This window comes from Streptomyces sp. SM1 (assembly GCF_002910825.1).
Lineage (GTDB): Bacteria > Actinomycetota > Actinomycetes > Streptomycetales > Streptomycetaceae > Streptomyces > Streptomyces okerensis.
Genome location: NZ_NEUB01000768.1, coordinates 1 through 57,671 on the forward strand (window position 1 = coordinate 1; position 57,671 = coordinate 57,671).

General features: G+C 67.1%; 56 protein-coding genes (1 of these 56 running past the window's edge). 45 read left to right on the forward strand and 11 right to left on the reverse strand.

The annotated features are described in order from the left end of the window. From B9S61_RS41665 to B9S61_RS23260, 10 genes are all read left to right on the forward strand, one after another. Nucleotides 1-267 (forward strand): hypothetical protein (locus tag B9S61_RS41665; RefSeq protein ID WP_219819948.1); only part of this gene is annotated, 267 nt, incomplete at its 5' end. A gap of 21 nt (nt 268-288) precedes the next feature. Beyond that, the gene (locus B9S61_RS41000; RefSeq protein WP_006378913.1) at nt 289-462 is read left to right on the forward strand and encodes a hypothetical protein; all 174 of its coding nucleotides are present in this window, start codon (nt 289-291) and stop codon (nt 460-462) included. Further along, nucleotides 413-811 (forward strand): hypothetical protein, encoded by a 399-nt coding sequence (locus B9S61_RS23225; protein WP_103544004.1) that lies wholly within the window; start codon nt 413-415, stop codon nt 809-811. Before B9S61_RS41000 ends, B9S61_RS23225 begins: the two co-directional genes overlap by 50 nt. A 10-nt stretch (nt 812-821) precedes the next feature. Beyond that, nucleotides 822-1,934, forward strand: coding sequence for a phosphoadenosine phosphosulfate reductase (locus tag B9S61_RS23230; protein WP_006378754.1), 1,113 nt, complete (start codon nt 822-824; stop codon nt 1,932-1,934). A gap of 133 nt (nt 1,935-2,067) precedes the next feature. Then, nucleotides 2,068-2,262 (forward strand): hypothetical protein, encoded by a 195-nt coding sequence (locus tag B9S61_RS23235; RefSeq protein WP_006379282.1) that lies wholly within the window; start codon nt 2,068-2,070, stop codon nt 2,260-2,262. Between the two features lie 51 nt (nt 2,263-2,313). Then, the gene (locus tag B9S61_RS23240; RefSeq protein WP_103544005.1) at nt 2,314-2,691 is read left to right on the forward strand and encodes a hypothetical protein; all 378 of its coding nucleotides are present in this window, start codon (nt 2,314-2,316) and stop codon (nt 2,689-2,691) included. A gap of 62 nt (nt 2,692-2,753) precedes the next feature. Beyond that, the gene (locus B9S61_RS23245; protein WP_030214010.1) at nt 2,754-3,272 is read left to right on the forward strand and encodes a hypothetical protein; all 519 of its coding nucleotides are present in this window, start codon (nt 2,754-2,756) and stop codon (nt 3,270-3,272) included. 368 nt (nt 3,273-3,640) lie between these two features. Beyond that, complete coding sequence (locus B9S61_RS23250; protein ID WP_103544006.1) at nt 3,641-4,219, forward strand: hypothetical protein; 579 nt, start codon at nt 3,641-3,643, stop codon at nt 4,217-4,219. 4 nt (nt 4,220-4,223) lie between these two features. Then, nucleotides 4,224-4,940 carry a hypothetical protein gene (locus tag B9S61_RS23255; protein ID WP_103544007.1) on the forward strand — a complete coding sequence of 239 codons (717 nt, stop codon included), beginning with the start codon at nt 4,224-4,226 and terminating at the stop codon, nt 4,938-4,940. 209 nt (nt 4,941-5,149) lie between these two features. Then, on the forward strand, nt 5,150-6,334 hold the full coding sequence (locus B9S61_RS23260; RefSeq protein ID WP_103544008.1) for a cytochrome P450: 1,185 nt from the start codon (nt 5,150-5,152) through the stop codon (nt 6,332-6,334). 51 nt (nt 6,335-6,385) lie between these two features. On the opposite strand, the gene B9S61_RS23265 is transcribed toward B9S61_RS23260, so the two are convergent. Next, nucleotides 6,386-7,075, reverse strand: a complete 690-nt coding sequence (locus tag B9S61_RS23265) for a hypothetical protein (protein WP_258039812.1) — start codon at nt 7,073-7,075, stop codon at nt 6,386-6,388. A 75-nt stretch (nt 7,076-7,150) separates the two neighbouring features. After that, complete coding sequence (locus B9S61_RS23270; protein ID WP_030214026.1) at nt 7,151-7,612, reverse strand: hypothetical protein; 462 nt, start codon at nt 7,610-7,612, stop codon at nt 7,151-7,153. Between the two features lie 808 nt (nt 7,613-8,420). Here B9S61_RS23270 and B9S61_RS23275 point away from each other — a divergent pair. Beyond that, nucleotides 8,421-10,334, forward strand: a complete 1,914-nt coding sequence (locus B9S61_RS23275) for a helix-turn-helix domain-containing protein (protein WP_103544009.1) — start codon at nt 8,421-8,423, stop codon at nt 10,332-10,334. A gap of 52 nt (nt 10,335-10,386) precedes the next feature. Here B9S61_RS23275 and B9S61_RS23280 read toward each other — a convergent pair whose 3' ends face one another. Beyond that, on the reverse strand, nt 10,387-11,373 hold the full coding sequence (locus B9S61_RS23280) for an ATP-dependent DNA ligase (RefSeq protein ID WP_103544010.1): 987 nt from the start codon (nt 11,371-11,373) through the stop codon (nt 10,387-10,389). A gap of 503 nt (nt 11,374-11,876) precedes the next feature. Here B9S61_RS23280 and B9S61_RS23285 point away from each other — a divergent pair. Further along, the gene (locus B9S61_RS23285; protein ID WP_103544011.1) at nt 11,877-12,395 is read left to right on the forward strand and encodes a hypothetical protein; all 519 of its coding nucleotides are present in this window, start codon (nt 11,877-11,879) and stop codon (nt 12,393-12,395) included. Nucleotides 12,396-12,600: 205 nt separating this feature from the next. Then, nucleotides 12,601-13,029: a hypothetical protein gene (locus tag B9S61_RS23290; RefSeq protein ID WP_103544012.1), complete on the forward strand. Its 429-nt coding sequence runs from the start codon at nt 12,601-12,603 to the stop codon at nt 13,027-13,029. Here B9S61_RS23290 and B9S61_RS23295 read toward each other — a convergent pair. Further along, complete coding sequence (locus B9S61_RS23295; protein ID WP_006378639.1) at nt 13,013-13,483, reverse strand: LysM peptidoglycan-binding domain-containing protein; 471 nt, start codon at nt 13,481-13,483, stop codon at nt 13,013-13,015. The genes B9S61_RS23290 and B9S61_RS23295 overlap by 17 nt on opposite strands. Before the next feature lie 271 nt (nt 13,484-13,754). On the opposite strand from B9S61_RS23295, the gene B9S61_RS23300 reads away from it, so the two are divergent. From B9S61_RS23300 to B9S61_RS23435, 28 genes are all read left to right on the forward strand, one after another. Continuing rightward, nucleotides 13,755-14,681, forward strand: coding sequence for a hypothetical protein (locus B9S61_RS23300; RefSeq protein WP_103544014.1), 927 nt, complete (start codon nt 13,755-13,757; stop codon nt 14,679-14,681). Between the two features lie 107 nt (nt 14,682-14,788). Continuing rightward, a complete protein-coding gene (locus B9S61_RS23305; protein WP_006378925.1) occupies nt 14,789-15,835 on the forward strand; it encodes a hypothetical protein in 1,047 nt (348 codons plus the stop codon). Between the two features lie 331 nt (nt 15,836-16,166). Continuing rightward, nucleotides 16,167-17,408: an AAA family ATPase gene (locus tag B9S61_RS23310; RefSeq protein ID WP_006378909.1), complete on the forward strand. Its 1,242-nt coding sequence runs from the start codon at nt 16,167-16,169 to the stop codon at nt 17,406-17,408. A gap of 108 nt (nt 17,409-17,516) precedes the next feature. Then, on the forward strand, nt 17,517-19,202 hold the full coding sequence (locus B9S61_RS23315) for a hypothetical protein (protein WP_006378804.1): 1,686 nt from the start codon (nt 17,517-17,519) through the stop codon (nt 19,200-19,202). 176 nt (nt 19,203-19,378) lie between these two features. Beyond that, the gene (locus B9S61_RS23320; RefSeq protein ID WP_103544015.1) at nt 19,379-21,286 is read left to right on the forward strand and encodes an AAA family ATPase; all 1,908 of its coding nucleotides are present in this window, start codon (nt 19,379-19,381) and stop codon (nt 21,284-21,286) included. Between the two features lie 228 nt (nt 21,287-21,514). Beyond that, on the forward strand, nt 21,515-22,159 hold the full coding sequence (locus B9S61_RS23325) for a TetR family transcriptional regulator (RefSeq protein ID WP_103544016.1): 645 nt from the start codon (nt 21,515-21,517) through the stop codon (nt 22,157-22,159). Between the two features lie 302 nt (nt 22,160-22,461). Beyond that, on the forward strand, nt 22,462-22,743 hold the full coding sequence (locus tag B9S61_RS43530) for a type I restriction-modification system subunit M N-terminal domain-containing protein (protein ID WP_103544017.1): 282 nt from the start codon (nt 22,462-22,464) through the stop codon (nt 22,741-22,743). Then, a complete protein-coding gene (locus tag B9S61_RS41005) occupies nt 22,634-22,888 on the forward strand; it encodes a hypothetical protein (protein WP_158697438.1) in 255 nt (84 codons plus the stop codon). The genes B9S61_RS43530 and B9S61_RS41005 overlap by 110 nt, the downstream gene beginning before the upstream one ends. A 316-nt stretch (nt 22,889-23,204) precedes the next feature. Beyond that, on the forward strand, nt 23,205-26,003 hold the full coding sequence (locus B9S61_RS23335; RefSeq protein ID WP_103544018.1) for a UvrD-helicase domain-containing protein: 2,799 nt from the start codon (nt 23,205-23,207) through the stop codon (nt 26,001-26,003). Between the two features lie 285 nt (nt 26,004-26,288). After that, a complete protein-coding gene (locus B9S61_RS23345; protein WP_103544019.1) occupies nt 26,289-26,702 on the forward strand; it encodes an SsgA family sporulation/cell division regulator in 414 nt (137 codons plus the stop codon). Between the two features lie 149 nt (nt 26,703-26,851). Further along, the gene (locus B9S61_RS23350; RefSeq protein ID WP_078507328.1) at nt 26,852-27,247 is read left to right on the forward strand and encodes a hypothetical protein; all 396 of its coding nucleotides are present in this window, start codon (nt 26,852-26,854) and stop codon (nt 27,245-27,247) included. After that, nucleotides 27,174-28,256 (forward strand): AAA family ATPase, encoded by a 1,083-nt coding sequence (locus tag B9S61_RS23355; protein ID WP_103544021.1) that lies wholly within the window; start codon nt 27,174-27,176, stop codon nt 28,254-28,256. The genes B9S61_RS23350 and B9S61_RS23355 overlap by 74 nt, the downstream gene beginning before the upstream one ends. Nucleotides 28,257-28,352: 96 nt before the next feature. After that, a complete protein-coding gene (locus tag B9S61_RS41010) occupies nt 28,353-28,523 on the forward strand; it encodes a hypothetical protein (RefSeq protein ID WP_181007495.1) in 171 nt (56 codons plus the stop codon). Nucleotides 28,524-28,528: 5 nt separating this feature from the next. Beyond that, the gene (locus tag B9S61_RS23360; protein ID WP_103544022.1) at nt 28,529-29,086 is read left to right on the forward strand and encodes an HNH endonuclease; all 558 of its coding nucleotides are present in this window, start codon (nt 28,529-28,531) and stop codon (nt 29,084-29,086) included. Further along, entirely contained in the window at nt 29,086-29,472 is a 387-nt protein-coding gene (locus B9S61_RS23365; protein WP_030214061.1) for a hypothetical protein, read from the forward strand. Before B9S61_RS23360 ends, B9S61_RS23365 begins: the two co-directional genes overlap by 1 nt. Then, nucleotides 29,469-30,677 (forward strand): hypothetical protein, encoded by a 1,209-nt coding sequence (locus tag B9S61_RS23370; RefSeq protein ID WP_103544023.1) that lies wholly within the window; start codon nt 29,469-29,471, stop codon nt 30,675-30,677. The genes B9S61_RS23365 and B9S61_RS23370 overlap by 4 nt, the downstream gene beginning before the upstream one ends. A gap of 94 nt (nt 30,678-30,771) precedes the next feature. Then, entirely contained in the window at nt 30,772-30,957 is a 186-nt protein-coding gene (locus tag B9S61_RS23375; RefSeq protein WP_103544024.1) for a hypothetical protein, read from the forward strand. Between the two features lie 41 nt (nt 30,958-30,998). Continuing rightward, complete coding sequence (locus tag B9S61_RS23380) at nt 30,999-31,721, forward strand: hypothetical protein (RefSeq protein WP_103544025.1); 723 nt, start codon at nt 30,999-31,001, stop codon at nt 31,719-31,721. Nucleotides 31,722-32,334: 613 nt separating this feature from the next. Further along, a complete protein-coding gene (locus B9S61_RS41015) occupies nt 32,335-33,801 on the forward strand; it encodes a hypothetical protein (protein ID WP_181007496.1) in 1,467 nt (488 codons plus the stop codon). 641 nt (nt 33,802-34,442) lie between these two features. After that, the gene (locus B9S61_RS43535) at nt 34,443-34,895 is read left to right on the forward strand and encodes a helix-turn-helix transcriptional regulator (RefSeq protein ID WP_006378846.1); all 453 of its coding nucleotides are present in this window, start codon (nt 34,443-34,445) and stop codon (nt 34,893-34,895) included. A gap of 140 nt (nt 34,896-35,035) precedes the next feature. Then, entirely contained in the window at nt 35,036-35,230 is a 195-nt protein-coding gene (locus B9S61_RS23395; RefSeq protein WP_103544027.1) for a hypothetical protein, read from the forward strand. Between the two features lie 82 nt (nt 35,231-35,312). Then, nucleotides 35,313-35,648, forward strand: a complete 336-nt coding sequence (locus tag B9S61_RS23400; protein WP_103544028.1) for a hypothetical protein — start codon at nt 35,313-35,315, stop codon at nt 35,646-35,648. A gap of 23 nt (nt 35,649-35,671) precedes the next feature. After that, nucleotides 35,672-36,355 (forward strand): hypothetical protein, encoded by a 684-nt coding sequence (locus B9S61_RS23405; protein ID WP_103544029.1) that lies wholly within the window; start codon nt 35,672-35,674, stop codon nt 36,353-36,355. Next, nucleotides 36,348-36,656, forward strand: coding sequence for a hypothetical protein (locus tag B9S61_RS23410; protein ID WP_103544030.1), 309 nt, complete (start codon nt 36,348-36,350; stop codon nt 36,654-36,656). Before B9S61_RS23405 ends, B9S61_RS23410 begins: the two co-directional genes overlap by 8 nt. Before the next feature lie 730 nt (nt 36,657-37,386). Continuing rightward, entirely contained in the window at nt 37,387-37,605 is a 219-nt protein-coding gene (locus B9S61_RS23420; RefSeq protein ID WP_146064925.1) for a hypothetical protein, read from the forward strand. A 384-nt stretch (nt 37,606-37,989) separates the two neighbouring features. Next, nucleotides 37,990-38,622 carry a hypothetical protein gene (locus B9S61_RS23425; protein WP_146064926.1) on the forward strand — a complete coding sequence of 211 codons (633 nt, stop codon included), beginning with the start codon at nt 37,990-37,992 and terminating at the stop codon, nt 38,620-38,622. A 192-nt stretch (nt 38,623-38,814) separates the two neighbouring features. Continuing rightward, a complete protein-coding gene (locus B9S61_RS23430) occupies nt 38,815-39,576 on the forward strand; it encodes a hypothetical protein (RefSeq protein WP_146064927.1) in 762 nt (253 codons plus the stop codon). Nucleotides 39,577-39,720: 144 nt separating this feature from the next. Continuing rightward, on the forward strand, nt 39,721-41,787 hold the full coding sequence (locus B9S61_RS23435; protein WP_103544035.1) for a hypothetical protein: 2,067 nt from the start codon (nt 39,721-39,723) through the stop codon (nt 41,785-41,787). Between the two features lie 267 nt (nt 41,788-42,054). On the opposite strand, the gene B9S61_RS23440 is transcribed toward B9S61_RS23435, so the two are convergent. Further along, nucleotides 42,055-42,384, reverse strand: coding sequence for a hypothetical protein (locus B9S61_RS23440; protein ID WP_103544036.1), 330 nt, complete (start codon nt 42,382-42,384; stop codon nt 42,055-42,057). Nucleotides 42,385-42,454: 70 nt separating this feature from the next. Between B9S61_RS23440 and B9S61_RS23445 the strand changes: the two genes are divergently transcribed. The 4 genes from B9S61_RS23445 to B9S61_RS42520 all read left to right on the forward strand — a co-directional run bounded on the left by B9S61_RS23445 (nt 42,455) and on the right by B9S61_RS42520 (nt 43,529). Beyond that, nucleotides 42,455-42,847, forward strand: coding sequence for a hypothetical protein (locus B9S61_RS23445; protein WP_146064928.1), 393 nt, complete (start codon nt 42,455-42,457; stop codon nt 42,845-42,847). A gap of 165 nt (nt 42,848-43,012) precedes the next feature. Then, nucleotides 43,013-43,264 (forward strand): hypothetical protein, encoded by a 252-nt coding sequence (locus B9S61_RS23450; protein ID WP_146064929.1) that lies wholly within the window; start codon nt 43,013-43,015, stop codon nt 43,262-43,264. 23 nt (nt 43,265-43,287) lie between these two features. Next, entirely contained in the window at nt 43,288-43,410 is a 123-nt protein-coding gene (locus B9S61_RS42515; protein ID WP_258039813.1) for a hypothetical protein, read from the forward strand. Further along, a complete protein-coding gene (locus tag B9S61_RS42520; protein ID WP_258039814.1) occupies nt 43,407-43,529 on the forward strand; it encodes a hypothetical protein in 123 nt (40 codons plus the stop codon). Before B9S61_RS42515 ends, B9S61_RS42520 begins: the two co-directional genes overlap by 4 nt. A gap of 91 nt (nt 43,530-43,620) precedes the next feature. Here B9S61_RS42520 and B9S61_RS23455 read toward each other — a convergent pair whose 3' ends face one another. The 6 genes from B9S61_RS23455 to B9S61_RS23480 all read right to left on the reverse strand — a co-directional run. Next, the gene (locus B9S61_RS23455) at nt 43,621-44,004 is read right to left on the reverse strand and encodes an HU family DNA-binding protein (RefSeq protein WP_030214098.1); all 384 of its coding nucleotides are present in this window, start codon (nt 44,002-44,004) and stop codon (nt 43,621-43,623) included. Nucleotides 44,005-44,137: 133 nt separating this feature from the next. After that, the gene (locus tag B9S61_RS23460) at nt 44,138-44,503 is read right to left on the reverse strand and encodes a hypothetical protein (RefSeq protein ID WP_006379250.1); all 366 of its coding nucleotides are present in this window, start codon (nt 44,501-44,503) and stop codon (nt 44,138-44,140) included. 41 nt (nt 44,504-44,544) lie between these two features. Next, nucleotides 44,545-46,218: a hypothetical protein gene (locus B9S61_RS23465; RefSeq protein WP_146064930.1), complete on the reverse strand. Its 1,674-nt coding sequence runs from the start codon at nt 46,216-46,218 to the stop codon at nt 44,545-44,547. 67 nt (nt 46,219-46,285) lie between these two features. Beyond that, nucleotides 46,286-51,832, reverse strand: coding sequence for a hypothetical protein (locus B9S61_RS23470; RefSeq protein WP_103544040.1), 5,547 nt, complete (start codon nt 51,830-51,832; stop codon nt 46,286-46,288). 176 nt (nt 51,833-52,008) lie between these two features. Beyond that, complete coding sequence (locus B9S61_RS23475) at nt 52,009-56,055, reverse strand: type IV secretory system conjugative DNA transfer family protein (RefSeq protein WP_103544041.1); 4,047 nt, start codon at nt 56,053-56,055, stop codon at nt 52,009-52,011. A 135-nt stretch (nt 56,056-56,190) separates the two neighbouring features. Then, on the reverse strand, nt 56,191-57,671 hold the 3' portion of the coding sequence (locus B9S61_RS23480) for a hypothetical protein (protein WP_103544042.1). 586 nt of this gene lie beyond the right edge of the window; 1,481 of the gene's 2,067 nt are visible here — the last part of the coding sequence; its start codon lies beyond the right edge, outside the window — the gene reads right to left on this strand; the stop codon is at nt 56,191-56,193.

Below are 57,671 nucleotides of genomic sequence, written 5' to 3' on the forward strand. Positions count from 1 at the left end.
CGCCGGGAGGCCCGCCGCGAGGCAGCACGGGAGGCCGAGCGCACCGCGCCGCGCCGGTGCTGCCGGGGGGTGTGGCCGCTGGACTGGCGGTGCGGGGAGTGCCGGGAACTTGCAGCGCGGGGCATCGAGGACTTCCCCGCCCTCCCTCCGGGCGACAGCGACAGCGACAGCAGGACACAGCAAGACCACGACAACGAAACGGATGGACGCACGGACATGGCGGGTAAGCGGTGTATCACGGTGAAGCGGATCACGGGGTTTCTGTAGCACGCGACCACGCGCGCGCAGGTGTACACGATCGTGAAGGAGGACGGCCGCGAGTGGCCGTGGATCGTGGTGTCCCCCGACGGTGAACGCATCGCCCACCCGTCCGTGATCAACGACGAGCCGTTTATCGACGACATCCGCGACATTGTCAGGGCGCACGCCGACGGCAAGCCCGTTCCCTGTCTCCCCCGCTGACTCCGATGCCGTCGCTACCCCCGAGGAGGCAATCGGCGAGAGCGCCGAGAGCAGCGACGCGGACGAGGCCGCTCTGGTCACCGCCGACCTCCACAGCCTCCCCACCGGGCGCCTCGCTGCCCGCGAAGACACCGCGTACATCTTCGCCGACATGCACGAGCTGCTCGCCTGGCTGCGTGCACTCGGCGGCCACGTCACCCACCAGGCGGCTGGCGACGGCGTCACCCTCTGGACCCTTCACACCCACACCGAGCCCCGCCGGGACGGCTCCCGGACCCCGGTCCTGGTGCACGCACTCGCCATGACGACCGAGCTGGTCCCCGCCGCCATCACCGACCCTGACGCCTGAAGGGCCCACCGTGAGCACCCTGTTCGACATCGAGCCCACCGCGCTGGTCGTGCCCGACAACACAGTCACTCGTGACCAGTTGCCGAATTTGGCGGACTACGACCTGATCGTTGGGAATCTGTCCGGCGGCAAGGACAGCTGGCTGATGCAGAGCGTCCTGATGGACGCTGCCCGTGCGGCTGGTGTCGCCGACCGCGTGTGGACGTTCCACGCCACCCTGGGCCCGCTGGAATGGCCCGGCGTCGAGTACGGCGGCCAGTACTACCCGAGCGTGTCCGAGCTCGCTGCCCAGCAGAGCGCCGCATCAGGTGTGCCAGCCGAGCGGCACATCGAGGCCACCAAGCTCACTCTGGATGACGATCCGGAGCCGTACGACCTGCTGACGTACATCGCCGCGTACGGCTGTTTTCCCCGGTTGGGCACCAGGTACTGCACGAAGGCCTTCAAGGAGCAGGTCGAGGATGCCTCGTTCACCCCGATCATCAACGGCTTGAAGGTGAAGCTGGGTCTGGCGACCAAGCCCAACGCGGTCAAGTTGACCCGGCGCGTTCGCCGCCTGAAGTCGCTCGGACTCCGCAGCGACGAATCTCGCGACCGCGCCGCCCGCCCCGCCTACCGAAACGTCATGACCAACGGCGTCCGTCACCTGGACGAGTGGTGCCCGGCCAAGGACTGGACCACGCAGCAGGTCAAGGACTTCCACGCGGAGACCGGCTTCCCGCACCACTGGACGTACGACTCCCACCCCGGCGCAGGCGACTGGGCAGGTACCTCCCGCTGCTCCTGCTCCTTCTGCATCCTCGGCTCCAAGCGGGACCTGCTGATCTCCGTACAGCGCCGCCCGCGCCTCGCCGAGCTGATCGCCCACGTGGAGACCGTCCGCGGCGACACCTTCCGCCCCGACATCTCCATGCACGAACTCATCGCCCTGTCCCGCCAGCCTGGCGCGCCCAAGGGCGGCGTGGTCATCCCCGACGAGACCCCCGAGTTCCAGGCCATGAAGGCGTCCGTCATGGACGCCCTTTCCAAGCCGCCCCGCAAGGAAACCAGGCTGGCTGGCCGCCCCCGGACCTCGCTGCCCCTGCTCACCGACACCTGCGCCAGCTGCAACAGGTGCGCCTGACACCAGAACGGACCTCGCCATGACCACCATGACCATCGCGCCCGCCGCCTGACCCGCAACGCAGACCAACCGCCCCAGCAGCACCGGAGCACCACTCAGACCCAGCACCACACCCGCAGGACGGAGAACCGCCGTGACCGCCACCAGCTGCGAGGTAGCCGAGGAGCAGACCGAGGCGGCCGGCGAGTCCCGCGCGGGCAGCGACGCCGACGAGGTCATAACGGAGGTGGACGACGAGGCGGCGGCGGACATCGTCATTCGCCCCAGCCGCGCCCAGGGAACCAGCGTTGAAGGTGACACCCACCCGGCGGCGTGCGGGAGATCTTGAAGCGGAACCGGTACGGGCGCCATTGTCCGCGACGACGGTTCAACCTCTCTGATGAACGGCACCCGACTGACCACCCGGGTCGAGCACCCGACGCCCCACCTGCTGGAGTGCGGGCACCCGCCCATGCCGAGCGACGGCCCCGGTACCGGCTACGCCCGGGACCCGAAGACCGACGAACGGCGCTGTTCCCCCTGCGCGGACGCCTGGCAGCGGGAGCAGATGAAGACGGCCGACGTATGGATCGGCTACACCGGCGAAGACCGTAAGCGGTTCGCCACCTGGTCCGGCGGAGTGCTGGGCAAGGTCACCAGCTACGTGACCGAGGAACGAGTCCGGAGCACGCCCAGCGGCGGCCAGTACCGGATGCGGCACGTGACGGTACAGCCATGGATGCAATCACAAGCTCAATTGAGGGGGAAAGTTCAATGACCCGTGCCCAACTACCGTACGGGTGGGACGGAAAGAAGCCGATCACTCGGGCCGACCGCGGGATGAGCATCAAGGTCGAGGGCCAGGAGCTGGTCTACCGATGCGACGCGTCCGGCCACATGCCCGAGCGGAACACCCGGTACCTGATCCTCAACGAGCGCCCGACGATGCCGCGTGGTGAGGCCCGTCTCGTGGACGACAACGGTCAGACATGGTGGACCGGGGCCGCATACGTGAACCTCAAGGGCACGTTCGGCGACGGTGAAGACCGCATGCTCGCCTGGAAGTTGGGCGAGGCCGACGCGCGGGATGGGTATCCCAGCTACCACATGCAGCAGCAGCGCCGTCCTGTCGGCTCGCACGGCGAGTGGGAGAACTACAAATCCTCGTTCTCGATTCGGGCGACCGGGTGGACCGGACAGCCGCACGCGTTCAAGTCGGAGGCACTGGCGTTCCTGCGCTGGCTGCCGGAGGAACAGCCAGCCTACGAGTGGCGCGGCCGGGTCTTCCAATGGGTGAACGGCTATGCCGGCCGACCGCACACCGTCTACCCGGACGGCAAGGTTGTGCCCGACAACTGATCACGTGCCGCTGTGGATTTTCATGCTCCAGCAGTACGTGCCCCCGGCTGGTGACGAACCGGCCGCATGGGTCGACACAGCGACCCGATACGTGAACTGAAACCGCGCGGGGCGGCGCGGAATCCGATCCGGTCGCGGCTTACTGCGTGCGCCACATGAGTGCACGCATGCGTAAGGGCAAGCCCCAATACAGCGTGAAAGAACGCGAGTTCAGAGGCGCACATTCCATCAGGCATTCGTGGTGCACACCGATGGCATCTGCACAGCAATCGATGTCTGAGTCTAACGGCAGCCCAGGACGCAGCAGCAACGCCGCGCCCCGGGCTTCCGAATGTCAGCCGCAGTAGAAGTCCAGGAGGGGAAACCAGATGCCGCACGTCTACAAGAGGCCCGAAAAGCACTACGTCCAGCCCGGTGACACCGTCGTCGTCAAGCTCGGTGCGTCCGAATGCATGCAGAGTATGGGGCTGACCGGCAAGCTCATGCCGGTCTACATCCTGAGGGACGGATTCGGGAAACTCCGCGACCAGGAGACGGGCCACGACTACTCCATGCCGAACCCGCTCGGCTGGATGGAGTTCTACAAGGACGAGACCGGCTGGTACTCGTACGACGTCTACGAGATCGGTGTGAGCCACACCGTGACCCACGCGACCGGCCGCTTCTACGTCTACGTGGAAGGCAGGCAGCTATTCGGGGTCCAGTCTCCGCGTTTCGAGGAGATGCGCGACGCAGCCCGCGAAATGCACGGGCGGGATATCCCGAGCGCGGAGGTCCGCTTCGTGGAGAACAGCCGCTGTCTGCCCATCTGGTGGTCCCGCTCCGTCGTCGTGCCCCTCGATACCGAGGTCCGCGAGCGGGCTGGCCGCACCTACCGCGATACGTGGATCGACATTCCCGAGTACTTCAACCTGTTCGCCGGCCGGTACCACTTCCAGGAGGTCTGAGCCCATGCGGCCTGCTGCCGAAAAATACCAGAAGTACAGCCGCAACGACGGAATGCCGATCAACCTTCCGGACACAAAGCGAGTCGTCGAGTTCGTCGACCGGCTCGTGGAAACGGTCTGGACGCATGAGGAGCGCCTGGCCTTCGAGGCGAAGTACTACCACAGAGATACCAAGCAGGGGATCGTCGAGTTCTGGCAGGACCGGTGGTTGGAATACGCCCCGGAGATTGCCCGCCACGGCCGGTGCGTTACCTGGAAGCACCAGCGCGACGAGTGGACCCCATACCGAGTCGACGGTGTTCGCCTGGAGGACGGCGAGATCAAGGCCGTGATCCTCAAGGACCGCATGGGTTCGCGGTGGCAGGCGTGGCCGCGGGATCTGGAGCCCGCCCCCGAGCCGCACAAGCCGCTCGTCCCGGTCCGGATGACGACCGGCTACCGCACTGACCCCACGCCGAACCGGGTCAGCGTCGAGACCGCCGTGAAGGTGCTGCGCATGGCGGACCGCTACAGCGATGCGCCCCACGACCCGCACTGGACAGTCACACGCGAGACCTACGCCCACCACGTCAAGGTCGTGATCAAGAGCAACCGCAGCCTGCTGGTCGACAGCATCCGCGTCCCACATGGGGTAGCGCTGCTGGCGGCCGACGGCCGGTTCCAGATCACCCACACCTGGGGGGGGCCACGCGACGCGACGATGGCACGCCCGCTTCTGTGACCAGTTCCTCGGTACGTACGCCACGGACGTCGAGGCCGCCGATCGGCTGCACACCTTCAACGTCAAGCGCATGGGCTGACCGACACCCCGATCCGCCAGCAGAACCAAAAGGGAGCACACGTGCAGATCACAGTCCAGGCCCGTCGACGCCCCAAATGCCGAGCCCGGAAACTGGCGTAGGGGAACGGCCCCCTAGCTAGGGTGGACACATGGATCTTGCGGACGATTTGATCACCCGCCCATACGACGTATACCAGGGGCTGCGGACCGCCTCTCCGGTACACCGCATCACGGGAACGGATGGGCAACCTGCCTGGCTCGTCACCCGGTTCGACGACGTCCGCGCAGGCCTTGCCGATCCGCTGCTGTCGCTGGACAAGACGCATGCGCGTGAGGGCAATTACCGGGGGCTGTCCCTGCCTCCGGCTCTGGACGCCAACCTCCTGAATATGGATCCTCCCGACCACACCCGTCTGCGTCGCCTCGTCGGGAAGGCCTTCACCCAGCGCCGGGTCGAGCAGCTGCGCGCGCCGATCCGCGCCACCGCCGACCAACTCCTGGACGCTCTGGGCGCGGACGGCACCACAGACCTGATCACCGCCTATGCGGCCCCGCTGCCGATCACCGTAATCTGCGATCTCCTCGGCGTCCCGGCAAGCCACCGCAGGGACTTCCGCTCCTGGACAACAGCGCTGATCGCCCCGGATCCGGCCCGCCCCCACGAAGCCAAGGAAGCCATCGTGGCCATGCTGGGCTTCTTCACAGAGCTCATGGCCCACAAGCGGCGCGAGCCGGCCGACGATCTCCTTTGCGACCTGATCGCCGTACGGGACACGGAGGGCGACCGGCTCACCGAGGACGAGCTGATGTCCTTCCTCATCCTCTTCGCTGGCTATGAGAACACCGTCCAGCTGATCGGCAACGGGATCCTGGCCATGTTGCAGCATCCGGACCAGATGGTGCTGCTGAGGCAGGACCCGTCCCGGATTCCTGCCGCCGTCGAGGAGTTCGCCCGTTTCGAGGGCCCGGCCTTGCTTGCCATCCGGCGCTTCGCGATCGAGGACGTGACGATCGGCGGCGTCCGGATTCCGGCGGGCGAGACGGTACTGCTGTCCCTGTCCGCCGCCAACCGCGACCCGGATCGCTTCCCGGACCCGGACCGCCTGGACCTCGGCCGCGATGCCGGCGGCCACCTGGCGCTCGGCCACGGCATCCACTACTGCCTGGGCGCACCCTTGGCACGAGCCGAGACAGAGATCGCCCTGGCCGCGCTCCTGGAGCGGTTCGCGGATCTTGAGCTCACCGGGAACGAACCGCGGTGGCGACCTTCGCTGCGCGCCAGAGGACTCCTCGAACTGCCGGTGCGCTACGCAGCCACCGAGTCCTCGTCCTGACCGAGGCACTCGTCGACGACGCCGCTGCCCTGTCCGGCGTGGGCGGGGCAGCTAGTCTCCGGCCAGTGCCTGCTTGTCGCGCAGGCGCTCACGCAGGGCACCGACCATGGGGAGCGTCAGACCGCAGAAGAGGAACAGCACCGCCAGTCCGCTCAGCGTGGGGCTCACGACCTCCTCGGCCTTCAGCGGCCAGGGATTGTCGAGGGTGTAGAAGATGATGTACGAGCCCTTGGAGAACGCGTACGCCAGGCCGAGGGCCGCCGACACGGAGGACAAGGCGAAGCCGGCGCCGCTCCACGGTCTGATGCCCCAGTTGCGGCGTGCCGTCCTGCCGCACATGAATGCGAGTTCAGCGCAGGTGACCAGGACGTAGGAGAGGTAGATCAGCAGATACGCGGCGACCTTCGGGTCGTCGGCGTACTCGGTCGTGAACTCGACATCGGGCCGGTTCGTGGCCAGGAAGAGCGGCACCAGGATCATCAGTTCCACCGCGGCGGCGAAGCCGCGCTGGAACATCGCGGCCTTCAGGTACTCGGGCCGGTAGGCGAGGTCCACCATCGTGATCTGAAGGAAGGCACACCACAGGACCGCACAGATGTGAGCCACCAGCTTGCCGACGTTGTGCAGGCCCGTGATGTCCTGCAACGCATCGGCCACCGCGGGGACGGCGCACAGGACGCCTAGTGTGCACACCCCGAAGGCGAGGGCGATCGCCCAGGTGGACACCCGCGGATTGCCCACGGCCCTCCGTGTGCAGAGCGCTGTGACCACCAATCCGGCTGCGGTGCACGTCCCGAAGACTATGCCGTCGACCACTTACAAACCCTCCAGTGCATCTGCCGCATAGCGTGCGGCGTCGTCCATACTCCGGCGTCGTTGAGGCTTGTCGGGCGACTTGTCCGCCTCGTCGTCCGGCACCGGCTCTAGACCGAGATCATCCCGACGCTGTTCAAGGTCCGCGATGAGGTTCTGCACCTCGTCGGGCGGCATGCCGTTCAGCAGTGCGAGAACTCGGCGTACCTGAGGATCCTCGAAGGCCTCCAGGGCCTTGAGATCGCCATAGGTGTTGTGCGGCAGAAGATGTGCGGGTGGGACGCCGCCGAGAGCTTCGCACAGTGCCAGGATGGTGCCCACCGTCGGGTTGTCCTGGGAACCCTTGGCCAATTTGGCGATGGCGGCGTGAGACACCGACGGGTGCTCGCCCGGCAGTGCGTCGACGGCGGCAGACAGCGTGCGCGACGAGAACGCGCGGCCTTTGGCATCGCGGCGGGCGGCCATCAACGCGCTAAGTCTCTCCGCCAGAGGGCGGCGGCCGCGCCTCAGCACAGGCAGGGATTGCCGGACAGGGCCTGGGGGCCGTCCTGCTGCAGGCTGTACACCACTATGTATCGGTCTCTCACTCAGGCGGGGTTCGGTGCTGTGTATTTTAGTTGACATAGCCGGGGGCGCAAGGCAGGATCACGATAGGGTGAATGAAACCCTGCGCAGCAGATTGATTACTGACCGTAACGACTGTAGTGCGGGAATGATCTCCTGGGTGCTGGGTCCCCAGTAGCCCGAAGAGTTGGACACGACGGCGGTGGATGCGGCGTTGGTGTTTGCCGAACTGCGGCTCACGCTCGCAGTTCGGGCGCTGCACCGGCAGGGGGAAGAGTTGAGGATGGAGCTGGCATCCAACAGCAGTGACCATGTTGGCCGGGATGTGCGGGGAGAGTCAGCCATGGCGCGTGCTCTTCGTGAACGCCACTGCTCTCGACGGGAGAGGGTGAGCGCCGGGGGAGGGGCTCGTCCGTGCCCTCGCGTGACTCCCCGCCGGGCGCAACTGGCCCGCGCCCGCAGATGGCGCCGGGCCGAGCGCCTCGCGCATCCCGCGGTACCTCCCGCGGGATGCCGTCTCGAGCGGGCGGCACCTCCACGCCCCCCGCTTCTTCTTGCCGGCGCGCGGGTGGGTCAAAGCGCACCTCCAGGACCAGTAATGCGAATCGACGGAAGCGGAGCCATGAGGTCGTGATCACTGAGTGCCTGTGCCGGCCAGCCGGTACCGGAGGCACTTCACGACCTCGTCCCCACTCCCGAGGAGCGCACCATGCTGACTCTGGGCTCACTGCCCACTGACCGGCCGGAACTCGAACTGACATTCGTAGCAAGCGGTTCCCTGCGTGCCCAGACCGCGGAGATCACCGGCGTGGTGACGGTGGCGCCGGAGCAGCTGCTGGAAGACGGTGTCCCGTCGGCTCTGCCTGACGGCTCGCTCGTCTTGATCACCGGAATTTCTCCCTTCCGCCTGCGTGGCCGTATCACCACGGTTCTCGATCTGTTGCTGCAGCGGATAAGCCGGGACGGCGGCGCAGGTCTGGCCGTCAGTGCAGCTCCCGGGGCGCGCCAGCCGTTCCCCCCGGTCATCGTGGACCGGGCCAGTGGGCTGGGCATCGCCCTGCTGATCACGTCTGCTCCCACCGAGTGCTGGGAAGGCGTGCATGAGGAGATCCAGCAGTCCCGCCTGAGGTTCGCTGAGCGTCGTGCCGCCCAACTCAGCTCGCTGTTACAGGAGTTGCCGGCCCAGCTGGCCGATTCCAGGGCCATGCAGCGCATCGCGGACTGGCTCGCCCGGGTCCTCGACTGCCAGGTTCTGGTCAGCGAACCGGAGCGGGTCCTCGCCGCCTCACCGGCCACGGCAGCAGAGCAGCTGGCTCAGGCCATCATCCGGCAGTCCGTCGACGGAGTTCTCCCCGAGACGCTCTCCGGACCCCACACCCAGCTCATCTCGCTCGCCCCGGCCTCGGCCGCGGACACCGTACTCGCGGTGGCCCGCAGAACCCCATTCGACGAGGCGGATCTGCGGTTGCTGCGTCATGCGGCGAAACTCCTGGGCCTCGTGGACCAGGCGCACCGCGAATACCGGGCAGCCTCCGGTGCCTCCCAAGCGGCGCGCAGCGCAGCGTTCGAGCTTCTTCTAGACGGCGAGGTTGAAAAGGCGCGGCGTGTCATGGCCAATTTGGCGCCCGGACTTCTGGAAACGGAAACCGCCCGCGTCTTCGTTGTGGAGACCCAGCCGTCACGCCGGGAGCTGACTGTCCGCCGCTGCAGGACATCTGTCGGCCAGCATGCCCTCGTCGTGCCTGCCCCGAGAGACGACCGGCGGATACTGATCGTGCAGCCGATCCGCCCCGACGAGGATTCCGGGGAGGATGTCTCCGCCGAACTCACCCGCCTGGTGGGCGCATTGGGGCCGCCGTCGTCTCTGGGGGGCAGCGGCGTCTACTCCATGGCCCTGCTCGCCGACGCACTTCACGAGGCCATCACCGCCCAGAGGTTTGCCGCCTTCCAACCTGACTCCGTGGCCCTCTCCGTGCACGGCTCCGACCTCGTCAGTCTCCTGCCGCAGGCGGAAGCGCAACACTGGGCCCGCCGCCTGCTGCACCCGCTGATGCGCGACGAGACGCAGTGGGAGTCCATGCGCGAAACCCTTCCGGCCGCCCTCGCCTACCCATACACGGTGGCCGCCCGCCGGCTGCGCCTGCACCGCAACACGGTCATGCGCCGCGCCTCACGAGCCGCCGAACTCCTGCGCATGGACTTCACGTCCATAAGCGACCGCATAGCCGTCGCCCTGGCCATGGAACTGGTCACGCAACGAGAGGGTTCCGCCTCTCCGCGGCTGGCCGGTGCGGAACCGCCCTCCTTGGCGCGGCTGTTGGACACTCCCCAGGTACACGCCTGGGCACAGACCTTGGTCAGACCGGTCCAGGCAGACCGGCGTGACCTCCAGTCCACGGCGCTCGCCTGGCTCACCTTCGACGCGCACGTCGAGCCGGCAGCCCGCGCGCTCGGTCTCTCCGAGGTCACAGTGCGTTCCCATCTGCGCGCCGTGGAGAACCACATGCAGCGCGATCTCGCCACCCTCGCGGGCGTACGCGATCTGCAGTTCTCACTTCATGTCGTCACGGGCCAGCCTGATCTGCCCTCAGATCAGCAAGGGCTGTCTGTCGTTGCCTGCTGAGCGCCTCGGCGTCACAGAACTCGGCGTGAGAGAGACCCCTCCTTCTTCTTCCTCATGTGGTCGGCCTTCGCAGCTCGTCGAGGGGCGGCACGTCTTCGACGGCCATGTCCGCACGCACCCGCACAAAGCGCACAGGGTGGCGCAGACGGCCGCGGGCGTCCCGGGAGACATCCACGCTGATCTCGACGACGGTCTCCGGAACGACCAGAGACACCTGCAGTTTCTCCCGTGATCCCCAGCCGGCGGAGAAAGACCACCCGGCCCACGGGTGATCCGCTACCGGGCGCAAGAGACCGCCCATGATCTGAGCCTGAACTCCCGGCAAGGCGCTCGTGCGTCCCGCATACTGCAGTCGTCCGTCGAAGTCGTGCCTGCCGAGCAGCAGTGTCCGGGGACGGTGGGGCGCCCCGGTGACCGCACCGACGATCATCTCCAGGGTGTCGCGCACCCGGAACTTCCGCCAGGAGCGTTCTCCTGGCCGATAGCTTTCGCCGCCGTCCTTGAACACGCAGCCTTCCACGCCGGCCACGGACCAGGCCAGCCACCCTCGGGCCACTTCGGCATCGTTTGTTGACGGGCACAACGTCCACGGCGCAGCCAGCCCCTCCCGCTGGAACAGGGTCTCGAGTGCCCGCCGTCTCTCGACGTATGGGCGTTCGCGCAGGCTCTGGCCCTCGACGTGGAGCAGGTCGAACACGACGTAGTGGGCCAGCTGGGCAGCCGCGGCCTGCTGAGCGACGGCGCCCCGGCGGTGCAACCGCTGCGTGAGCCGCCCGAACGCGAGCCTGTTCTCCTCCCACACGACCAATTCGCCGTCGAAGACGACGGAAAAGGGCAACCGCCGAAGGGCTGAGGTGATCTCCGGAAAGGCCGCGGATAGATCACTGCCCGTGCGCGAGCGCAGCGCCGTAGGGCCGGTAGCATCGTGTGCCGCGAACGCCCGGAAGCCATCCCATTTCGGTTCGGCAAACCAGTTCAAGGGTAGTGCAAACGTCTCGACGGGAGTCGCCAGCATTGGCTCGGAGGGAAGGTCGATCACATCGGAGGGCTACCACAAACGCCTCGCGGGACGAAGGAAGACACGAGGAAAAACGGCTCGTCAGTATGGGGTTAGATCACCTTCCACGTCACCGCAAGAGACCACCGGGAAATGTCTCTCTATCGACCAACCTGCCGTTCGTGGCGTGGTGTTCAGGGTGGGGCGGAAGTTTGCCAAGTGATAGACGAGCTACGCGTGCGGCCTGAAAGTGTGCAACCCCGACACCCCTGTCATGAGGAAGGTGCACTTCCGCGCCGGCATGTAGCCGACTGGTGCAATACCGACAGGTGTCAACGGCCAGTTTGTGCACCGGCGAAATGGCATCGCCACGCGCATATGCCTAGCGTTGCCGATGCAAGCCCGGCCAACCATGAGGCGAGTGAGGCTCAAGCCGAAACTGCCCACGGGGAAGCCGACAAAGCCCGCGGCGGTGAACCGCTGCACGCACCGGGAGGCGGGCGCTGAAAGGTGGTTGGAGCCACCGCATATGAAGGAGCGCACCGATGATCCACCCCCACCCCGAAGCGTCCAACTCTGACGAGTTCAAAGGTTTCGATGAAGCCCGGCGCATCATGTGGTGCCATGAAGCTCGTGCCCGCGTGTACGAACGGTTCGAGCAGACGAGCTTCATCGGTGACACGAACGTTGCAGCGGTCCACGTCGACAACACCACCAGGGCAGACCGTGTGTTCCTCGTGGCTTTCGACAAGGCCGGCCAGCAGGTCGGCGTCGACACGCTCTTCATCGACGAGCCGAATCAACACCTCGGCATCGCGCCCGAGTTCGACCACGATTTCACCGGCATGGACGTCGTTCCGGACTCTCAGCTTGACCAGTCCATCTCTCGCGAGAACGGCTGGGTCGTCAACCTGAAGGTACTGCGCGAGTACGACCCCTTGGCCGATCGCCGGGCCACGCAGCGTGCGGTGTTCCTGGCACATCTGCAGGACATGATGAAGAACGGTGATGTCCGCGGATTCCTGTTTGGCCGGGGTGAGTCCGACGACACCGATGCGGCGTGAGAGACCACGACCTCGTACCTCAGACGACCCCCGCCGGCAGCCTGGCTGGCGGGGGTCGTCTGATCTCTGACGCTGTTACGAGTGCTGCGTTTCGCAACAGGGGAGGGCATCAGCACAGCTGATCCGGGTGTCGAACCCAGGCCGAGTGCTTTGCGGGGAGACATGCCGTGGACCGGCTAACGCCGGTCCCGGGTGACGCCTCGCGGTGAGCTCTACGAGGCCCACGCAGTTCGTCTTCGACATCGTCGACCAGAACCTTCCCCCCCCGACCTCGAGCAGCGACTGGGCGGCAGAGCCCAGGACCGCCTCCGCCGATTCCGGGCTCCCGCTGGACGACGTCCTCGATCTGAGCACAGCGCTCGATCTCGTCGATGCGAAGATCGAGCTGCTCAGCGAGTACAAGCTCAAATACCCGCAGGACTACGCGCCGGATGGCATCCGGTCCATGAACGACGAGGTCGAGCAGCTGCACCAGCTGCGCACGCGCCTGATGGACCTGCAGGCCCGCCGGGAAGCAGAGTCCTCCGCCCTGAGAAGACGACGATGCCCTGACCGCCTCGTGGCGGTCAGGGCATCGAATCAGGCTCGGTACGCGGCAGTGCCGCCCTGCCGGGTCGTCACACCGGCGGGATGAGCAGCGAGGCCCCCGCGTAGATGAGATCCGGATTCTGGATCTTGTTCGTCTCGACCAGGATGCCGATCGGCATCCCCGTCGTCCCCGAGATCGCGGTGAGCGTATCGCCTGGCTTGATGGTGTACGGCTTCGCCTTCGGCGCGGGCTTCGCCTCGGCCGGTGCACCCGATCCGTTGGGCTTGTCCTCGTCGCCGCGACCCGGCGTCGGATCCTGACTCGCCCCGTTCTCGTCCTGCTTCCCCGTGCCGCCCTCGCTCGGCTGCTGGGCGCTGCCGCCTCCGGCGTTCTTCTCGCCGGGATTCACCGGTGCCTCGACCGGGGCGTGATTGCCCTGCAGTGCCTGGATGAAGCCGCCGTCGGACGTCGCGAGCTGCGTCAGGCCCCATCCGGCGAAGAGCGCCGCTCCGCCCACCATGACGCTGGCGGCGATGACGGGTCCGTTGCCGAAGCCCATCGGGCCGGCGTGACTCCCGGCAGCTGCTCTCGTCTGCGCCGACGGCTTCGACGTCGTCCCCACTGGCCTCTGAATCGTAGCCGTCATCCCTGTCCCGACTCCTCTGTGAATAGCACGCACAATCATTCATGTCCGACATTGGCATTCTACTCATAGTCGAACTGAAGTTGATAGAATAAGGGATTGGATGGCAGTCCGAATCCTGTCCGATAGCCCCCCAATGGACCCCTGAGTCACCGACCGCCAGACCGAACGAAGGAACCGCATCACCATGGCCAACTACTCCATCTCCGCCAGCCAGATCACCGAGGGCAAGAACGTCTTCATCCGCGGGAAGCTCGGCTTCGCCGTACTCGCCCGCCTCATCGAAGGCACGGAGCTCGTTGCCAGCGACCAGCGCAAGACGAAGAACGGGATGAGCCCCATCGGCAAGCCGCACACCACCGCGACGATCATTCACGCCGAGGTCCAGTTCGCCGATCCGAACAACCCCACCCTCGAAGAGCAGTTCGTCTCCGAGCGCCGCTACGACTCCCCGAAGCGGCCCGAAACCGGACCCAACTACTCCATCGACTCCAAGGGCAGCACCCTGCCGGTCATCGCGATCCCTTCTCCGAAGGGCGACGGCACCTACGACCAGGACGAGTCCGGTCAGGAGCTCGCGCAGGGCCTCGACGTCACGCTCGTGCTGCGCACCTACAAGCCGAAGAACTTCAACAACCGAGGCCTGGCCCTCGAGCAGGTGATCGTCCACGAGGCGCCGCGCTACTACAAGGCCGGCGGCATCGACCAGGCTGAGCTGGCTGCGCGTGGCATCGTGCTCAACGGCACGCCGCGTCCCGTTCAGGCCACTCCTGCCAGCGCTGCCCCTGCCGCCGCCGTCCCGGTGGCGACGGAGGTCGAGGACGGCCTGTCCTTCCCGGCCCCCCAGCCGGCGTCCGCACCTGTGGCCGTGGCCGCGCAGGCTCCCGTTCAGGCTCAGGCCCCGGCGACCGCCGTGGCTGCGCCCGTCGCTGCGGCTCCTGCTCCGGCCGCGGCTCCTGCCCAGCAGGAGACCCTGGAGCAGAAGCTCGCGCGCCTTGAGGCCGAGAACGCCTCCCTCAAGGACGCCGGTTCGGCCGTGGGCTCGCCCGTGGCCACCGACCCCTGGAACGGCTCCGGCCTGGCCCAGCAGGCGGGGATCACCTACCAGGGCTGATCCACGCTGACCCTCGATGAGACCCCCGTACTCGCATCCGTGCGGTACGGGGGTCCTGTCTTTCTCTTCCCCTCCTGACGCCTCCGACCGAAAGCGTGCGTCCCACGATGACTCCAGCCGACCCCCATGCCTGGTTCCCGCAGTTCTACGGCAACCCCGCGATCCGCACTCTCGCCAGTGCCTGTCGGTGGACCATCTCCGGACAGATCGGGGAAGAGACCCCCGACAATCCCACCAAGCCGCCGAAGCGCAAGGCCCCGATCGACGTACGGCACCTGCTCGCCGGCTGCACGTCCAGCTGCAAGCACGCCAGCCCACTACGCGGAGCCTTCGCCCTGGACGAGACCTGCCTGCTCACCCTCGACGAACTCACCGCGGCGATACCGAACGCCGCGAACACCGCCTTCTACCTCCAGGCCCAGACTGACGGGCTGCTCGTCCTCGACATCGAGGCCGACTGCCCGCCAGGAGTGGCCACAGACCTGCTGCGGCTGCCGGGCATCCTCTACTCGGAGCTGTCGATGTCCGGCCAGGGCTTCCATCTCGTCATGCCGCTGCCGAAGAACTTCCACGACTTCCCTGTAGCCGCCGGCAAGCGCGTCCTGCGTGAGGAACACGGCTGGTACGAGCTGCTCCTGGACCACTGGTCGACCTTCACCCGCCAGCCGGTGCCCGATCGCATCGTCGCTCACGTCAACACAGCAACTAATGTGCCGGCCTTCGCCTCCATCGAGGACCTCTACGCGCAGCTGGCCGTGAACGCCAGCGAGAGCTCCGGTGCTTCAGCATCAGCTGTCGACACCACCGAGGACATGCCCGACATCCCGTACTCGCAGGCGATCGTCGAGCAGGCCCTGGCCAGTGCACGCCATCAGCTCCGGGATCCCGGCGACTTCAACCACGACATGTCCCGCTGGGAATTCTCGGTTCTCGCCTCGCTCTACGGCTGGATGCGGACGCAACTGCGCGCCTACAGCGCCCTCGGCGTCGAGTACTCGACGGGCGACACCGCGTGGTTGCTCTACAAGGCGGCGGTCGATGTCATCCCTGCGCGCCCCAAGCACCGCGAGCGGCGCAACGGCCGGCCCTTCCTCCTCGACCGGGCGGCTGCGCTCGTGGCCGACCGCGAGGCCCGTTCCTCGTCGACCAACTGACGCTCTGTTCCTGCTGCTGCTTCTGCTCCTGGTTCATCTGCTGCCTCCGGCAACGGGGGTGGGGTGGGTGACGGGTGCTGCGGCGGGGCCGGGCACAGGTGGAGGACAGTGCTGGATCGCGCGGAGCGCGATCGGGTGGCGATGTGCAGCGGGGCTCCATCGCCACCAATGGCGGGAGTGCAGGTCTCCGCCAGGCTCCGACGGCGCGGCCCGCGCCACAGGACCCTTCACGGCCTATGCAGCCTCGGCGGCGCCGAGAGCAGCAGCGCCGTCCTCCGACATCTCTTGGCTTTCTCTCTCTTCCTCGCCCACGCACAGAAAAGACGTCGACATGAAGTTCAACGACACCCTGACGACCCTCATCAAGCAGTCCCTTGAGGTCGGCGCGACGCCCGCTCTCATGGGCGAACCCGGCATCGGCAAGTCCAGCTTCGTCGAGGACCTGGCCTACTCCATGGGCACGCAGGCATTCACGCTGCCGTGCAACCAGCTCGCCGACAAAGCAGACCTCACCGGTGCGCGCCTGGTGCCGTACACCAAGGACGACGGCACGCAGAGCTACAAGCAGGTCTTTTACCCGCACCAGGTGATCCAGGAGTGCATCGACTACGCCGAGAAGAACCCGCGCGAGTGGCCGATCCTCTTCCTCGACGAGATCAACCGCACCACCTCCGACGTCACCTCCGGCGCGCTGACCCTGGTCACGCTGCGCCGCATGGGGTACGTCGACCTGCCCAAGAACGTCCGCATCGTCGTGGCCGGCAACGACAGGGGCAACGTCACCTCGCTCGACGAGGCAAGCCTGTCCCGCTTCGCGATCTTTCACGTCGAGCCCGACGCCGCCACCCTCATGTCCGTCCTCGGCGACAACATGAACCCCTGGGTGAAGACGGTGCTCACGCAAGCCCCCGGGCTCGTCTTCCAGAAGTCGACGCCCGAGGCCATCGTCGCCGACGGCCAGGACGACGACGACAACGGCAACGTCACGATGGCCGATCTGTTCGACGGCGGCGAGGAGATGAACCAGCTCACCACGCCGCGCACCATCGACAACCTGTCGAAGTGGCTCAACGCGGCCGACCCGCAGCAGCTGGCGCAGTATCTGGCCACCCCGATCCAGATCGGCGACCGCGAGACCTCGCTGCTGAACGAGGCCATCGAGGCCTACGTCGGGGACACCATGTTCACCACGCAGCTCGTGGCCACCATCGCCCAGGACCTGGCGAGCAACGTCGGCGGCGTGCAGCAGAACCGGGTGAACGTCCCGAAGCCGAACTGCTACCAGAGCTTGAAGGCCGCAGCGACCATGACCGACATGGCCGCGGTCATCGCGACGCTGACCGACAACGAGAAGTCCGGGTCGCTGCTGTACGCGCTCAAGGAGAGCAAGGACAACGCGCGCCTCATCGAGCAGCTGGCCCAGGCCATCACCCAGATCGAGCCGGAGCACACCCGCACGCTCATCGAGATGGTGACCAGCCAGCAGATCGACCGCCAGAACCTCGAGGCCTTCATGGAGATCGACGCTCCGATCGTCAACCAGGCCAAGCCGGTCCTCTCGGCCTTCCTCTGATCGCTCGCTCACCGGTGGTGGGGACTACTGCGGTGCAGTCCTTGCTGCAACTCCCCACCACCGGCGGCGTTCTGCCGCTGCCTTGTCCTCAGAAGGAGACCACGACCCATGACGATCACCGTCACGAACCAGAAGCCGGCCGTACTCGACGCACTGCACACCATCTCGTGCACCGGTGATTACGACCCGATGCCGGCGATCCAGCAGACCCTCATCGACCCGCTGCTGGAGCCGTTGAACCCCAACGCCCCGGCGAGCATCACCGACGCCCAGGGCGCTGATCTGACGGGGAACATCCCGGATCTGGTCCTGAGCTGCCTCGGCGACACGCTGAACGTGGCCAGCGAGCAGACCGTCAAGGAGCTGCTCGGGCAGACCCTGATCAACTTCGACCAGGGCACACCGCTGCCGGTCGCCGAGCTCTTCGCCGTCCAGGCCGGACAGCAGAACAAGATGCCCGCGCCCTCCCCGCGGGTGCTCTACACCGCGCAGGCTGATGTCCTCCCGGCCGCGAAGGCTCTGCTGGCGGGGACCGGCGACGAGAGCGCCTTCTTCGCCTCGATCGCCTACACCTTCCACCCCGACACCCTCGGGTTCTGGTTCCAGTCCTCCGCGGCCTTCGACGACTTCAAGATCTGGCTGTCCCAGCAGACACAGACGATGGCCAGTGCGTTGCCGCTGGCCACCACCAAGCTGCTCAACGACTTCACGGCCCTGTCCCTGAAGGGGCTCACCGAGTCGCTGCTGGTGCGCAAGGACGACTCTGACGCCAACGATGAGCACTCCTTCGCCCGCGTGCTCGTGCACATGCTCATGAACTACATCGAGCAGCAGCGGGTCCAGGCCAGCCAGCAGAACACCGCCCTGGACACAGGCGTCCTGCCGTTCACGATCGGGGAGTTGTTCTGCCCGCGCTCCCTCGTCCTGGTCAACGTCGAGGCCCATGCCCGGGCCACCGCGGCGAAGATCACGGGGGAGTGGAACCTCATCAACCAGTCGCTGGCCTCGCCGGTGAAGGTCGTCTCGAACACGTCGCTGTCCAAGCTCACGTCGCTGCCACGGGCCGCCGCCCGGGCCGCCGCCCTGGGAGCCACGCAGCAACCGGGCCAGCCTGGCAGCCGTAGCGCCCAGGTGGCGTTCCGCAAGCAGCCGCCGAGCAAGCTCGACCTGCTCAAGGACATCACCCGGGTGCTGCGCCGGATGGGCAAGGTCAACAAGTCACAGAACATCTTCCGCACAACGAAGGCGACCTTCCTCAAGGCCAACCGTCGGGACCCGGACGACTGCAACAAGCCCGGCCGGATCACCTCGGTGCAGTACATGCCCGACCTGCACATCTACATCGACACCTCCGGTTCGATCTCCGAGGAGAACTACCAGGAGGCGGTCATGATGCTCATCCGGATCGCCAAGAAGCTCAACATCAACCTGTACTTCAACTCGTTCAGCCACTTCCTGTCCCAGGAGGTGATGCTGCGCACGGAGAACAAGTCGACGACTCAGATCTGGAAGGAGTTCCGCAGGATCCCGAAGGTGTCGGGCGGAACGGAGTACACCCAGATCTGGCGGTACATCAACGCCAGCCGCGTGCGCCAGCGCAGGCTCTCGCTCGTGGTCACCGACTTCGACTGGCTGCCGCCGTCCACGCGCCAGGACCACCCGAAGAACCTGTACTACGCACCGTGCTCCGCCATGGACTGGTCGTTCATGGTTGACCTGGCAAAACGCTACGCCGACTCGATGCAGCACATCGATCCGAGCATCCGGCAGAAGCTCCTCGGCATGGTCGTCTGACCCTGCTGCCCCAAGAACCGCCAAGAGCGGTGTCGTGCAACCAACTCCCCTGGCTGGCACCGCTCTTGGCGACCCCTGACTTTCCCTCTCACTCATCCATATCCCTGCTCGGGACACCGTGGCGCATCCACCCAGCGCGCCACCACGCCGAGCGACTCGCACCGAAGGAGGACCCGGTGGGTCTCAGCAACTTCACACCCGGCGGCTCCGACGACGACAAGGGCAACGGCGGTGGCGGCAGCTTCCCTCCGCAGTTCCCGTCCGCGGCCTTGCCGTCCAGCGGTGGCAGCGCCGATGACGTCAAGGAGCTCCTCGTCGACTACAACGAGAAGTTCAAGAACGCCGATCCGACCATGTTCCGTGACACGCTCATCGGGCAGGTCCTCTCGGTCATCATCAGCAAGACCAAGCCCAACGCTCTGCTGGTCGGTTCCGCCGGCGTCGGCAAGACGAAGATCGTCGAGGACATTGCACGGCGCATCGCGCTCGGCGACGCCCTCATTCCCGACCAGCTCAAGGACTACACGATCTACGAGCTGCCCATCACCAACATCATCGCCGGGACCGGCATAGTCGGCTCGCTGGAGGAGAAGGTCAAGGCAATCGTCGAGTTCGCCTCGGACCCCAAGAACAAGGCCATCCTGTTCATGGACGAGATCCACCAGATCACCGGAGGGTCCGGCAGCCATGGCGACGCCGTCGGCCGCAAGATCTCGCAGATCCTCAAGCCGGCCCTGGCCCGCGGCGACATGTCCGTCATCGGTGCGACCACCAGCACGGAGTCTCGTGCCTTCGATGAGGACCCGGCCTTCGCCCGTCGCTTCACCCGGCTCATCGTCGACGAGCTGAGCGTGGAACAGACGCTGGCCGTGATGACCACGGTCCGGCCCGGCCTGATGGCGCACTACCGTCACCAGATCGGGGTCTCCGACGACGTCCTGGCCTCGGTGGTGCAGATCGCCGAAGCGAACTCCCGGGCTGGCCAGCACCGTCCGGACAACGCCATCGCGCTGCTCGACCGGGCGATGGCTGACCGGGTCCTGGAGCAGAAGAAGCTCATCGTCCAGGCCGAGGTCGCCGGCGACACGGCGCTCGCGCAGACCTTGCGGTCCATTCCGCAGGTGCCGCTGACGAGCACCCGTGTGCTCGATGTGGCCAAGCGCCTGATGACCGGAAACGCCCAGCGCAAGGACCTCGACGTTGCCGCGCTGAGCGCCACGCTCACCAGCCGCCTGCAGGGCCAGGACGACGTGCTCGCCAAGCTCACGGACCGTCTGGCCCGCGAAGAGCTCGACCTGTTCCCGACGAGGACGCCCACGACGTGGCTGTTCGCCGGGGCCTCGGGTGTGGGTAAGACCGAGGCGGTCAAGATCATCGCTGAGGAGACGACCGGCACCGAGCCGATCATCCTCAACCTGACCGAATTCCACAGCGAGTGGTCGACGTCGAAGATCATCGGCGCACCTCCCGGCTATGTCGGATCGGACTCCAACCAGGAGCTCCCGTTCGACACGCTGGAGTCCAACCCCCACCGGGTGATCCTGCTCGACGAGTTCGAGAAGGCCGACAAGGCCGTGCAGCGCCTGTTCCTCTCGGCATTCGACGAAGGCTACATCCGCAATGCCCATGGCAAGATCCTGGACTTCTCCAAGGCCCTGGTCATCTGCACGACCAACGCCGCCCGTGATTCGCTCGACGGCAAGATGATCGGCTTCGGCAACAACCCGAAGACCATCTCGAACCAGAGCCTCAACAAGGCACTGGAGCAGTTCTTCGACGCCGAGCTGCTGGGCCGGTTCTCACTGGTCGTGGGGTTCAACCCCATCGACCGGCAGACCTACCGACAGATCATGGCCGCCGACTACGAGCGGCAGCGTGAACGGATCGTCGAGGCCAAGCCGCGGCTGGCCCAGGCGCTTCCCGCGTCGATGCCCGACGACGAGCTGCGCGCCATCGAAGAGACCACCTACGTGGACTCCCAGGGTGCGCGGCCGGCGCGCAAGGCAGTTCGCACCTGGATCGAGGACTACCTGCTCGCTGCCCAGACCGGCGGCACAGCCTCGGCATCCCCCTCGGATGACTGAGCAGCCGTCCACATCGCACCGAGCGCTCCTGTTCCGGATGTTCCGGAACAGGAGCGCTCGGCGTCAAGTCCGTCGACGACATCACAGCGGCGCTGGCCCGGCCCTGACCAGCATCGCGGGGGCGAACACGCTCCCGCGTCGGGCGGCCGGGCCTGGACCAGACAGCGGCCGCCGCCGGCCCGGCTCCGAGGCGCCGGGCCGGTGCCACCCCACCGAACAGGAAGTGACATGACCGAAGAGATCCGGAGCACCGCAGGGCGCCCGATCGGGGCACGCGGTCTGAAGACTCGCAGCCAACTGCTGCTCTGTCTCAAGGAGTTGCTGGCCGAGCACGGCTATCACGCGACGAGAGTGATCGATGTCGCCCGTCGCGCGCGTACCTCGCCCGCGACCTTCTATCAGTACTTCGCAGACGTCGACGCGGCCGCCCTGGAGCTGGCTCGGCCCGTGGCGCAGGAGGGAAGCGACGGACTGATCTACGCGGAGATCGGCAGTTGGTGGGGCGGCGGGCGTCACGCGGCCGGGAGCACGGTGGACGCCTTCTTCGCGTTCTGGCGGGAGCACGAGGTGGTCCTGCGGGTGGTCGACCTGCGGGCGGCCGAGGACGACAGCCGGTTCGCCGAGATCCGCCGCCGCATACTCTCCGGTCTCCTGGGGCACCTGGAGTACGCGATCACCGCTCGTCCGTCATCACCCGGCGCGACGGACGACTCCTTCGCCGCGGCCGAGGCGCTGACGGTGCTGCTTGCCTCGGCCGCCGGGCACCAAAACCCCGAGACAGCGGACTCACAGGTGGTTCGCCAGATGCTGGTCGAACTCATCGCCCGGGCCGTGTCCGGCGGAACCGTCGCCGTCCAGCTGCCGACTGCGTGACCCGTCAGGGACGCGAGTCGAGCACGCGATGTCCGACCGGCGACACGCTCGCGGTAGTGACGTGGTGCGCTAACCCCGGCCCAGACGGGCCGGGTACCCGCCACAACCCTCTCGGGAGTACCGCGTTGGCCGTGACCGCCAATGTGATCGACACGCTGATCGGGCGGCCACGGGCCAGCGACGGCTCGGGCCAGCCCGCACCTGGCCGGACCGCCCTTCCCCACCAGACGACTTCGGCGCCCCGCCTCCCGGCCGGGCACCACTGATTCCACTGCCCATGGGCCGTGCAAAGGACGTCCGTCATGCCACTGTCGCTCTCTCAGCTCGAGAGGCACCTGCTGGGCGCCGCCGAGGTGCTGCGCGGCCCGCTGAGCCCGCACCAATCTCAGGACTATCTGCTGCCGTTCGTCTTCCTGAAGCACGCCAGCGACGTACCTCGCCCCCACGCCCTCATTGCTCAGAAAGGGGACAGCCATGTCCACCATGCTCCCCAAACCTCTGCTCCAAGAGCATCGAAAGCGAGCCATGGAGCTCTCCGCCGCGGCCCGAACGAACCTCACCGCCCATGTCCGGAGCACCGATGAACTCCGCGAACTGGGCCTCATGCTTGGCCTGATCGAGGTCGATCCCGCAGGATCCCTCGTCACGGCCTGTCCCTGGGATCTCGATGCCGACGATGCTGCCGTCGATGGAACCGACCGGCGCCGCTCGGAGTCGACCTCGACGTGAGGTGAGTTGCCGCTGATGAACGACCGCGCGCCTGGGTAGCGCGCGGTGTCCGGGGCGTGGCTTCGCCACATACCCCGGACTCAGGGGCCTAACGGCCCCTGACGGGTGGGTTGAGAGGAACACGGGCGGGGCTCGTCGGCTGACGAGAGCCCCGCCCGTGTTCGTACCTGCGCCCCCATGGCCCAGCCCTGTCGCTGCGCTCTTCGCTCACCTTCGAGCATTCGACTTGCTGTTAATCTCTTATCGGAATTGCTATGCGGCGTGATTCATGCCTTCTATCAATCCGCCTCTCAATCCACTCAAGAAAGGCAGCGACATGCCTGTCCTGCTTGATGACCTCGACCTCTCGGCCAATGCCGTTGCTCAGAAGGCCGTCGACCCGAAGTTCTTCTCCTCGAAGCTCACCGGCAACGGCAAGAAGATCGGCCTGCTCAACGAGTCCTTGCTGCCGATCAACACTGCCACCAACACCGCCTACGCCATGGCCACCGATATCGAGGTCAAGCAGAGCTCGACGCAGCATGACATCACCACGACGTCGATCCCGCTCGCGCCGATCACGCGCCGCGCTCTGAACGCCGGCGGGTCCTTCACCTTGCCGAGCCCGCACGCCGACGACCGCTTCGCTGTCGACACCGCGTCCAGCCGATTCGACGACTGGGACGTCGCCTTCGACATGACCCCGCAGGCGCTCGTGTTCTACGAGGACAAGTCCGGCGGCAAGTCCACGCGCGACCTCGTCATCCAGTACCGGATGGAGCTGTACTTCTTCAAGAATGGGCTGCCCGACCCGGAGTACGCGACCGCTGTCTCGCGCTCGGCCGGCTACGGCAACCACGACGCCGCCGTCTTCCTGCAGTGGGACACCAGCCCGCTGGAGAACGCCCGTGGCTACGTCCAGGACGTGCTCACATCCGCCGGCCTGACGGCCTCCAATCTCGGCGATGAGTTTGACGAGTGGATGCGCCAGTACTCGATCTACGAGCGCATCACGCGCCTGGCCCAGATCTGGGACTCCGAGGTGGTTGCCGACGAGGTCTGCCGCTACATCCAGGACATGCCCGCGGGCCCGACGGAGCAGCAGCTGAATATGCTCGCCGTCCAGCTGCGCTACCTGGAGAACTACAACGTCCCGCTGGAGGCCTACCGCCAGATCCACAAGCAGCTGGATGCGACCTTCTCCGACCGGATCGCCACGAAGCTGTCGAAGCAGAACCTCAGCCTGCTGATGAACCGCACGCTCGACCACCTGGAGCAGATGAAGCCTCAGCTGATCGTGCCTGCGCAGCCGGCCACGCCTCCGAATCTGCCGCCCCACCTGTCCAAGCAGCAGCTCGACGCGCTCACCACGCACGAGCCGCTGGTGATGACGCAGGCGGGAGCCGGCACCGGCAAGTCGACCGTGATCCTCGAACGGATTAAGTACCTCGAAGCCTGCGGCGTCCCCGCCTCGGACATCACGGTGCTCTCGTTCACCAACGCCGCAGCCGACAACATCACGGAGAAGAACCCGGACGTCGGCTCGATGACGATCGCCAAGATGATCATCGACATCTACTCGATGAACCACCCGAGGCACAAGGTCTCGGCCATCGACACCATCATCAACTCGATCGACATCTTCTACCCGAACAGCCAGTTCGCGGCGACGTTCCGCCACCGCCTGCTGGAGGTCGACCAGAACAGGACCGGTGCCTTCACGGCCCTGAACACCTTCGTCGAGAGCCACTTCGACGAGGTGATCGCCCTGCTCGACCGCATCGAGCAGACGTCGCTGGAGCTGCAGATCATCATCTGCTACCAGAAGATCGACGACATGGCCGAGCCGGCCCACGTGCAGTCGAAGTACCTCATCATCGACGAGGTGCAGGACAACAGCGTGTTTGAGTTCATCTACGTGCTGAAGTACATCACCAAGCACGCTCAGTCCCTGTTCATCGTCGGCGATGCCTCGCAGACGCTGTACGAGTTCCGCTCAGCGAACCCGCGCGCGCTCAACACGCTGGAGGGCTCGGGGGTCTTCGCGACTTTCAAGCTCACGACGAACTACCGGAGCAACCAGGAGATCCTGGACTTCGCGAACGTCGTGCTCGGCGGCCTGGAGACGAACCAGTTCGCCAACATCCAGCTGCAGGCGAACTCGCTCGCCATGCCTACGGCCGACTCGTTCCAGGAGAAGGTCACCCTGGAGTACCGCGAGGTGGCCAGACTCACCGGGTTCGTCACCCAGGACCTGCAGGCGATCGTGCGTAACACGGTCATCCCCGACTACGTGGACAAGTGCCTGGACCGGGGCGAGCAGGTGGCTTTCCTGGCCTACTCGCGCCGCGAGGTGTCCTTGATCCAGGATGTGCTCGAAAAGCGCTACCCGGACCGCCACGTCGCCTCTCTGGTCAGCGATCGGGTCTACGCCACGGACATCTTCTCGAAGTACATCAAGTTCTTCTGGAACGACGTCCTGCAGGCACCGCCGGCCAACGCCGCGTTCGTGGTCTCCCAGGGGATCAAGGACAACATGGGCAAGCTGACAAAGAACGCTGCCAACGCCAACGTTGAGAAGGCGATCCTGCGCACGATCTCCGAGTGGTGGATCGAGAACAGCGCGACCATCAACGGCTGGGTCACGCTCTGCCACCAGGGCACGCTCACGCACGTGGCGTTCTTCGATCGGCTGCGCGACAACCTGCTCTCCTTCGAGATTCGGCGGAACCAGCAGAAGCTGAACATCAACAAGCAGAAGAACCAGGAGCGCAAGCGGAAGAACCTCGAGTCCAAGGCCGACCTGGTCGTTTCGACGATCCACGGTGCCAAGGGTCTCGAATTCGACAACGTTGTCGTCCTCTACAGGGAGGACACGAAGATGACCCAGGACGTCAAGCGGATGTTCTACGTCGCCTTTACCCGTGCCATGAAGAGCCAGTACGTACTCGGCTACGGCACCGTGAAGAACCCGCCGATCCAGAGCAGTTACGAGCAGATCGTGACGGCTCTGACCGAGCGCGACAAGAGGAACGCCGCTCGCGCCCTCGGCATCGATCCGGACTTCTTGGACGACAACGACAGCGCTGCTCCCGGCAACACCGAAGATCGCTCTGCGGTCACTGCGGCCGTCTGACCAACCGCCGCCACCCCATGCCGCAGGGGCGGGTGTTCTCGACGAGCGAGACACCCGCCCCTGCGGTCTTCCGCATTGCACAAACCTACCTCGTCCAATGGGCCATCCAGGGCGAGGTCCTCTTCGCCATCAACGCCCTGGCAGAACGCCAGGCGCAGCAAGCCGCACCCGCCATGTCCCCCTCCCGCACAGCGACCTAGCTAGGCGGAACGGCGGTGTTTGAGCAGCGCCGGGCCTGCCTCCCGCCTCCACCACGCTTTCCCGCCGAAGAACAGGAATCCACCCATGGACTTTCCCGGCCTGGAACTGAAGATCCGCATGACGCTCGTGGCCGGCCCGGACGCGCGTGTCTTCGTCCCCGTGCGGCTGTACTACACGGACTCCGACCCGTACGCGGTGCAGTTCTCCTTTGACGTCACGCCCGACGAGGTGGTCCGGTGGACGTTCGCCCGGGAACTGCTCGACCAGGGCCTCATCACACCCGCTGGCATCGGGGACGTGAAGATCACTCCGATCGGTCCTCACCGAAACCGCTGCTTCAGCATCGAACTGGAATCCCCCGGCGGATACGCCTGCCTTGAAGGGCCGGCAGCTTCCGTGAAGGCATGGCTCGCCAAGACCTTCGAGGTCATCCCCGCAGGCCGGGAGTCTGAAACCGTCGATATCGACAGCTTCCTCGACGAGCTTCTGACCCACTGAGCCAAACACCGCCCCGCACGCCCGCAACGGGCCCAGCGCAAGAAGACCCGCGCCGCCATGTCACACGAGCGGCGCGCAGCAGCCTCCGCAAAAGCGGCGGCCTCGGCGACCGCGCCGCCGTCTACCTCGTGATCGACCGCTCCTACTTCATGAAGAACTACTTCACCGACGGCACCGTCCAGCGGCTGAGCGACCAGATCCTCAGCCTGTCGGCACACCTCGACGACGACGGCAAGGTCCCGGTCGGCGCGGCTTCTTCTCCGGCGGAATACACACCCTCACGCGAGGCGGCTTGTTCCGCCGCTCCCAGAGTTTCGTCGTCGTCGCACTCGGCGCTCACCAGGGTGGCATCGCGGAGCTGCACAACTCCCTGGGGCACCTCCCTATTGCCCTCGGACAACAGGGGGCTTCCGATCCGCTGGTCCGCCGCCATCTCCATCCACTCAACTCCCGCGAAAGCGAGAAGTCTTCATGCCCGCATCCACGATCGTCGCCTCCGGCGGGGAGTTCCGCCTCTACGGGGACTCCGTGCAGACCTTCGCTGACCTGCCCGTGGCCACCTACACGATCGCCTTCTCTCAGACGACCGGCTACAGCCTGCGCCAGACGGAGCCGCTGGCATGCGCCGGAGAGACCGTCTATGGCAGCCACGCCTCCCGTGTACGGAGGATCGTCACCGGCTACTCCGCCATGGACCGCTCGCTCGGCGTCATCCTCTCCGGCGACAAGGGCATGGGTAAGAGCCTCATGCTCCGCCTGCTCGCCGAGCGGATGCGCGAGGAGCACCACCTGCCCACCGTGCTCGTACACCACGACACACCGGGGCTGGCAGCCTTCCTCGACGAGCTGGGCGAAGTCGTCGTCGTCTTCGACGAGTTCGAGAAGATCTTCTCCAACGAGGACGATGAGTCGCAGAACCAGTTCCTGAGTCTGTTCGACGGGCTGAGCACGACGAAGCGCCTCTACGTCCTGTCGGTCAACGAGCTGCACCGCGTCAACGACTACATGCTCAACCGCCCCGGCCGCTTCCACTACCACATGCGCTTCGCCTACCCCGAGCCCGAGACGGTGGCCACCTACCTGCGCGACCAGGTGCCCGGAGTAGCCGAGAAGCAAGTGGCCGAGATCGTCGACTTCTCCCGGAAGTACGACATCAACTTCGACCACCTGCGGGCGATCGCCTTCGAGCTGCGCCTGGGAGAGTCGTTCGCCGAGGTGATCGGTGACCTGAATATCAAGCGCAGCGAACACGCCGGCTCGCGGATCGAGGCCCACATCACCTGGAAGAACGGCGACACCGACGTCTTCGACGGTCGTGTCGATCTGTTCAACAGCGACAGCCTACAGACCATCAACGACTGGGACACCGGCATCGGGCTGCAGTTCCGCATGCGCGACGCCGTCCCGTCCGAGGACGGCTACCAGCTCCCGGATGGTGCCTTCACGCTCACCGACCTCCGTGACGAGGACGACAGGTCGCCCGACGACGAGAAGGACCTGCGTGCCGCCGCGGTGATCCTGCGCCGTCCCCCGAAGTACTCCATCGACTTCTGAGGACGCCCCCATCTGAACCGCCGAGGCGCCACTCCAGTCTCCTCGGCGGTTCGCTGTCCGGCTCACGCGTTCCTGTACAGAAAGCAGCCTTCGACCATGCCCGAGTACCGCATCGTCTCCGAGCCCCGCCCCGGCGCAGAGCATCGTGAGCCCCGAAGGGCCAACCTTTGCCTCGGCAAGGTCAGTCTCGTCACGGCCATCGACTCCGAGGATCTGTTCCGGGTGACCAGGCGTGAGCTGATCTCCTTCGGCAACGACCTGCACTGAGCGCTATGCAGCCAGATCCGACTGTGCTGCTCGCCTGCCTGGCCGTCGCTGCGCTCGGTGTCCTGTGTCTCGCCATCGGCGTTGGCCGTAAGCGGCGTTGGCGTGATCCCACCCGGCTCTTCAGCTGGCCCCAGAAGCAGCAGCTCATCCGCCAGGCCAACGGCCGGTGCGAGCACAAGCCGCCCCTCTGGTTCCGGTGCCCGGCACCGGGAACTGAGGCCGATCACATACACCCCTGGAGCCGCGGCGGGGCGACTGAACTGTGGAACGGCCAGATGCTCTGCCGCCGGCACAACCGGCGGAAGTCCAACCGTGTGCCGAGCCCCCTCTACCGCTGGCGTCTCGCGCGCCGGCGCAAGAGATACGCGGACGACTCCTGGAGCCGTCGCGACTCGTTCGGCCGTTACGAGCGCGAGGAGTACGAGGTCGGAATGCGCAGGGCCTCGGAACTGATCGACCCCGCCGAGGACGGCGGCCCGAATCCGTCACAGCTCCAGTGCTCGCAGCACAACGGCTTCGGCCCCTGCCCCGGCGCCCCCTACTGCACTCCGAAGGATTCCTGATGACCGACCTGACCCCGAACGACTGGCAGCGTGAGAACCTGCCGCCGCTCGCCGTCGCCTGCCCGGACTGCGGCTCGGCGGCCGGCGAACTGTGCACGAGCCACGGCGGCACCCGCGCCCGCAACTCCCAGGTGCACCAAGGACGTTCCGCCGCATGGAACCAGGCCCGGATCGACGGCAACCCAGCCGTCCGCCTCATCCTCGACGCCACCAAGACCCGGCGGGGCATGCACGGCACGCACGCCGCCGAGCTGCTCGACGCCCATGGCCACACGGCCGAGGCCGAGCGGATCCGCCGCGCCGTGTCCGAGCGGAACGGACTGCTGTCCGCCAAACAGGCCGCCGCGCTCATCCTCGACGAAGCCGAGGGAGGTAAGACCCAGTGAGCGCCCGCGACACACTCATCGGGATCCTCCGACAGTGGGCCGAGCGGCACGACGCCGCCCCCCAGACGTCCGAAGCGCTGGTGGCGGCTTCCGACGCAGAGTTGCTGCGCGAGTGGTCCGTGAAGATCCGCGAGGTCGGCACCGCGAGGGGTTGGTCGGTGTGGGCTGCCGCCTACATGGACCCCGATGTTGAGTTCGTCGACACCGGCATGCCGTCGACCGAGACTATCGTTGCCGCGCTGCGCCGCCTCGATCGCGTCTCGGTCCTGCGCGAGGTCGACGAGCAGTTCGCCGCGATGAAGCTACCCGACGAGTTGAAGGGCACGTTCAACGCCGGTTCCTATGCCGACGCGTGGCGCCGTTGCCGGGTGATCGTCCAGGCCATGGCCAAGGAGAAGGGAAGCCGCCCAGAGCACGAACCGCTGGTCGTGTCGCGGTACGACGTCGCCATGGAGCCCGCCTCGGAGGAAGAGCCGGTCTTCACGGTCGGCGCGGTCACCGAGGACGGGCGGCCCGTGGCGCTGTGCTTCGACCCAGAGACGCGCCGGAAGGTCGCGGCCTGGCTCGCACCGGGCGAGATCGCCGAGCTGGAGCGGCTGCGGGCTCGATTCAGTCGAGGCCCGGCACAGAGTCAGGACCTCACCCAGCGAATCGCCGCGCTGAAGACGGCCAACGCCCAGTGCCGGGCGGCAACGTTCGTTGCTCTCGCCCTGGCGCTGCGCCAGGAGACGTCGTATGACCTGGTGACCAAGCTGGAGGACCTCGGAGAACTCGCGTTGACGGGTGAGCCGGATGAGATTGGAACGCTGGTAGAGCAGATCAGTGAACTGGCTTCGGTCGATGAAGTCGCCACTCGGCTCGGCGGAGAGATCCCGTATGTGCCGGGCCCGAACAGCCAGGACGCGCCGGAGGCCCCGGCCGCTCCCGACTTCTTCCAGCCGGAGCGCACCTATCAGCGCGGACGCTGGATGTTCCAGTGCCTCGCCGTAGCCCCCGCGCCCCACAACGGCCAGGTCCACGCGGTCGGCTACCTCGCCCGCCAAGACGGAACCGCGACCGTGCACGGAATGAGCCCCGAGAACTGGAAGCACGACGGCTGGACCGACGTCACCGAGACGGAGGCGGCGTACCCGGACGTCTCCCCCGTGGCGCACGCCGATGCGCCGTCGCGCACTACCGGCGACACCGCGGGGGAGGACCGGTGAGCCAGCCGCACGACCCGCACGATCCTCAGCGAAGGGCCTCGACGGCTCCACCGGCGCGAAGGCCGCCTTCTTCCAGGAGCGCATCAGCGACGCCATGAGCCGCGCCGCCAACGACGTGAGCGATCTCGCGCCCGAGAACGAGCAGGTACGTGACGCGGCCAACCTCATCGACAGCGCCGCGCTGCACTACCTCGAGAACCCCGGCGCGACCCCGCGCCAGGCGATCAAGGCCAGCTGCGACCAGGACGTCGACGACGTCCTCCGCTGGATCCAGGACTGATTCGACCCACTAATTCTTCCATCCTGAAGGAGCAGATCATCATGGGCGCGAGCATGCTCACCGCCACCATCGCCTTCCCGGCCGGAAGCACCGAACCGCCGAACTTCGACCGAGGCCGTCAGCTGCTCGAGAAGATCGAAGATCCCTCGCTCTTCACCTTCGACGAGCCCGGAACTGAGCTGGAGGAGCTGCTACCGGATCTGGACGACGAGTCCGACCTCTTCGACGAGAACGGCGCAGTGCTCATCGAGTACGCCCGGCGCGCCGGGCTCGTCATCATCAACAACCTCGAAATGGCCCTCGACTCCCGTGAGACGACATTCCTCACGGTCGCCGACTACAGGCTCTATATCTCCGGCGGGCTCTCCAACGGCGACACCCCCACGAACGTGACCCAAGCGATCTGGGACGCCTACAAGCTGCCCGAGAGCGTGATCCTCGCCATGGGCTTCATCCCGGACTACGAGCAGCCGCTCTCCCACGCGAACAGCCGCGGGGCCAGCGCGCCCCTCACTGACACCGATGTGGTCGACGCGATCGCGCTCGGCCTGGGCACCTCGCCGGAGTGGCCCGGCACGGACACCCTCAAGTGGATCGCCGAGGCCATCGGCAAGGTGCGTGACGAACCCGGCAACGCTGAGCCCGTCGAGTACCTCAAGCGCTGGTCAGAGCGGTACGGCCTCGACCCGCTGTCGAGCAAGTTCCTCTCGGCGTACATCGTCGAAGAGATCGGCAAGGCCGGCGAAGACGAGAGCGAGGACTGACAGCGCTCGCACGACCCATAATCTGCAGCACTTGGTCAACCAGCTCAACCACCCCTCGAAGAGGCCGGATACGAGACCCCCAGGCCGCCGGTGGAGGAGTTCGGCTACCGGAAGCGACCAGGGAGCCCACCAACAAGGGCACCTTCCGGCACGAGTAGGTGGTATGGGATGACCCGGAGCTTCAGGGCGAGCCACCAGCCGGCGCCGGAGAATCCGCCGAAATCGGGCCATCAGGGACGGGAAAACCGGCGCCGGTGTGCCAGTGACCACCACCCCGACGCATGTCCGCGCCCATGACCACTCTCCACGTGACCCCGGACGCCCTGTATGCCGCAGCTGTGGAAACGGAGCAGACCGGGCCCGGCGCATATGGGTCGACCAAGGCGGCGAAACAGTCGTACCGATCCCGCCCGCCACCAACGACGACTGACGTCACAACGCACCCGCGACCGACACGGGATGCAGCACCCCAGGTTCACGACGCCAACGTGCGCGGCTGGTTCTTGCGGGAGGGCTGCTCCCAATGGCTGTCCGAGACGGATTTCGACTGATCGCCCGCTGGCGACCACCACGCCCGCGTGCTGCACGCTCCTACTGGAAGGAAGACCCTGTGATGACGCTCCCCACCCCCGGCCAGTTGCGCACGCTCATACATGACGCGCTCACCACAGCGTTGACCCGCGACGCCGCCACACTGCCGGCCTCCATGCTCTACACGCCCGGCTGCCGCCCCGCGCTGTTCATCGACAGCAGCGTGGTCCGAGGCGGTCCCGGAGTCGGCAAGACGTTGTGGGCCCGGGTCCTGACCGACCCTGACCTCCGTGCGGCAGCCGCCTATGACCTGAAGATGCCGCGCCTGGAGGATACCCGGGTGATCTCCGCCCCAGGGGCCGCAGGAGACAGCGACGGCTATCCGGCCGCGCCGGAGCTGGAGGCACTGATCGGCGAAGGAATCCGCCCCGTGACGGTGTGGACCGCTGTCGCCCTGACCGCCCTGGGCGTCTGCGACCTCACACACCTGCCCAGCTGGCGCGACCGCGCGCAGTGGTTGCTGCGTAACCCCGACGCCCTGCGCCAGGCCGTGGCCGACCTGAACTCGCAGGGCCACACTCATCTGGTTGTCTTCGACAGCTTGGACCGTCTCCACCCCGATCAGCGCATTACGGACCGCCTCGCCTCCGGAGTCCTCCAGCTCGCTGCCGACCTGGCCCGCCTCGGGCCGCGCGTGAGGGCGAAGGTCTTCCTGCGCCCCGACACCCTCGACGCGGCCCTGTGGGCGCTCAGGTCCGAGGCCCGACGTGCTCTGCGTACGACCGACTTGAACTGGAGCACGCCGGACCACTGGGGCCAGGTGACCGGAACGCACCTCTACGGGCTGTTCTTCCAGCTCCTGGCGAACCACCCCAGTGAAGGTGCCGCCGCCTTCCGTTCTCTGACCCCGGGCTGGAGGCTCACCCCCGACGGTCGCTTCAGCGCGCCCGAGCAACTGACCTCCGATCCCGCCGCGCAGGAACGCCTCTTCACCGTGATCGCGGACCCGTACATGGGCGCGACCGCCCGCAAGGGCTCCACGTACCGGTTCATGCTCACGCATCTCCAGGACGGTGTCGGCGGAATCAGCCCGCGCCCGTTCCTCATCGCACTGAGGCAGGCCGTGCGCCACGCCCTGGACGATCACCCCGACCACCCGCGCGCCCTTCACCACCGGGACATCCGCCGGGGCGTGCCGGAGGGAGCACGTGCCCGCGCCGCAGAAGTCGAGCAGGCCATGCCATGGGTGCGGGCGGCACTCGCTCCGCTGGCCGGGCAGCAGCTGCCGATCGAATCCGACCAGGTCATCGCCCAGTGGGACCACGCGTGCCTGCCAGACCGTCTTCGACGTCTCGGCTCCCGCACGGCGGACCCGTACCCCGGCGGCATGCGGCACCTAGCCCGCTACCACGACCTCCTCGAAGAGCTCACTGCTGCTGGCGTCGTGCACCCCAGTACCGATGGGTCCTGGGACATGCCCGATCCGTTCCGCATCGCGTACGGCCTGGGACGCCGAGGAGGTGTGAAACCGGCCTCGGCCCCTGTCTAGCCCCGGCTGAGGCGCGCCCGGACTCCGGCCACGCACCGGCACGCGCACCAGCTTCGCGCTGCCCCGCCGCCGGATACCGATAGTGGGGGTGCGCCTCCCGTCGGCTGCGACGAGTGGTCGCACAGCGTGAGCGCAGGCGCTGGTTGGCTCGTCGATTCCTGAAGCCGAAGGCGTTGCGTGCTTCGAACCGCGCATCACCCGCGCCCTCAAGGTCCTCGCCGAGGCGGGCAAGCCCGTGACGCTCGGCACCTTGCAGTGAGAGCTGGAAGGGCCGCCGACGTTCGAGCGGCAGCCGCGCACGGCTGACGACCCGTGAGTGACCCCCGACTACGTCCCCGGCTCCCGGCCTCCAGCGGCCCCACCGCCCGCAGAGCACCACTTCGGCTAGCCGGGAACCGTACCCGTGGGCCGAGTGCAGGTGCACGCACGAGCCTCCGTGCGTGGCGGGCTGGATCGACACCGTCGAGCAGGAGCCCGAGCGCGGCGCCGACAGCCGACCGTACCCGGGACAGCCAGCCCGTCACCCACCAGACGAAACGCCCTTGTCCCAACTGCCGCCCCGAGGCGGCCCAAGCCCTGGCCGACTCGATGCCCGCGCGGCCAGCAATTCTCGAAGTTCCGTAAGCGCAAGGAGCGCTGATATGTCCTTAGCCCAACCCACCGAGACGCGCCCCCCGACCTGGCGCGAGGAACTGACCCACGACCTGGCCGACGCCACAGAGAAGACGCGGGCGGCCTGGCTGTCGCAGCGCAACGTCGTCGCCACCTACCTGCGGGCCGTCATGCCCCACTTGGAGGCGGCGTTCCACCGGGGCAGGCGCGGCCACCTGCGCGACCTGGGGATGCTCCCGCCCTCGCTGACGCACCCGCTCACCGGCCGCGAGAAGCAGGTCATCGTCCGCGTGGCGCGCGGCATGTCCAACGCGAAGACCGGCGTGGACCTGTTCCTCTCCGAGGACACGATCAAGACCCACCTGCGGCGCATCTACAAGAAGACCGGCACGCACGACCGGGCCCACGCTGTCGCCCTCCTGCTGATCCGGGGCGACATCACGGCGGCCGACGTCCTGGAACCCCTGGATGACGACCGTTGACGCCCCTCTCCCGCACCTGGCGCCCGCAGACAGCACCGAGCGCCCGGTCCACCTCGTCGAAATCCGGCGCCCCGACGACGAGTACCCAGCCGCTGCGCCGGCGGGCATGGTGCGGCGGCTGCCAGTTTCACAGCGCCACTGTGAACGCCTGGCCCCCGGACGGCTCGTATCCCATCGAGGCGACCACGCTCACCGACACCGCGGAGTTCCAGGGCTTCTCATGGGGCCACGGGTACAAGCGCGAGATGCCGCTCGACACCCCCGCGAAGGAAGTGGCCGACGCCGTCCTCGCCACGCTCCCGGCCCAGGAGAAGCAGAGCGTGCCGGTCAGCTGAGCCCCGGCTTCGTCATGCCGTCGTGCTCGCCGCCTCCCCACAACATCCCACCGCACGTCAGAGAAAGCGCAGCACACTCATCATGACCAAGCCGACCAACCCCTACGCCCACGCCTACGCGGACTTCCTGCGCGAAACCGCCGAGCACCAGCTCGTGGTGCTCCACGATGACGGCCTCTACCGCCATCTGCGGATCCAGAAGCCCGGCACGCGCATCTGGTCCTGGGACATCACCACCTGGCAGAGCCACTACTCCGACGGCGCGCCGAGCATCGACGTGCACTACTGGGCCGAGAAGCTCTGCGGCGGCCGTTCGTACGAGGTGGAAATGTACGACGCCGACGTGCGCGGCTTCCGCGCGCGCGGCCGTCCGCGACGGCGGAGCAGCCACCCGACGACTGAGGCGGTGCAGTCATGAGCCGCCGTCCTGTCCAGGACCCAGTGATTGACGCAGCGCAGGGCGATGAGATCCACCCCGCCTTCGGCGTCGCGGTCGTGACACGGAGGAGCGGCGGAGGTCGTTCGCTGTTCCAGTCCGACCTGCTCCACAACGAGACCATCTCGCTCTCGGTCCACCAGGCCACGCGCAAACGCGACCTCAACCACGACTGGGTTCATCCAGGCCGAGAGCTCGTGGAGATCGAGATGAGCCTCGCGCAATGGGGCTCGCTCGTGTCCTCCGTGGGGCTCGGCAGCGGCGTGCCGGTGACCATCCGGTGTACCGAGCACGACGCCTTCGTGCCCGAGATCCCTCATCAGCCCCGCACCGCCGAGAGCCTGCGGGAGGTCCGCGAGGTCACCGACCGGATGTACGCCCGTGTCAAGGCCGCCACGGCGGCACTGCACGAGGCGATCCACGAGAAGAAGGGCGTGAGAGCCACCAAGGGGGCACTCAACGCACTGGAGAACGCCGTCGCCGGTGCGGGCAGCAACGCCCAGTTCACCGTCGACTCACTCGTGGAGGCCGGCGAGCAGGTCGTCGCCCAGGCCCGCGCCGACATCGAGGCCCACGTCCTGGAGGTTGTCCGGCTGACGGGTGCCGAGCCCTCCATCGAAAGCTCGTCATTCGATGCCCCGGCGCTGCCGGGGCCCACTACCAGCCGAGAGGAGCCCACCGATGCCTGAACTCACCGTGCCCGACGAGCTGTTCGACGCCGATTCCGTCGCCTCCGACGAGCACAGGCTGGCCGACCGCTTCGACTGGATCATCCAGGACGGCCAGATCGTCCACGCTCCCGTCGTCGGCTGGACCTGGGCGTGCCCCAAGTGCGGCGAGTCCGGAACCCTGCCGGAGGCCCCTGTTGCTCTTTTCCACAGTGCCTCCCCGCACGGGAAACAGCACGCAGCTGGCCCGTTCGACACCCTCGTGCCGCTCCTGGTCTCCGTCGTGCGCGAGTTCCCTGGCTCTGCTCCGGGAGCCGACTGAAGCACCAGCCTCGATACGGAGGGACGTTCGACCTCGAGGAGATCGACGGCGGCGAACGCTGGCGCTGCAAACATGCGGGGCGCATGGCGAGACGTGGAAGCCCATGCCCGGCCTCTACGACTACCCGCACGCCATCGGCACCGCCGCCCACCGCCACCCCACCTGCGAAAGGACCAGCGCGTGACCGATCAGCCGACCGCAGACACGATCACTCCGGAGGAACTCGTCGACCTGCGGCGCGAACTCGCTGGTCTGCACATCACGATGGGCCTGCGCACCTGCCTGACACGGGGCTGCCTGAAGCAGTACGACCACTTCGCCACGCTCACCGGCGGCCAGCCGGCCCGCCCCGAGTGGTCAGGGGAGGGATGGCGGCAGGTAACCCGCGGGCCCGCCACGGGCAGCATCTGCCCCGAGCACCTCGATGCCGTCACCGCGCACCTGCCCCGCACCGTGGACCTGTCCAACGGACGGTGGATGGTGGCCTGCGCATGCGAGTGGATGTCCCGCCCGCAGACGTACGGCGGTCTCCTGCGCCCCCTGTGGGAGGAACATCTCCTGCTCGCCACGGGCCAGCTCGAGGCCCCTGTCTCGCTCGCTGAGAAGCTCGGCCGGCTCCCGCTGGAGGAGCACACCGAGGACAGCCTGCGCGAGCTGTACGAGGCCGTCGAAGACATGGCACCGGCAGACCCTCGGCGGCGTATCCAGCGCCATCGCCGCGGTCCGCAACATGATGCGGACGTCGGCCGACTTCCTGGATCACCGCGACTGGACAGTCGACCGGATCGACGCCTACCTGTGGGCGATCCTCATCGGTTGGGACGACCGCACCCTCCAGGAGGTCGCGGTCAGGCACCGGTGGGACGAGCACAGCATCAAGTACGTACGGCGGATGCACGGCTACCTCGCACCGATCACCGACCCGCAGCCGAAGGAAGACCAGCGATGACCTCCCGGCTTCCCGAGACCACGCCGCTGGTCTGGTACCGCTCGCGCTGCCGCAAGTCCTAGAAAGTGCAGGACCCCGCCTGCCGCTGTAAGACTCCTGTGCCGAGTCTGCGCCCCACCCAGGTCACCGTTGCACGCTCCGAAGCGGCGCCCCCTGCACGCGCTCAGCGACGAAGAGGCCAGGACCCGCGCGCTCCCCCGCAAGAGCACCAAGGTCCGCGTCACCTTTCGGAGCCGAAGTCGTCGACGCCTGGCAGTGGTCCAGCGCAGGCAACCGCAGCCTGGGCTTCACCGTTCGCACCTCGGACGGCCGCAGTTTCACCATCAACCCTCAACTGCTCGGTCTCTCCATCGAACGCATCAATGACAGCGTGGAGGAGTCGTGATGGATGAACAGAGGAGGCAGGAATTGCAGGACAGCCTGCCGGACGACCCGGTCAACGCCGAGCGGCTCCCGGAGTCCCTCCAGCAGAAGGCAGACCGGATCGCCTCTGCCACCGGCCATCCTACCGAGGACGACATCACCCTGCCGTCCCAACTGGAGCGCCTGGCCGACCAGCTGGCCCGCCAGTACGACTACCGGCCCCTGGCCGAGCTCGAGCAGGAAGACCCCGAACGCGCCCAGGAACACTGGGACGCGGCCGCGCACCTGGCGCCGTGGATCCAGGGGTGCCCCCGCGAGGAACGCCGTGCCGCCTTTGGCCGCGGCTTCGACAAGGGCAAGGAACGCCAGAAGCTGCGCACTGCCGGCGACGTACGGCGTCTCAAGGACGAGGTAGCCGAACTACGGCAGGACCGTGACCCGGACGGGCTGCGGGCTCGTATCCGGGACCTGGAGTACGCGCTGGAAGGCTGGGACCGCTTCATGACCGGCCGGGTCCTTCCGCGGCCGGACGTGCCAGCGGACTGGAAGATGCAGGCCGCCGAGTACCTGGCCAAGTTGACCGCGGTACAGCGGGAACTTGCCGTGCTGAAGGGCGTGCAGCCATCCAACGCCACCCGGAGCAGCTCGTCGTGACCGAAGGCACCTTGTACGCGCGGCTGGACGGGTTACAGGCGGCCTTGTCCCGGCCCACACCGGCCCCGCTGGACGGCCAGAGGTCATCGACCTGACCCACCCCGCCGTAAACGGCCAGACCCTGGCCCCCGCACTCGCCCCGTGGGTGGGCCCGGCCTGCCCGCGGGGTCACTACCCGAACGGATACAGACCATGTCCTCACCCGATAAAACCCCCACCCCCGGCGGCACTCCGGAGGTCCCGGGTCCTGGGCCGCTGCTCGTCGGTGCGCAGGTCGAGGCGTACGCCCTCGTGGTCCGCCGCCAGACCTGCGATGACCTTGCGGGGGAGCTCCGCGATGATGGCCAGGTTCTGGCCGCAGATCTCGTGGACGAGAACCGCGACTTCACCGAGATATCCCGCTCCCTGGCCGCCATCCCCGCCGCACCGAAGACGGAACACGGTGCCCACTGCCGCCCCTTCGACTGCCGGTGCGGCTGCGACCGGGCCCAGAACTGTCTCGACTGCCACCGCTGCGTGTGCTGGCGCGCGCAGTGCTGCGCCCAGGTTGCCACCGACTACGCCCGCGCACGGGCCCGCAAGACCGCCCTGCGGGCACTCCTGGACGCCGTGGGCCCGGTGATGCTGACCGAGCTGCGGGAGACCGTCGCCGAGGCCGAGGAAGCCGCCCTGCGCGACACGATCGCCCGCCGGGTCCGCTTGCTCACGCCGACCGACGGCCCCCGCTACACGCATGCCGTCTTCGCGGCCTCTGACTCCAAGCTGGGCATGGGCCATGCCGACTACCGCCTCCACGACGTGGAGCTGCACGAAGACGAGAACAAGCACGAGGACGAGGGCGGGCTTGCGACCGTCGACCTGGACGACGATGTCCTGTCCGCCGCGCTCGGCACTCTCGCCGGGCTGCTGCGCCCCGACGAAGGCGCGGACCTCGCCGTCGACCTCACCGACTGACCCCGTACACCGAAACGGCGGGGCGCGCGTGGCCTAGGGGGTCGCCCGAGGGCGCCTCGCCGCAGCGCTTCTGGCCCGCGCGCCACAGGAACCATGCGCGCCCTGCACCCCTTTGCTTTCACTACCCACCAGGAGAACCGCGTCATGTCCGCGATCACCACCGCCCCAGCCCAGGTCGGCAATGGCAAGGCCGTGCACTACGTCCGCAAGGACACGTTCCACTCCCACACCATCGGCTGCGGTCGACTGGTGTCCCGGGAGCTGACCGCCCAGGAGGCCGCCGACCGCAAGGCGTGCGGCCCCTGCAAGCGCGCCGTGGAGGTCCTGGCTACCGAGCCGCCGGCCGAGACCGAGGCCCCCGCCGCCGGCGCCGCCGAGCAGACCCCGGCAGCCCCAGCGGAGGACGACCAGGCCGCCAAGGTCGCCGACATCGAGCGGCGCGTGCGCCCCCTGGATGCCGACACCGTCACGACCGCGACCATGTTCGACCCGGAGTTGACCTACTACACGGACGGCACCCGGGTGGTCATGCGCGCCAAGGACACCGAGCGCACCGGCACCACGTTCGGCGTGGCGGACGGCGCCGCCCCCTATGCCTACCAGGCCGTGCGCTGGGACGACGGCGGCGCCGACCTGGTCGCCCCCCACGTCCTTCACCGCGCCGACCAGGACGACCAGGCGCGCCGTCAGGAGCTGGTGACCGAGGTCGCTGCCCGGACGCTCGTCATGGCCAGCCACGCCACCGCCCACGCCTTCCAGCCGGTCGACCTGCCGGACGGCGAGCGTATCGCCTGGACGTTCCGCACCGGCCACGGCGCCCGCGCCCACTACCACTGGGTGTCCGTCCGCAACATCATCAGCCAGGGCGACGGCAGCGAGTACCGGTGGCAGGCTGACCAGGCCGCCCTCCTCGCCCGCCGCACCGGCCTGGACGACGCCCCCATGGCTGAGCACATCGCCGTGGTGACCGCCGAGCCCACCGAGGTTCTGGAGTGCATGGCCGCCGCCCTGGACCCGGACACAGTGCGCCTGGAGTCGGACGGCGCCGCCCGCTGGGCCGTCGTCCGCGGCGGCACCTTCCTGGGCACCGTCCACGATGAGGGCGCCCGCATGCGCCGCGGCCGCTACGCCGCCTGGGCCCCCTACGCTGAGCGCCGCGACGGCAAGGTCGGGTTCCACCACGACTTGGACGCCGCCAAGGACGCCGTGGCCCAGGCGTGGCCCGTGGAGGTCGCCGAGATCGCCGGCGAACTGGGCGTGCCGGTCACCCAGGTGATGGAGGTCGCCGAGCAGGTCGACCAGGATTGGAAGGTCCAGGGACGCCGCGCCGTCCTGCGTGCCGAGGCGTACACGGGCACGGACGGCCGGGTGACCCAGGCCGCCGCCGTCGAGGTGCGCAGCCGCCTGGCCGTGCCGTTCCACGGCCCGGCCGAGTACGACGGCCCGACCGGCTTGTGCGGCTACGACGACCACACCGCGCCCCTGCTGCCCTCCGGCAAGCTCGCCCAGCACGACCGCCAGCAGGGCGTCATGTGGGTGTGGCCGGGGAGCTGCCGCCCCGCACGCGGCAGCCGCGAGGAGCTGACCAGGCGCGACACCACGGCCGTCTTCTACCACCCGCCGCGCCCCCGCGGCCTGGCCTGCCACGCCAAGGACGGCGACCTGGTAGTGGTCGACGGCCAGGCGATGGAGGTCAAGGGTCTCCAGGTGGACAAGACCACCAACGCTCACGCGTGGCTGGTCCTGGACGGCATCAGCGCCGGGCCGCTCCGCTTCACGCTCGAAGACCGGCTGGAGTTCCACCGGCGCGTGCGCCGCGTGGACGTGCCGTGCCGGGAGTGCTGCGTGTACGTGGTCATAGAGGTGGACGAGGTGGTCGACGGCGTGCCCAACACCCGCCTGTGTGGCCTGTGCGACCGCCCGCAGCCGGACGAGCTGACCGAGGACCAGGCCCGCGCCCGCGTGGAACGCACGTACCCGCACGCCGAGGCATTCCAGGCCGAGCGTACCGAGCGCGGTCGGCTGACCGGCTACACGTTCCGGGCCGGCCGCCTGCACTCCGCCCGGTACGGCTGGATCACCGCGGCCGGGACGTACGCCCAGGGCCTGGAGGACTACCGGTCGCAGGCTGCCGCCATGCTGCCCATGGCCGTCCGCGACGAGCAGGCCGCCCGCCCCTCTACCCCCGGCCGGGACTGCCGACCTGGATGACGAGGTTCTGTCCGCGGCGCTCGGTACTCTCGCGCTGCTGCGCCCCGACGAGGGCGCTGACCTCACCGTCGACCTCACCGACGAGGGGAACTTCTGAAGTCGCGACCGTCCATCCATCAGGGCCCGTGCCCCGGCTCCGCACCGTGCGGGACTGGGGCACGGGTCTCTTCTTTCCCCTAACCGCTCCGTCTCTCAGAGGCGGAGCGATCGACCATTCGATGTCCTTATCGACTCGGCGAACAAAGTCGTATGCGAGTCGATGACAAGCTATTCCTGACTGATTAGGCTGAAGCTATGACTCACAACAGCAACGCTCACGACAACGGCACTCCCGACGCCGAGCTCCCGAAGTTCTCCGTCAATGTCGTCCCGACCGACCAGCTCAGGCGCGAGGACCTCGCCACGATGCTGAACCTCTATCGCCGCGGCGAGATCACGCCGCTGATCTTCGGGGACGGCAACAAGCCCGAGGCCGCGATCATCCCCTTCGCCGCGTTCGTGCGCCTCATGAAGTACGACCACGCGGCCCACGTCCACGCTGAGGCTGCTTTCCAGGCCGAGCTCTCCCGTCCGCCTTCTGCCGACGACCGGTCTCAAGCAGGACCTCCAGACGCTCCACGACGCCGCGGTGATGCACCCTCATGGACCGGAGGACCGGCTCCTGCGCGTGGCTCTCAACCAGTTGGGCCGGATCCAGCAGGGCGCGCCGAGCACGCACCCGCTGGAGTACATGCCCAGTTATCCCGACCTCTCTGATTGCGAGACCACGTACGTCGGCGCGGATCCGAATGCGAAGCCCTCGCACCGGATCGTCTGGCGGGAGCGCGCGCCCCAGCGCCCGGGCGAGCCCGTCACCCGCGAGATCATCGCCCTGGGTGAACGCGCGAACGGGCAGGCCTACTACATGGCCGGCCAGCGCCTCGGTCGCCCCGTGGGCTTCACTCTCGCCGAGCTGGCTGCGCAGCGCGAGCCGATCGCGAGTCCCTCACGACCCCGACAGCGCTCGATCAGCAGCTTCGGCACGCCATCCGCGGATGAGCCTGACCTCCAGTTCGAGTGACCTGTAATTCACGATTCTTCTGACCATTGATGGTTTCTCATAGAATGGAGGTAATAGCTATTTGATAAGAGCGAGATGGTGGCGATGTACGACTACGAGCCAGTGACCCAGGCGGCAGCTCTGGATGCTGAACCCCAGTCCAGCACAACCGCGGGACGCCGCCGGTTGATCAGTCCTCGTTGCGCCCTCTTCGTACGGCGCGGCATCGGACTGGCGATCGCCCTCGGCATGGCCTACGGCATCTTCCACGTCATCTTCCGCACTGAGCTGTTCGCCCCCGTACTGGCCTACGTCGGACCCGTCAGGGACTTCATCGGCTGGGTGGTCGAGGACCCGGGGCGGGCCTGGATCGCGCTGGCGGCCCTCGTCATCCCGCACATCGGGCTGTACTACCTGCTCTTCGAGGACCGGAAGTAGTGCGGGGCGTCATGTGCAGGACCATGTTCAAGAGTGCTCGTGCCATCATCGCTCTCGGTCTGATCGGCGGCGTCAGTCTGGCGGTCATCGGCGGATGGGTCACCGGCTTCTTCGCCTCGATCGCGAGCACCGTCGCCGGCCTGTGAACGACTTCATGGGCTGGATCAACTCGCCGCTGGGGTGGGAGCACCTCCTCGCCGGGGCTGGCGTGCTCATCGTCCTGGTCATCGTGCTCGTGCTGATCTTTGCCATCGCCGACGGCTGAGCGTCGCAACTGGGCTCGTCCCGCCATAAAGAGAACCCCCGTGATGCCTGTGCATCACGGGGGTTCTCTTTTTCTGCTGGCTCCTCGTTGCCTACGACGCGGCCCGTAGCTCACGATCCTCAATGACGTTCTCGAACTCGTCGGCATCCTCGATCATCCCGTAGGTCTCCGGTGAGATCTCGTCCTCATCGCCGCCGAGCCGGCGGTTGAAGCTGCTCGACGCGGAGAACTTCAGCACCACGTAGTCGTCGACGTTGCTCTTGCCGAAGCGCACCTTGTGGCCCTTGTGGTCCTGTCGGTAGAAGCGGCCGAAGCTCGTGAGCACGACCGTCTCTCCGCAGCTGACTGCGCCCGTGAGTTCGCCGAGCAGCGACTCGTACACCTTGTTCACCACCCGGATCGGCAACCCGCTGCGAGTCGCGACCCGAGAGATGAACTCGCGCTTACTGACACGCGGATTCGTCGTCGTCTCCATACCCACACCCTGTCCTGTCGTCCATCATGACGCGGTTTCGCTGAGAAACCAGTCTATCGAAGATAGTAACGAGTCGAGAAGGAGAGACGGGCTTATAGAGTGCCACTCGCTACGCTTGTCTTGGCCCATTCGGCTAGAGCTCCAGATCCGGCTCGATCTCCTCCCGGTCGTCCTTGGGCTCGTAGTCGACCGATTCGATGATGTTCCGCGTGTTCGGATCGCGGCGCTGGTTCACGACCCTGTCGTGGGACTCCTCGAACCGCTGCTGCGCCGCTACGCGGTGGGCGGCATCGAGCTTCGCGCCGATGTTGCGCTCCCCGAACTCCATCATCGAGCCCAGCGCCGACTTCGTGCCCTGCTTGATCGCGTTGACGTTCGGCTTGTTCTGCGCCCGCTGCTGCTCCCATCGGCTCCGGTCCTCCGGCGTGACGTAGCCGAACATCCGCGCAAAACGTGAGCCGAACCTGACCTGCTGTCCCTCATTCTGTTCCTGGCTCATGGCCCTTCCTCCTGCTCCTTGTTCGTGTTCTCGGATCGCCCTCAGGCGGGCTGGTAGTCCTCGGAATCGGCCTCAGCGTTCGGGCTCTCGTTCTGCGGGCCGGCCTCCTGCTCGGACGACGGACCCGTAGGGCGCGACCGCGGCTTGAGCCGCTGCTCCTCGAAGAAGGCACCCGGGTCGTCGACCGCCGTCTGCAGCGTCTGCTGCCAGTTCTCCCCGAGGCTCCGCTTCAGCTCGGCCTCAAGATCCGGGTACTTCTCGTTCACCGCCTCCATCGCGTCGACGTAAGCGTTGGAGTAGACCCGCTGCTGCTCCTCGGGCGGCAGGCCGTCGATGTCCATGCTCGCGATCATCACCTCGGACTGGTCCAGGCGGTGCTGGAGCGTGTCGGGCAGTCCGCTGGTGTCCAGGCCCTGCTTCTGTGCCGCGAAGCCGACCAGGTAGCCGAGCATGTTGCCCCCGTAGCCCTCTTGGTCGCTGCGGCCCAGCGCGTCGAGCAGCGAGGTCTTCATCGTCTCGGCGAGCTGGACCTGGTGGGCGTCCGCATCCATGGGCCGGCGCAGCGTGAACATCCCGTCCTCGGGCAGACGCTGACCCAGCTGGTCGTCGAACTCCCCGCTCCAGACCGTGCGGACCCGGTCGGAGCCTGCGATCCGCTCCTCGTGCGCGGGAGCCTTGACGATCCGGCCGTGGGCCACGCCGTTGAACATCGTGCGCAGCTCGGGCTCGTACTCCATCCGCTCGCCGATGATCATTCGCGCGCGCTGGACGACCTCCTGGCGCTCCAGGCCGTCTTCGCGCATCTGCTCGTGCAGCCGCTTGCGCATCGCCCGGTAGGTGTCGCGGATCAGGCCGGCGTCCGCGCCCGGCTCACGCATCTTCCAGAAGGCGTTCTCCATGAGCGCGACCTCGGTCATGGCTGCCGAGTCCGGGGTGAACATCTCCCGGTGGCCGCGCTCACGGTGCTGCATGGCGTCGAAGCGCTTGCGCCACTTCTTCGTCAGGTGGTCACGCGGATCGGTGCTGCCGATGAGGCGCTCGCGCCGGGCGTCGCTCGGCACGTCCTTGAAGATCCTCTGCCGGTGCGCGATGCCGCGCTCGGCAGAGGCGATCATGCCGCGGGTCCTGGTGTCGATGCGTTCCTGGATCTTGTCCTTGAGGGGCTGAAGGTAGCTGTCCATCTCCTTCTTGAAGTCCGGGGCGAGCATCCGCATCGTCATCACCATGCCGACGGCCTGGATGATCGAGTTGGCATTCACTCCGCGCGAAAGCGGCTTGAGACATGACTGCATCATCATCTGCATGTAGACGTGGTGCATGACGCCGAGCTCCTGCGTCCGTTCCTCGTCGTTGAAGCCGGGCACCAGCAGCTTCGAGTCACGCAGCGAGGCCATGTACTTCTCGCCGGCCAGCCGCGTCTCCGCCCGAAGCTTGAGCAGCTGCTCGCGCTGTTCCAGGCCCTCGGTCTCGTCCTCTGCCCGGTCGACGTCGATCCCGTGCACGCGCTCGCGGTCGGCCATCCGATCCTGTGTCTTCGCGCCGAAGAACCCGCGGGCGCGGTCCCGGAGCCGCTCGCGCCAGGCGCGCGAACCGTCTGCGTCCTCCGGTCCGGGCTCGTCGATCACCTCGGCGTCGATCGGCTCGTTCGAGCGCGAGTCCCAGTAGGCGTATGCGCTGCTCTGCGGCTCGTCGGCCTGCTGCCGATCGTCGTCCACCGGAAGCTCCTTGGCCGCGCGCGGGCGGCCCGCAGGGCCCGTTCCCAGTTCCTTGTGCTGTGCCATTTCAGTAGCCCGCCCCGTAGTCGTCGTCGCCCTGCGGCTGATCGATCTCGATGCTCGGCGTGTAGACCGGGCGCGACGCGCCCACGCCCACGGCATGCGCAGAGCGGCGGTGCGAGCCGCGGGTGCGGGAGGCCCCCGCGTCCTGAGAGATCACGTCGCGCTTGACCGCCGAGTCATCGACGGCGATCGCAGCGCTGTCCAGGCCCTGCGCCTCGGCGGAGCTCAGCTGATCGAGCTGCCGGGACATCTCCGCCCGGGCCTTCCGGGTCCCCGAGGACGCGAACTGCTCGTTCTTCTCGCCGTCGTAGACGCTCTCGCGGTTCTTGGCCGCCTGCACGAGCGCCTCGAAGCCACCGCCGTAGGCCATCCGGTCCATGACGGTGCCCCGCAGCGACGGGTCCTCTTCGAGGTTGCGGATGAGCCCGGTTTTCGGGTCCTCCAGCGAACTGGCCACGCGGGCCACGTAGGCCGGGTTGACCGTGACGCCGAAGCCCTCCTTGGACTCGTAGAACTCGATGAACTTCTTCTCCCACTCCTCGGCCGTGGCCTGGACGGGCTCACCGTCGAGGAATGCCGTGCGCCACTGACCGGGGCCGACGTGTTCGATGCTTCGGCCCCTCCAGAGCTCGCGGCCGGGGCCCTGGAGCATCGCGTACTTGTGCCGGGCCTCGGCGGCGTCGTGCTTGGCCTGCAGGATCGACTGGGTCACCGGGTAGGTGACCTCCAGGACGGCCTTGAGGTCTTCGCCGCGCAGCGCGCGCACGGCGCGCTGGCTGAATGAGCCGCCCAGGCCGGTGCCGTGAGCCTTGATCGCCGTGGCGAACATCGAGGCTTCCTGGTCGGCCTGCGTGATGCCGGGCGTGCCCTGCGCATCGCCCAGGTTCCGGGCGTAGTCGGTGAGCTTCTTCTCGCTGCCCTTGGCACCGGTCTTGACGCAGACCTCGCGCACGCTCTGCAGGTGCGCCTCGCGGTCCGAGAACGTCAGTGCCGCGCCGAACTCGCCACGCTGCGCCTGGCGGTACAGCGCGCTCAGCTCCTCCGTCACGACCTGCTGGTCGAGCTTGATGTCCTCAGGCGACTCTGCGCCCGTGAGCGCTTGCAGCCGGAGCCGGTTCGCCTCGCTGCGCGAGCTCTCCAGCTCCTCAGCCAGAGCAGTGTCCTTGGAGAGCGCGACCTGGGTGTCCAGCGAGACCTGCATGGCCAGCGGGTGCGAGCCGTCGCCCTTGACCACGCCGGTGTCCAGCAGGTTGGCCGGCACCGAGAGCTTCGCCAGGGCTTCCCCCTTGGCGGCCTCGCTGTGCAGCTTCACCACGGCGACCGCGTCGCCGTCGAAGTCGCCGTCGAAGCAGGCGTCCATCACCGGGTTGATCGCGGCACCGGTGAGCCGGTCGTCGATCGCGACCCGCATGTAACGCACGCCGGCGTCACGGAGCACCGGGTCACGCCACACCAGCGCGTGGTCACCCTCGGCCAGCCCCAGCTGCTCGGCCTTGACCGAGCTCAGCGCAACCTGGTCGACGTCCAGCCGCGGGTCCGCAGTCCACACCATCGTCGCCGAGTCGGTCAACCGCGAGGCCATCAGCCCGGTCTTGAAGATGTTGTTCTTGCCCGTGAGCACCCGGTTCTGCACGTCGGTCGTGATCGCCTCGAAGGCGCGCTGAGCGCGCGAGACCGACTCGCTCATGCCGCGGCGCACCTCGGAGCGCTTTTCCGCGGACAGACCCTGGCCGTCCAGCTGCTCGGTCATGTAGCGGTAGCGGCAGGCCTCGACGAAGACGTCCTGGTAGCTGCGGGTGTAGTCGTGCGTGACGGAGGACCCGTCCTCGAACTCCTGGCCACTGCGCAGATGTGAGGACATCACCGGCAGCTTCCACGAGCTCGCGCTCATCGTCTCGGTCTGCTCACCGGTCGGATACGTGAGCGGGAACGGGATCTCCATGTCGCCGCCGCGGTCGCCGATGAGATCGCCGAAGGACTTGCGCATCGCCGTGGTGTTCAGTCCCGGGAGCTGGCCCTCCTTGCGCGGCTGAGTGCGCAGCAGCTCGGGCATCGGGATGAACCGGCGCTCGGGGCGCTCGTCGATGCCCTCGGCCTGGCCGACCACCCGCAGTGTGCCGTCAGCCTCCATGTCCATGCCGGTCACCAGCAGGTACTCGCGCAGGTTCGACTCGGCCCCGCTGTTGTGGCCGTAGAACTCGCGCATGATCGCCGGGCAGTCCTGAGACTGCAGCGCCCAGGCCAGCTGCGAGGAGGCTTTGCGGCCCTTGCCAGCACGCACCTGCTCGTCGTCGTAGATCTTTGTCTTCTCGTCGACGGCCATGTGGGTGACCACGAAGCGCATCTCGCCCAGGGCACTCGGCCGCAGTTCTCCGTTGGGGGAGCGCAGGTCGGAGACGTTTCCGCTCATCAGCTCGCGCGCCGAGCCCGCGTTGCGCCGGGAGATCAGGCTGAACGGGCTCATCACTACGTCCAGGCCCGGGTTGGTCCGGAACCAGTTGACCTCTTCGACGACATCCTGCTCCTGCGCGTCCTGCAGCGGCATGTCCCGGTCGACGATCAGCGAGATCACGCCCTTGTTGCCGTGCAGATCCGAGATCTTGTCGCCCACGACGAGATCGCGCTCCTGGCCGCCGGCGCCGCGGATGCGGTGGCGCTCGGCGAACTCCTTCGACACCACGATCGGGTCATCAGCCGTCCAGCCGCCGAAGGTCATCAGCGCCGTCTTCGCCGGCGCGGTGACCTCAGAAGACTGCATGATCGTCGAGGCCGTCATCTGCTGGCGGTCGAACGGGTCGTACCGCAGCGTCTCGAGCTCGGGGAGAGCCATGAGCGGCGCACGCTGTCCGGCCACGCTCTCGTCGCCCGGCACGATCCGGCCGTCGGCGTCGACCTGGGCCTGAGTGGTCAGGTACCGCACGATGCCCTGGTTGGTCGCGCCTCCGGTCATCACCGGGTCGAAGTAGCCGCTGGGCGCAGCGACGTTGTTCCGGTCCTTGCCGGTGAGTACCGTCATGTTCCGCCCGCCGGTGAGCCGCCAGGCGTCGAAGCGGTTGTCGTCAGCCGGGTCAGTTTGGTCGCGCTGGGCCCGGTACTCGGCGTAGATCGTCGAGCCGGCCTTGATTTCGTTGGAGTAGCGCACACGGCGCGCCTCGGTCTGCAGGATCGCGGCCGTCCACTCGTCCAGGTGCTCCTTGATCTCGCCGGTGGACTCGTCGAGCTGGTACGTGGTGGCGCGCTCGATGAAGTCGATCGGGTGCTTCGTGCCGTACAGCTGCGAGTAGACCGCGTTGAGCGAGGAGGGCTCGCCGGTCTCGCTGCGCCCGGCGATGAGGTCGCCGGCGATCTGGTACTGGATGCGCTCGTGCATGAGCTGCTCGTAGCCGCGCAGGCGCGTGCGTTCCTCGACCGAGGTCGGAGCCTCGCCCGGAGTCTGGGCCGTGATCGTGGCCTCGTAGCCCGGCACGACCAGGGCGTTATCCCCGCTGGCGAAGGCGGTGGTGATCTCGCCGTACTCGCCGACATCGAAGACCTGGCCGATCTCACCCGAGATCGGAGTCCCCTTGCCGTCACGGCGCTGCTTCTCGCCGCTCCAGCGGATGACGCCCTGCTCGTCGACCAGGATCTCGGAGACCGTCGCCGCGTTGCGCTCGATGCTCTCGCGCACGGTGGCCCCGATGCGCCGCATGAATGCAGATTCGTGATCGGCGATCGGCACGGAGCGCTCGGCGTTGAAACGGACGAGCCGGTCCTTGAACCGGGTCGTCTGGAAGGTCGAGCCCATCATCTCGTCGGGGGAGATTCCGCAACGACGAAGCGCCGAGGCGAGGTTGTCGAGGTTCGACCACTGCCCGGTGGGGCTGGTCATGTACCGCGCCACCCGGTCCGGGTTGAAGCGCTGGTCGACCCACTCGCCGTCGACGTCGTGGGGCTCCGCCTCCCAGGTCCCGATGAGTTCGAAGGGGACGTCCTCGGCGTGCTGCCGGACCTTCTCGACGGCGGTGCCGCCGTAGACGAGGTTGCCCATCTCGGGCACCTCCTCGGCCTGCAACTCGCCGATCTCCTCCAGCCTTTCCTGGTACATCTCTTCGGTCGCCCCCGGGCGCAGCAGATCGCTGTGCGCGCCGGTGAGGACGTCCCAGTAGGAGCGCTGGATCGCAGCGACCTCAGAGTCAGCCGAGTACTCCGGCGGCTCGATCGCATCCAGCTGTCCGCCGGTTCGCTCCAGCTCGGCCTCAGCACGAGCGATCAGGTCTTCGACGCCAAGAGCTGCCTGCAGGTTCTGCCGCGCGCTCTCGACGGCGGCCTTCGCGTAGGCCTCAGCGGGCTGGGCGTCGATGAAGAAGGTCGGCAGGGAGCGGTTCTTCGCGTCCCGGCGCAGCATCACCTTCGACCCGGGCCGGGGACCGGACTCGCCCGGGGCCACATAGTTGCCGACCACGAACATCGACTCCCGGTCGACGTGGTAGCTGTCGGGCACATCCACCAGCGTGCGGCCACGGCCGCGCTCCTGGTGCGTCGTGCCCATCTCGCCGGCGGCGTGCCCCGGAAGATCCGTGCGCTCGATGCGGTGGCCCTGGGCGAAGCGCAGCAGCTGAACGGCTTCCGTCGGCGAGGGGGAGTAGACCGCCATGCCGCCGGGGACCCGGTAGTTCGTCGAGTAGCGCAGCACGGTGCCGTTGTCGTAAATCCGGGCTCCGGCGTACTCCTCCTGGCGCGTGTCGGTGAGGCGGATCTCCATGCCGGTCTGGGCGATCTTCGCCTTGATCTGACCGGGCTCGCGGTCGCGCATCACCTCGTAGGACACGCCCTGGGCCTTCAGCTCTTCGAGCAGTGCTGCCGAGCGTGCCACGGCGCGCCGGGACATGAAGCGGTTGCGGTCGACACGGTTCGTCTGGGGATCCCGGCCGCCGTCGATGACCCACTCGCGGACCTGGTCGTACTCCTGCTGGCTCATCTTGTCCATCAGCGCGGTGAGCCCAGCGGCGTCATCGTTCGTCATCGCTCGGCCGGCCTCGAAAGGTTTGCCCTCGTCGTCGATGCGCCAGAGCACCATGTTCCCGCGACGGGGATCGGCCAGGGTCTCCACCTCGCCGCCGGCCACGCGTGCGATCGTCTCGTCCGGCAGGTACACCAGCGCAGTCCCGGCGCGCTTCACGGTCGCGCGTTCGGACCAGTCGGGGTCGTAGGGGCTGATCGGCAGCCGGGCCGACTTCGGGTCGGCCTGGGCACCGACGCCGGTGGCACGGATGAACTCCCGCTGCGACTGCTGGTAGCTCTCGTTCTGCGGGGAATGGTCACCGAACTGCGGCTCGTAGTCGGACACCTTCTCCGCGAATGCCTGGTCGATGGCGGTGAGGCAGTCCGTGGCGCCCAGCCGCGGGTCGGCCAGCGCGGTGCCCCGCTGTCCGAGGATCTCGTCGACCCGGGCGCGGATCGCCTTGGCCTGGGAGATCGGGATGACCTGTCCGGTCTGATCCCGGGCCTGCTCGACTGCCTTGTAGTAGACGTACTCATAGAAGTACCTGCGCAGTCCGTGTGCCTTCTTCATAGTCAATCAGCCTCCTGCGGACGCTCGGGGTTACATAAGCATGTATAGAGCCTACTCTGCCTATCGAAAGGAAGTGAGGGATCATCCAGAAAGGCCAGTGCCGAGGCAGTCTCCCTTAGTCGAGAGACGACCTCGGCACTGGCCGTGATCCTTGGCTGGCCCCAAGTGGCCGTCGGCTACTTCGAGTTCATCTCGATGGCCATGGCCCGGTCGAACCGGCCGTCGGCCAGCACCTCCCAGCTCGGCAGTGAGGCCAGGTACTGGTAGAAGGCCGAGTGGACCATCACCGTCGCCAGGGACTTCAGGTCCTCCTCGGTGACGTCCCCCTCCGCGAACACCCGCGAGTCCTCGTTGTTCACATGGCCGTTGATCCGGCGGGCCGCATGGGCGTACGCGTCCGAGCGGATCTGGCTGATGTACGTCTGAGACCCGTCGGCGCTGCGCAGCTCGCCGTCGCCGCCGACCGAGAAGTGCTCGCGATCCTGTTCCAACTCGGTCTGCGCCGACTTGTAGGCCTCACCGATCTCGATGTCCAGGCTCTTGACCTTCGCCGAGCCGTCGGGGTTGACCAGCATCTCCTTGCTGATCGTCCCCTCGGCGTAGAGCAGACGCTGCCGCTCGACGCTGACCGCCTGACTCTCGGCGACCGCAACCCCGACCTCGACGTTCTCGATGAACTGGTCCTCGTCGAACATGCTCATCCCCTCGTACGCGTCGGGGTCGACGACCACCGGAGCGTTGGGGTCCTGGCCCTCGTCGACCGTGGTCATCGTCGTGATGACCTCCATGACCTCGTCGGCGTAGACATCGGGATCCAGGCGCTCGATGTCGACCTCCTGGTAGCTGTAGATCTCCTTGTACTGCGCCTTCGCGTCTGCGGCCTTGACTGCCTGCCGCATGCGCTTCTCCAGCATCTTCACGAAGTCCGGCTGGTTCATTCGCACGTCGAAGTCCATGGCACTGGACAGCGTCGGGATCGTCTGCAGCGAGTACGTGTGCCCCGGGTGCTTGATCGTGTTGCCCAGCAGCCGGAACGACATCGGCAGGATCGTCTGGTTGCGGTTCCAGATCGGCGCGTCGCCGGCCCGGAAGACGATCGAGTTGCGCGGCGAGAGGAATGCCATGTCGTTGTAGCTGATCAGCGGCTCTTCCTTGGTGTTCATCGTGTAGGAGACCCGGCCCTCGGTCTTGCCGCCGATGACCTTGTCGAGATCCTGGCTGATCTGCTTGCTGTCACGGTACGACCGGTGCGTCTTGCCGCTCATCTTCTCCAGCGTCTCGATCATCGAATCGTCCGTGGACTTCAAGAAGACGATGTTCGAGGTGTTGCCCTGTACGATCTTGTCGACGCTCTCGCCGTAGACGTCGCGCAGCTGCTGCAGGGTCTGCAGGATGAGCGTGAACTGCTGCTCCTGGCCCAGGCCGATGGAGAGCATCGTCTCGAAGCCGTCGATGCCTTTGCCCTCGGACTGCAGGTTGCCGAGCTCGTCGAGCATGAACCGCGTGCGGTAGAGCGGCTTCTGGTTCGACTTCGTCATGTACGCCTGGTCGGCGCTCACGTCGAACAGCTGCTTGACCAGGATCAGGATCAGCTTCGCGTACTTCATCAGGTGGGGTGGAGTCACCAGGAACAGCGCCTTGGGGGACTCCGAGTAGCGCGACAGCGTCTGCGTGATCGCCCGTGCCTGGTACGAGACCTTCTCCGGGTTGCCGACGCCGGAGAAGTCGAGTCGCGTGTCCGGGTAGAGCGTGTCCCCGGGCTGGAAGGACAGGATCTTCCCGTCCCGGGTGCCGCCCTCACGCACCGGCTTCAGCTCACGCATCACGCCGTTCTTCACGATCTTATTGCCCGTCACCGGCTCGACCACGTAGTGCCGGCCGTTGAGCGAGACCTGGTAGTTCTTCGTGAAGCTGAAGTAGAAGGTGCGCACCAGCATCTTTGTCTGCGGGTTGACCAGCTCCAGCTTGAGCCAGGCCTCGTCGTCAGGGAACTTGCCCTTGAAGTTGTACCGGGCCCAACCCTCGCGGCCGACGATCTCCTCGTGCTCGAAGTCCTCACCCAGGTTCTCGGTGAACATCGGGTCCGCGTAGGCCGACCACACGGCTTGCTGACCGACGAGGTGGTCGCGCTTGACGTAGTTCGGCGCGAAGCGCACGCCGAGGCGACGCGGGAAGCTCAGGCCGGCCAGGTCGGTGTTCTGCGAGGGCTTGCCCGAGGTCAGCGTCGAGATCGTGGGGTCGGTGAAGAACGACATGGCGGTGATCGCGATTCCGTACACCGAGGCCAGCATCTTCTCCGCCCCGGCCATCGAGCGCAGCGCGTTGTGGGCGTTGCCCACCAGCGTGCGCATGTTGTTGCGGGGCAGCTCCTCGCTCGCGTTGAAGTACAGGCTGAGCATGTCCTGATCGGCCTTGCCCTCCCACATGAAGGCCTGGGCCGCAGCCTTCTCCTGCTCCTCGGCCAGGGCGTCCTCGTTGTTCTCGAACTCGCCGGCCTTGACCCGCTTCTCCAGCTCGGCCTCAGGGTTCTTGATCTTCTTCGAGCTCATCTGCACGAAGAGCTGGTAGCAGTTGTAGAGCGTGGCCTTGCCCCAGAGGTCATCGAGCTTCTGCTCCAGCAGCGCCGGGTCCATATTCAGCACGGCTGCGGCGCTGCGCAGCTCCCGCTCCTCCTCCAGATAGAAGTCGATGAGTCCGTAGGCCGCGCGCTTGAAGGCGTTGTTGGCGGCGTTGGGCCAGACCGGGTCCTCGCCGCCGTCGAGCGGAAAGAAGATCCCGGCGATGTTCTCCACGTACAGCGCGCACTTGGTGAAGTTGCCCTCACGCGCCGCGTCGGCCGCCAGTCCCAGGGGGTTGTAGATGTCGGTCTTCATGGAGTTGATCAGGTTGAACTGCACCGGCTCGAACCCGCGTGTGACCAGGGGCACGTAGTTCTTCACCAACAACTCGCCCTTGGGGTCGTTGATGACCATGTTCGAGGGCTTCTTCTCCCGCGACCACATGTCGATGATCGGCTCGATGTACGTCTGGCCCTTACCGGCTCGGGTGATGGCCAGCACCATGGTGTTCACCGGCGCGGTATCGACCACGTACGCCCCGGCCGGGCGCTGGACCTCGTACGCCGGGAACTCCCAGTCCTTCTTGATCAGGTCAGCGACGGTCTTGTACGTGTCCGATCCGAAGCCGAGCTTGTCCCGGTTCTTGCCGTCAGGGTTGTACGGGATCCGTGCCGTGTCGTACTTCTGCCGCAGCGTCTTGTCATCGGGGAGCCCGGATGCCTCGAACAGCTCGTCGCCGAAGTCTTCGTCGATGATCGGCAGGGTCTGCGTCAGCGGATCGCCCTCGTCGTCGTCCATGACCTCGCCGGCGTAGTAGACGAGGTTCCCCTCCTCATCGATGACGTCCTTCTTGGCGCGCTGGGCGACCTCGACGGTGCCCAGGCCCTTCTTCTTGAGCATCATGTGGCTGAGCATCGAGCTGACCTGCACGCTTGAGTGAGCACCGGCGTCGGGGAACCAGTCGTAGTTCTGCTGGATCTCTTCCGGCAGGGAGATGTGCTGGTCGTTCTGGTACTGGTTGATGTCGCTCGTGGTGTTCATCAGGTTCGCCGCGGCGACCTTCCGCGAGAACCACGTACCGATGATGAGGGCGACCATCAGACCCGAGCCGAGCGTGATGAAGAGCTTGAACCCCGAGACGTCGGCCAGCTGCTCGCCGACCGTCGTCTCGCTCTTCTTGGGCTCAGCCGGCTTCTCGGCGCTGGGCTTGCCGTCCTTCGCCGCGGTGTACCAGCTGGGGACCGGAACAGCCTCAGCGCTGTGGTAGCACTTCGCCTTCACGTCCGGGTTGCCGTCCTTGGCCAGGGGCCGGTAGCACTTCACGACCGAGCCGCCCGCACCCGTCGTGGTGTCCTGGACGTAGTACACGCTCGGCTTGCCGGTGCCGTTGCCGGGCACGCCCGAACCCACGGACGCGCCCACCGAGAGCACCGCCGTGGCGATGAGGGAGTAGAAGACCCAGGCGACGATCATCACCAGCACGCCGGTAATCACCGCGACGACGATGCCCGGTCTGGTCGACCTCAGAGTCAGGAACGTGCTGCGGTCCAGCTGCTGGTTGTCGTGGACGTCTCGGTTCGTCAGCGTCTCGCCGGGCGTCCGCGCCGAGATCTTGTCCCAGCTGCTCGCCTTCGGCCGTGTTGCCTTCCGCCTGTTCGTGGCCATCGTGATCCCTTAATCTCGAGCCTCGCTCGTCCTGCTGTCCTGCTGTCCGGTGCGCCTGCCTGCGCAGACGACGACGGCGCATGGGGAATGGGCCCATGCGCCGTCAGATCACCCCGTCGGTCATGACCGGTCCGCTCAACGGGTCAAGACCACCCCGACGATGAAGCCGGCCGCGCCCATCAGGAGCGAGAGCGTGACGATCATGACGACGAGGATCTTGTTCGAGCGGCTTTGCATCTCGGAGGCCCGCGCCAGCTCGTTGGCGTAGGACTCCTTGTCGGCCTGCATCTCCGCCAGGCGCACCTCATACCGCCTGGCCACTGAATCCTCGACCGTCGACAGCTGCTGGAGCAGGTCGGTGACCCGTGCCACCTGGGAGTTGGTCTTCTCCTTCTCCAGGTCGAGGTTGTGCTGCCACTCGGCGTCCCGAGCCGTCATCTGCGTGATGGCGTCCTTGCGGTTGCGTTCGAGCTCGTCCTCCATCCGGCGGATCCGGTCGGCGTGCTCAGAGCGCACCGACTCCAGGAGGTCCTGCTGCTCCCGGCGCAGGGCGCCGATCTCGTCCGTGGTCCGCAGGTGCTCGGCCAGCGCCTCGGACTGGGCGATGTCGGCCTTGCGGTTGTCGTCGACGATCCGCTGGATCTCGGACTTCCACTGGTTCAGGCGCTCTTCCTCGGCCGCCAGGTATTTTGACTGCTGCTCGGCCAGCACCTCGAAGATCCGCGTCTGCCCGGTCTGCATCTTCAGCGTCGCGTCCGAACGCCGGACCCGCAGGATCTCCTGCTGGTTGTGCGCGTGGGTGTCCTCGATGTCCCGCTCGATCCCGGCGATGGAGTCGGTCTGCTCGCGCTCCATCTTCGAGCGGTTGCGCTCCTTGTACTGCAGTTCCGCCGAGAGCGCCGCCTGCTGGGCCACCTTGGAGGCCTGAGACTCGTAGTCCTTGGCGATCTCCGCCCGGCGGGCCCGGATCTTCTCATCCTTCTCCGTCTGCCGCTGCTGGTGCTCGGCCTCGGCGGCGTCCTTCAGCAGCTTGTACCGGGAGCCCGCGCGGTCGGTGGCCACATCGCGGATGACCTGCTCGGTGTGCGCCGACATGAGGTTGACGTAGAGCGCACGCAGCTCATCCTCATGCGCGGAACGGAGCTGCATCAGGTCTGCGTTGGCCTGCCGGTTGAGCTGGGCGACCTGGTCCCCGAGCCACTCCGTCGCGCCCTCGGGCACAGCGATCTGCACGACCGGCGCGCCGATGGCGAAGGTTGCGTTGAACTCATCGAGCCGGACGTCCAGGTCCAGCTCCTCGGAGAGGAACCGACGGGCGATGACGTCGCGCACCTGGGCCTGATCGGCCAGCAGCACAGTGTCGCCGGCCTCCTGGTAGTCGCCCTCGACGCCGTAGCCGGCGTCGGTCTCGTCGAAACCCTCGTAGCCGGCCACCTCGTCGCCGTCGTAGTCCGGCTCCGACTCGACCGAGACGGCGCCCGCGTCGTCGATACCTGCGGCGTCCTCGCCGAGCATGGATGCGTCCGCCCCTTCATCCGCGTCGACGACGTCGCTGAAGAGCGGCTCGTCGTCCAGGCCCTCGGCAGCCCCCTCGTCACCGGGGATTCCGTCGAAGA

Bases quoted from the DNA above. Each gene is read 5' to 3' on its own strand.
- B9S61_RS23240 (WP_103544005.1), top strand. From the start codon at position 2,314: ATGAACGGCACCCGACTGACCACCCGGGTCGAGCACCCGACGCCCCAC.
- B9S61_RS23245 (WP_030214010.1), top strand. From the start codon at position 2,754: ATGAGCATCAAGGTCGAGGGCCAGGAGCTGGTCTACCGATGCGACGCG.
- B9S61_RS23250 (WP_103544006.1), top strand. From the start codon at position 3,641: ATGCCGCACGTCTACAAGAGGCCCGAAAAGCACTACGTCCAGCCCGGT.
- B9S61_RS23255 (WP_103544007.1), top strand. From the start codon at position 4,224: ATGCGGCCTGCTGCCGAAAAATACCAGAAGTACAGCCGCAACGACGGA.
- B9S61_RS23260 (WP_103544008.1), top strand. From the start codon at position 5,150: ATGGATCTTGCGGACGATTTGATCACCCGCCCATACGACGTATACCAG.
- B9S61_RS23270 (WP_030214026.1), bottom strand. From the start codon at position 7,612: ATGGCCGCCCGCCGCGATGCCAAAGGCCGCGCGTTCTCGTCGCGCACG.
- B9S61_RS23275 (WP_103544009.1), top strand. From the start codon at position 8,421: ATGCTGACTCTGGGCTCACTGCCCACTGACCGGCCGGAACTCGAACTG.
- B9S61_RS23285 (WP_103544011.1), top strand. From the start codon at position 11,877: ATGATCCACCCCCACCCCGAAGCGTCCAACTCTGACGAGTTCAAAGGT.
- B9S61_RS23295 (WP_006378639.1), bottom strand. From the start codon at position 13,483: ATGGGCTTCGGCAACGGACCCGTCATCGCCGCCAGCGTCATGGTGGGC.
- B9S61_RS23300 (WP_103544014.1), top strand. From the start codon at position 13,755: ATGGCCAACTACTCCATCTCCGCCAGCCAGATCACCGAGGGCAAGAAC.
- B9S61_RS23305 (WP_006378925.1), top strand. From the start codon at position 14,789: ATGACTCCAGCCGACCCCCATGCCTGGTTCCCGCAGTTCTACGGCAAC.
- B9S61_RS23310 (WP_006378909.1), top strand. From the start codon at position 16,167: ATGAAGTTCAACGACACCCTGACGACCCTCATCAAGCAGTCCCTTGAG.
- B9S61_RS23315 (WP_006378804.1), top strand. From the start codon at position 17,517: ATGACGATCACCGTCACGAACCAGAAGCCGGCCGTACTCGACGCACTG.
- B9S61_RS23325 (WP_103544016.1), top strand. From the start codon at position 21,515: ATGACCGAAGAGATCCGGAGCACCGCAGGGCGCCCGATCGGGGCACGC.
- B9S61_RS43530 (WP_103544017.1), top strand. From the start codon at position 22,462: ATGCCACTGTCGCTCTCTCAGCTCGAGAGGCACCTGCTGGGCGCCGCC.
- B9S61_RS41005 (WP_158697438.1), top strand. From the start codon at position 22,634: ATGTCCACCATGCTCCCCAAACCTCTGCTCCAAGAGCATCGAAAGCGA.
- B9S61_RS23335 (WP_103544018.1), top strand. From the start codon at position 23,205: ATGCCTGTCCTGCTTGATGACCTCGACCTCTCGGCCAATGCCGTTGCT.
- B9S61_RS23345 (WP_103544019.1), top strand. From the start codon at position 26,289: ATGGACTTTCCCGGCCTGGAACTGAAGATCCGCATGACGCTCGTGGCC.
- B9S61_RS23350 (WP_078507328.1), top strand. From the start codon at position 26,852: ATGAAGAACTACTTCACCGACGGCACCGTCCAGCGGCTGAGCGACCAG.
- B9S61_RS23355 (WP_103544021.1), top strand. From the start codon at position 27,174: ATGCCCGCATCCACGATCGTCGCCTCCGGCGGGGAGTTCCGCCTCTAC.
- B9S61_RS41010 (WP_181007495.1), top strand. From the start codon at position 28,353: ATGCCCGAGTACCGCATCGTCTCCGAGCCCCGCCCCGGCGCAGAGCAT.
- B9S61_RS23360 (WP_103544022.1), top strand. From the start codon at position 28,529: ATGCAGCCAGATCCGACTGTGCTGCTCGCCTGCCTGGCCGTCGCTGCG.
- B9S61_RS23365 (WP_030214061.1), top strand. From the start codon at position 29,086: ATGACCGACCTGACCCCGAACGACTGGCAGCGTGAGAACCTGCCGCCG.
- B9S61_RS23375 (WP_103544024.1), top strand. From the start codon at position 30,772: ATGAGCCGCGCCGCCAACGACGTGAGCGATCTCGCGCCCGAGAACGAG.
- B9S61_RS23380 (WP_103544025.1), top strand. From the start codon at position 30,999: ATGGGCGCGAGCATGCTCACCGCCACCATCGCCTTCCCGGCCGGAAGC.
- B9S61_RS41015 (WP_181007496.1), top strand. From the start codon at position 32,335: ATGACGCTCCCCACCCCCGGCCAGTTGCGCACGCTCATACATGACGCG.
- B9S61_RS43535 (WP_006378846.1), top strand. From the start codon at position 34,443: ATGTCCTTAGCCCAACCCACCGAGACGCGCCCCCCGACCTGGCGCGAG.
- B9S61_RS23400 (WP_103544028.1), top strand. From the start codon at position 35,313: ATGACCAAGCCGACCAACCCCTACGCCCACGCCTACGCGGACTTCCTG.
- B9S61_RS23410 (WP_103544030.1), top strand. From the start codon at position 36,348: ATGCCTGAACTCACCGTGCCCGACGAGCTGTTCGACGCCGATTCCGTC.
- B9S61_RS23420 (WP_146064925.1), top strand. From the start codon at position 37,387: ATGATGCGGACGTCGGCCGACTTCCTGGATCACCGCGACTGGACAGTC.
- B9S61_RS23425 (WP_146064926.1), top strand. From the start codon at position 37,990: ATGGATGAACAGAGGAGGCAGGAATTGCAGGACAGCCTGCCGGACGAC.
- B9S61_RS23430 (WP_146064927.1), top strand. From the start codon at position 38,815: ATGTCCTCACCCGATAAAACCCCCACCCCCGGCGGCACTCCGGAGGTC.
- B9S61_RS23435 (WP_103544035.1), top strand. From the start codon at position 39,721: ATGTCCGCGATCACCACCGCCCCAGCCCAGGTCGGCAATGGCAAGGCC.
- B9S61_RS42515 (WP_258039813.1), top strand. From the start codon at position 43,288: ATGTTCAAGAGTGCTCGTGCCATCATCGCTCTCGGTCTGATCGGCGGC.
- B9S61_RS23455 (WP_030214098.1), bottom strand. From the start codon at position 44,004: ATGGAGACGACGACGAATCCGCGTGTCAGTAAGCGCGAGTTCATCTCT.
- B9S61_RS23460 (WP_006379250.1), bottom strand. From the start codon at position 44,503: ATGAGCCAGGAACAGAATGAGGGACAGCAGGTCAGGTTCGGCTCACGT.
- B9S61_RS23470 (WP_103544040.1), bottom strand. From the start codon at position 51,832: ATGAAGAAGGCACACGGACTGCGCAGGTACTTCTATGAGTACGTCTAC.
- B9S61_RS23475 (WP_103544041.1), bottom strand. From the start codon at position 56,055: ATGGCCACGAACAGGCGGAAGGCAACACGGCCGAAGGCGAGCAGCTGG.